This window comes from Mucilaginibacter gynuensis, assembly GCF_039541195.1.
GTDB classification, from domain to species: domain Bacteria; phylum Bacteroidota; class Bacteroidia; order Sphingobacteriales; family Sphingobacteriaceae; genus Mucilaginibacter; species Mucilaginibacter gynuensis.
Genome location: NZ_BAABFT010000005.1, coordinates 288,357 through 346,027, shown reverse-complemented (window position 1 = coordinate 346,027; position 57,671 = coordinate 288,357). Strand labels below are relative to the sequence as shown.

44 protein-coding genes (1 of these 44 only partly in view) are annotated in these 57,671 nt (G+C 44.2%); 24 read left to right on the top strand and 20 right to left on the bottom strand.

Annotated elements, in window-relative coordinates:
* Nucleotides 1-92 precede the first annotated feature (92 nt).
* On the top strand, nucleotides 93-1,160 hold the full coding sequence (locus ABD894_RS12335; RefSeq protein ID WP_345211343.1) for an alkene reductase: 1,068 nt from the start codon (nucleotides 93-95) through the stop codon (nucleotides 1,158-1,160).
* A 78-nt stretch (nucleotides 1,161-1,238) separates the two neighbouring features.
* The gene (locus tag ABD894_RS12330; protein WP_345211342.1) at nucleotides 1,239-2,126 is read left to right on the top strand and encodes an NAD(P)H-binding protein; all 888 of its coding nucleotides are present in this window, start codon (nucleotides 1,239-1,241) and stop codon (nucleotides 2,124-2,126) included.
* Between the two features lie 43 nt (nucleotides 2,127-2,169).
* Here ABD894_RS12330 and ABD894_RS12325 read toward each other — a convergent pair whose 3' ends face one another.
* Nucleotides 2,170-2,706: a C40 family peptidase gene (locus ABD894_RS12325; RefSeq protein WP_345211341.1), complete on the bottom strand. Its 537-nt coding sequence runs from the start codon at nucleotides 2,704-2,706 to the stop codon at nucleotides 2,170-2,172.
* A gap of 128 nt (nucleotides 2,707-2,834) precedes the next feature.
* On the opposite strand from ABD894_RS12325, the gene ABD894_RS12320 reads away from it, so the two are divergent.
* Both ABD894_RS12320 and ABD894_RS12315 read left to right on the top strand, forming a co-directional pair.
* Entirely contained in the window at nucleotides 2,835-3,512 is a 678-nt protein-coding gene (locus ABD894_RS12320; RefSeq protein ID WP_345211340.1) for a hypothetical protein, read from the top strand.
* Between the two features lie 261 nt (nucleotides 3,513-3,773).
* On the top strand, nucleotides 3,774-4,325 hold the full coding sequence (locus tag ABD894_RS12315; RefSeq protein ID WP_345211339.1) for a hypothetical protein: 552 nt from the start codon (nucleotides 3,774-3,776) through the stop codon (nucleotides 4,323-4,325).
* Between the two features lie 211 nt (nucleotides 4,326-4,536).
* Here ABD894_RS12315 and ABD894_RS12310 read toward each other — a convergent pair whose 3' ends face one another.
* The 5 genes from ABD894_RS12310 to ABD894_RS12290 all read right to left on the bottom strand — a co-directional run bounded on the left by ABD894_RS12310 (nucleotide 4,537) and on the right by ABD894_RS12290 (nucleotide 11,223).
* Nucleotides 4,537-5,397: a sigma-70 family RNA polymerase sigma factor gene (locus ABD894_RS12310; RefSeq protein ID WP_345211338.1), complete on the bottom strand. Its 861-nt coding sequence runs from the start codon at nucleotides 5,395-5,397 to the stop codon at nucleotides 4,537-4,539.
* A gap of 330 nt (nucleotides 5,398-5,727) precedes the next feature.
* The gene (locus ABD894_RS12305) at nucleotides 5,728-6,054 is read right to left on the bottom strand and encodes a hypothetical protein (RefSeq protein ID WP_345211337.1); all 327 of its coding nucleotides are present in this window, start codon (nucleotides 6,052-6,054) and stop codon (nucleotides 5,728-5,730) included.
* Between the two features lie 34 nt (nucleotides 6,055-6,088).
* Entirely contained in the window at nucleotides 6,089-6,544 is a 456-nt protein-coding gene (locus ABD894_RS12300) for a cold-shock protein (protein ID WP_345211336.1), read from the bottom strand.
* 112 nt (nucleotides 6,545-6,656) lie between these two features.
* Nucleotides 6,657-6,848, bottom strand: coding sequence for a cold-shock protein (locus ABD894_RS12295; protein ID WP_345211335.1), 192 nt, complete (start codon nucleotides 6,846-6,848; stop codon nucleotides 6,657-6,659).
* Between the two features lie 370 nt (nucleotides 6,849-7,218).
* The gene (locus ABD894_RS12290) at nucleotides 7,219-11,223 is read right to left on the bottom strand and encodes a T9SS type B sorting domain-containing protein (protein ID WP_345211334.1); all 4,005 of its coding nucleotides are present in this window, start codon (nucleotides 11,221-11,223) and stop codon (nucleotides 7,219-7,221) included.
* Between the two features lie 609 nt (nucleotides 11,224-11,832).
* On the opposite strand from ABD894_RS12290, the gene ABD894_RS12285 reads away from it, so the two are divergent.
* Entirely contained in the window at nucleotides 11,833-12,654 is an 822-nt protein-coding gene (locus ABD894_RS12285; protein ID WP_345211333.1) for a helix-turn-helix domain-containing protein, read from the top strand.
* A gap of 120 nt (nucleotides 12,655-12,774) precedes the next feature.
* Complete coding sequence (locus ABD894_RS12280; protein ID WP_345211332.1) at nucleotides 12,775-13,980, top strand: FAD-dependent monooxygenase; 1,206 nt, start codon at nucleotides 12,775-12,777, stop codon at nucleotides 13,978-13,980.
* Nucleotides 13,981-14,237: 257 nt separating this feature from the next.
* Here the strand turns inward: ABD894_RS12280 and ABD894_RS12275 are convergent, their stop codons facing one another.
* Both ABD894_RS12275 and ABD894_RS12270 read right to left on the bottom strand, forming a co-directional pair.
* Nucleotides 14,238-15,362, bottom strand: a complete 1,125-nt coding sequence (locus ABD894_RS12275) for an FAD-dependent monooxygenase (RefSeq protein WP_345211331.1) — start codon at nucleotides 15,360-15,362, stop codon at nucleotides 14,238-14,240.
* Nucleotides 15,363-15,439: 77 nt separating this feature from the next.
* Nucleotides 15,440-16,297 carry a helix-turn-helix domain-containing protein gene (locus ABD894_RS12270; RefSeq protein WP_345211330.1) on the bottom strand — a complete coding sequence of 286 codons (858 nt, stop codon included), beginning with the start codon at nucleotides 16,295-16,297 and terminating at the stop codon, nucleotides 15,440-15,442.
* 299 nt (nucleotides 16,298-16,596) lie between these two features.
* Between ABD894_RS12270 and ABD894_RS12265 the strand changes: the two genes are divergently transcribed.
* Nucleotides 16,597-17,448 carry an endo alpha-1,4 polygalactosaminidase gene (locus ABD894_RS12265; protein ID WP_345211329.1) on the top strand — a complete coding sequence of 284 codons (852 nt, stop codon included), beginning with the start codon at nucleotides 16,597-16,599 and terminating at the stop codon, nucleotides 17,446-17,448.
* 150 nt (nucleotides 17,449-17,598) lie between these two features.
* Nucleotides 17,599-18,714, top strand: a complete 1,116-nt coding sequence (locus ABD894_RS12260) for a ligand-binding sensor domain-containing protein (RefSeq protein ID WP_345211328.1) — start codon at nucleotides 17,599-17,601, stop codon at nucleotides 18,712-18,714.
* Between the two features lie 428 nt (nucleotides 18,715-19,142).
* On the opposite strand, the gene ABD894_RS12255 is transcribed toward ABD894_RS12260, so the two are convergent.
* The 11 genes from ABD894_RS12255 to ABD894_RS12205 form a co-directional block, all read right to left on the bottom strand.
* Entirely contained in the window at nucleotides 19,143-21,167 is a 2,025-nt protein-coding gene (locus tag ABD894_RS12255) for a beta-L-arabinofuranosidase domain-containing protein (RefSeq protein ID WP_345211327.1), read from the bottom strand.
* Between the two features lie 28 nt (nucleotides 21,168-21,195).
* A complete protein-coding gene (locus ABD894_RS12250; protein ID WP_345211326.1) occupies nucleotides 21,196-22,995 on the bottom strand; it encodes a carbamoyltransferase family protein in 1,800 nt (599 codons plus the stop codon).
* Nucleotide 22,996: 1 nt separating this feature from the next.
* A complete protein-coding gene (locus tag ABD894_RS12245) occupies nucleotides 22,997-23,146 on the bottom strand; it encodes a DUF5989 family protein (RefSeq protein WP_345211325.1) in 150 nt (49 codons plus the stop codon).
* A 4-nt stretch (nucleotides 23,147-23,150) separates the two neighbouring features.
* Nucleotides 23,151-23,540 carry an SxtJ family membrane protein gene (locus ABD894_RS12240; protein WP_345211324.1) on the bottom strand — a complete coding sequence of 130 codons (390 nt, stop codon included), beginning with the start codon at nucleotides 23,538-23,540 and terminating at the stop codon, nucleotides 23,151-23,153.
* Between the two features lie 22 nt (nucleotides 23,541-23,562).
* On the bottom strand, nucleotides 23,563-25,386 hold the full coding sequence (locus ABD894_RS12235) for an SGNH/GDSL hydrolase family protein (protein ID WP_345211323.1): 1,824 nt from the start codon (nucleotides 25,384-25,386) through the stop codon (nucleotides 23,563-23,565).
* Between the two features lie 27 nt (nucleotides 25,387-25,413).
* Nucleotides 25,414-27,405, bottom strand: coding sequence for a glycoside hydrolase family 127 protein (locus tag ABD894_RS12230; protein ID WP_345211322.1), 1,992 nt, complete (start codon nucleotides 27,403-27,405; stop codon nucleotides 25,414-25,416).
* Between the two features lie 54 nt (nucleotides 27,406-27,459).
* Entirely contained in the window at nucleotides 27,460-29,061 is a 1,602-nt protein-coding gene (locus tag ABD894_RS12225; RefSeq protein WP_345211321.1) for a RagB/SusD family nutrient uptake outer membrane protein, read from the bottom strand.
* Between the two features lie 12 nt (nucleotides 29,062-29,073).
* Complete coding sequence (locus ABD894_RS12220; protein ID WP_345211320.1) at nucleotides 29,074-32,376, bottom strand: SusC/RagA family TonB-linked outer membrane protein; 3,303 nt, start codon at nucleotides 32,374-32,376, stop codon at nucleotides 29,074-29,076.
* 272 nt (nucleotides 32,377-32,648) lie between these two features.
* Nucleotides 32,649-33,791: a FecR family protein gene (locus tag ABD894_RS12215; protein ID WP_345211319.1), complete on the bottom strand. Its 1,143-nt coding sequence runs from the start codon at nucleotides 33,789-33,791 to the stop codon at nucleotides 32,649-32,651.
* Nucleotides 33,792-33,902: 111 nt separating this feature from the next.
* Nucleotides 33,903-34,445 (bottom strand): RNA polymerase sigma factor, encoded by a 543-nt coding sequence (locus ABD894_RS12210; RefSeq protein WP_345211318.1) that lies wholly within the window; start codon nucleotides 34,443-34,445, stop codon nucleotides 33,903-33,905.
* A 417-nt stretch (nucleotides 34,446-34,862) separates the two neighbouring features.
* Nucleotides 34,863-35,219, bottom strand: coding sequence for a winged helix-turn-helix transcriptional regulator (locus ABD894_RS12205; protein ID WP_345211317.1), 357 nt, complete (start codon nucleotides 35,217-35,219; stop codon nucleotides 34,863-34,865).
* Nucleotides 35,220-35,324: 105 nt separating this feature from the next.
* On the opposite strand from ABD894_RS12205, the gene ABD894_RS12200 reads away from it, so the two are divergent.
* The 4 genes from ABD894_RS12200 (at nucleotide 35,325) to ABD894_RS12185 (ending at nucleotide 38,742) form a co-directional block, all read left to right on the top strand.
* Nucleotides 35,325-36,077 (top strand): SDR family NAD(P)-dependent oxidoreductase, encoded by a 753-nt coding sequence (locus ABD894_RS12200; RefSeq protein WP_345211316.1) that lies wholly within the window; start codon nucleotides 35,325-35,327, stop codon nucleotides 36,075-36,077.
* An 18-nt stretch (nucleotides 36,078-36,095) separates the two neighbouring features.
* Nucleotides 36,096-36,719, top strand: coding sequence for an NADPH-dependent F420 reductase (locus tag ABD894_RS12195; protein WP_345211315.1), 624 nt, complete (start codon nucleotides 36,096-36,098; stop codon nucleotides 36,717-36,719).
* A gap of 241 nt (nucleotides 36,720-36,960) precedes the next feature.
* Complete coding sequence (locus ABD894_RS12190) at nucleotides 36,961-37,548, top strand: Crp/Fnr family transcriptional regulator (protein WP_345211314.1); 588 nt, start codon at nucleotides 36,961-36,963, stop codon at nucleotides 37,546-37,548.
* A gap of 435 nt (nucleotides 37,549-37,983) precedes the next feature.
* Complete coding sequence (locus ABD894_RS12185; RefSeq protein WP_345211313.1) at nucleotides 37,984-38,742, top strand: SDR family NAD(P)-dependent oxidoreductase; 759 nt, start codon at nucleotides 37,984-37,986, stop codon at nucleotides 38,740-38,742.
* 316 nt (nucleotides 38,743-39,058) lie between these two features.
* On the opposite strand, the gene ABD894_RS12180 is transcribed toward ABD894_RS12185, so the two are convergent.
* Nucleotides 39,059-39,961 (bottom strand): AraC family transcriptional regulator, encoded by a 903-nt coding sequence (locus ABD894_RS12180; protein ID WP_345211312.1) that lies wholly within the window; start codon nucleotides 39,959-39,961, stop codon nucleotides 39,059-39,061.
* Nucleotides 39,962-40,094: 133 nt separating this feature from the next.
* On the opposite strand from ABD894_RS12180, the gene ABD894_RS12175 reads away from it, so the two are divergent.
* From ABD894_RS12175 to ABD894_RS12120, 12 genes are all read left to right on the top strand, one after another.
* Entirely contained in the window at nucleotides 40,095-42,860 is a 2,766-nt protein-coding gene (locus ABD894_RS12175) for a PVC-type heme-binding CxxCH protein (RefSeq protein WP_345211311.1), read from the top strand.
* A 9-nt stretch (nucleotides 42,861-42,869) separates the two neighbouring features.
* Nucleotides 42,870-43,121 (top strand): cupredoxin domain-containing protein, encoded by a 252-nt coding sequence (locus ABD894_RS12170; RefSeq protein ID WP_345211310.1) that lies wholly within the window; start codon nucleotides 42,870-42,872, stop codon nucleotides 43,119-43,121.
* 20 nt (nucleotides 43,122-43,141) lie between these two features.
* Nucleotides 43,142-43,999, top strand: coding sequence for a sugar phosphate isomerase/epimerase family protein (locus tag ABD894_RS12165; protein WP_345211309.1), 858 nt, complete (start codon nucleotides 43,142-43,144; stop codon nucleotides 43,997-43,999).
* Nucleotides 44,000-44,014: 15 nt separating this feature from the next.
* Nucleotides 44,015-45,133, top strand: coding sequence for a Gfo/Idh/MocA family protein (locus ABD894_RS12160; protein ID WP_345211308.1), 1,119 nt, complete (start codon nucleotides 44,015-44,017; stop codon nucleotides 45,131-45,133).
* Nucleotides 45,134-45,239: 106 nt separating this feature from the next.
* Entirely contained in the window at nucleotides 45,240-46,508 is a 1,269-nt protein-coding gene (locus tag ABD894_RS12155; protein ID WP_345211307.1) for a YdcF family protein, read from the top strand.
* Between the two features lie 101 nt (nucleotides 46,509-46,609).
* On the top strand, nucleotides 46,610-47,209 hold the full coding sequence (locus tag ABD894_RS12150; protein ID WP_345211306.1) for an RNA polymerase sigma factor: 600 nt from the start codon (nucleotides 46,610-46,612) through the stop codon (nucleotides 47,207-47,209).
* A gap of 72 nt (nucleotides 47,210-47,281) precedes the next feature.
* Nucleotides 47,282-48,217: a FecR family protein gene (locus ABD894_RS12145; protein WP_345211305.1), complete on the top strand. Its 936-nt coding sequence runs from the start codon at nucleotides 47,282-47,284 to the stop codon at nucleotides 48,215-48,217.
* Nucleotides 48,218-48,374: 157 nt separating this feature from the next.
* Complete coding sequence (locus tag ABD894_RS12140; protein WP_345211304.1) at nucleotides 48,375-51,683, top strand: SusC/RagA family TonB-linked outer membrane protein; 3,309 nt, start codon at nucleotides 48,375-48,377, stop codon at nucleotides 51,681-51,683.
* Nucleotides 51,684-51,707: 24 nt separating this feature from the next.
* On the top strand, nucleotides 51,708-53,246 hold the full coding sequence (locus ABD894_RS12135) for a RagB/SusD family nutrient uptake outer membrane protein (RefSeq protein WP_345211303.1): 1,539 nt from the start codon (nucleotides 51,708-51,710) through the stop codon (nucleotides 53,244-53,246).
* A 70-nt stretch (nucleotides 53,247-53,316) separates the two neighbouring features.
* On the top strand, nucleotides 53,317-54,369 hold the full coding sequence (locus tag ABD894_RS12130) for a metallophosphoesterase (protein WP_345211302.1): 1,053 nt from the start codon (nucleotides 53,317-53,319) through the stop codon (nucleotides 54,367-54,369).
* Nucleotides 54,370-54,384: 15 nt separating this feature from the next.
* Nucleotides 54,385-55,749 carry an alkaline phosphatase family protein gene (locus ABD894_RS12125; protein ID WP_345211301.1) on the top strand — a complete coding sequence of 455 codons (1,365 nt, stop codon included), beginning with the start codon at nucleotides 54,385-54,387 and terminating at the stop codon, nucleotides 55,747-55,749.
* A gap of 563 nt (nucleotides 55,750-56,312) precedes the next feature.
* Nucleotides 56,313-57,671, top strand: partial view of a SusC/RagA family TonB-linked outer membrane protein gene (locus ABD894_RS12120; protein WP_345211300.1) — the start only. 1,629 nt of this gene lie beyond the right edge of the window; the window shows 1,359 of its 2,988 coding nt (coding positions 1-1,359); its start codon is at nucleotides 56,313-56,315; its stop codon lies off the right edge, out of view.

Here is a 57,671-nt window from a genome sequence, read left to right as displayed (position 1 = left end):
CCTGTCGTATAGGACTATTTTTGTGCCTTTTTGCGCTATTATAGCACCCGCTATACCCGCAACTTTGCTATGTACAAATAAGATACACAGCAATGAAAAAACTACTTACGCCATATGCCAAAGGCAAGCTACAATTAAAGAACCATGTAGTAATGGCACCCATGACCCGTAGCAGGGCATTGAATAATATCCCCAATAACCTGATGGCCGCTTATTACAAGCAGCGTTCCGGCGCCGGCCTGATCGTTACCGAAGGCACGTCGCCAAGCCCCGAGGGTTTAGGTTATCCGCGTATTCCCGGTATTTTTTCTGATGAGCAGGTGGAAGGCTGGAAAGCGGTGACGCAGGCGGTGCACGAAGGCGGATCAAAGATCTTTTTGCAACTGATGCATACCGGCAGGGTAGCTCATGTGGCCAATTTACCGGAAGGTTATCAACCCGTAGGTTTATCTGATATTAAAGCAGCCGGAGAAATATTTACAGATAGTGCAGGGCTGCAAGAACATTCGGTGCCTATAACACTGGATGCGCAGGGGATACAACGTGTGATAAAAGATTTTGTTAAAGCCGCGGAAAATGCCGTTAAAGCAGGTTTCGACGGCGTGGAGTTGCATGGCGCCAACGGTTACCTGCTCGAACAATCCTTAAATCCTCATATCAATAACCGGTCTGATAATTATGGCGGTAACATTGAAAACCGCAGCCGGTTAACATTGGAGATAGCGGAAAAAATTGCCGGTGCCGTAGGTGCGGATAAAGTAGGGTTGCGTATTTCGCCATTTTCTACATTGAGCGACATGCCCGCTTATGACGAAGCGGAGGTGCATCAAACTTATATTCACCTTGCCGGCGAATTGAACCGCTTAGATATCGCTTATCTGCACATTTCCAACAGTCCGGCTATTCCGGAGAAAACACACGAAGGAATACGTTACGCCTTCTCGAATACCCTGATCTATTGTAACGGATTGACCGCAGAAACGGCAGAAGCGAAGTTGCAGGAAGGGCACGCGGATCTGGTAGCTTTTGGCAGGAGCTTTTTGGCTAACCCGGATTTTATCGAACGGCTGGAAAAAAACGAAGCACTTAATGAAGTCGATTACATGACCTTGTATACCCCAGGTGAACATGGCTACACCGATTACCCTGTACTGGATTAATCATTTAGCATAAAATAGATAACAAATTGAAGCCGTCAGTGTAAGGCGGTTTCATCATCACTTAAAAAACACCAAAAAATGAAAATTACAACAACCGGCTCATTAGGTAATGTAGCCAAACCCTTAGTAAAAAAACTGGTTGCCGCAGGGCACCAGGTAACCGTTATTACTACCAAAGCCGATCGCATGGCCGAAATTGAAACTTTAGGAGCTAAACCCGCTGTTGGTTCAATGAGCGATGTTAATTTCTTAACCGAAGCGTTTAAAAACGCGGATGCGGTTTACACCATGATGCCACCATCTATGGGTGCGACTAACCTGATCCAAAACATAGCAGATGCCGGGCATGCTTATGCAGAGGCTATCCGTACCGCAGGCGTGCCCCGTGTGGTGTTGCTTAGCAGCGTAGGTGCCGATGCCGAAAAAGGAACCGGACCGGTACAGGGTACGCACCGTGTAGAGCAGATCTTTCGTGAGCTGAACGATGTAAATGTCACCGTTTTACGGTCAGGGTTTTTCTATGTCAACTTTTTCAGGGATATTCCGCTGATAAAAAACATTAACCTGTTTGGCAGTAATTATAGCGGTGATGAGCGTTTGGCGCTAACTCATCACGAAGACCTTTCGACAGCCATTGCTAACGAATTGCAAGTTGAGGGCAACGGTTTCGAGATAAAATACGTGGTTAGCGATATCTCGACCGGAAATGATATCGCAGCCTTGTTTGGTCCGCTTATCGGCAAGCCTGAACTAAGCTGGACAAACATTCCCGATGAGCAACTGAAACAAGGCATGCTGTCGGCAGGGTTGCCCCCGGAATTAGCAGGCCTGATCACTGAACTTGGGCAAGGCGTAAAAGCAGGTTTGATCACACGTGATTTTTTCTCTTCCGGCGCGCAGGTGACAGGCCAGGTGAAGCTTGCGCAATTCGCGGAAGAATTTAAAGCACGATACGAGCAGGCCTAAAGAATGTAATCGGGACCGCAATGCTATATGCGGTTCCGATTATCTATTTATTATTAAAAAGCCTCACCGTCTTCACATAACGTTTTTGATAGTAGGCATTTAAAGGTGTTTCTACCACCCCTTTGTTATGATGCCCCGAAGTGGAATGGATAAACACAGTAGAATCTGCATTATTCAGCACAACAATGCCCATGTGGCCAACGTCTTTATCTCGCTCGTCGGTACCGGTAAACAATATCAGGTCGCCGGGTAGGGCATCCCTGATATTTACTTCGTGCTTAACGTTTGTGAAATCATACGATCGCCTGGGAACTATTATACCGAAATGATTAAAAACATAAGTGATAAATCCTGAACAGTCCAGGCCTTTAGCAGGATCTGTAGATGCATATTTGTAAGGAGTGCCCTTAAGCTTTTTCGCAAACGCTACCAGTTGTAAAGGCTGCAAAGCTCCTGTAGCTACTTTGGTAAAATGACCTACACTATCGGGTATGGCTGCAGGCAGGGTATCGCGCTTTTCGGATAGGAGTATTTTCTGATCAGGATCTTTCCGCTCGTTACAACCAACGATGACAATCAATGTACAAATGAATATTGGCAGCAAGCAACGCATTGAAAAACAACAAGGTGGGCGGATTTTAGTTTGCGTTAAAACAATTAACTAATTGTAGTGCTTATTAGTTACGTATAAGAAGAATACCGGCTATTATGAAAAAAAGTATCCTGCTCTTATTGTCGGCGCTAATGTTACAACAGGCGCACGCACAGGACATGCTGTCCACTTATATAGAAAACAACACTTCCTTTACCAACGCTTACATGTATGGGCACATTAACAAGCTGGTTGCCAAAAATTATTACCTCAAAGAAAAAGACGACGTTCCGGGTAATTATCATCTTACTTACCGGCCAAATACAAAGGTAAAACAACAGGTAGTGGAAAGCCTTACAACCCGGATGAAAATTCCCGAAGCCAGGCAGGCCTTTATGCAATATGATTTTGATGCCACGTTTAATACAATTACAAAGGGTTACGATTTAAAGAACAATGATGCCGGGGATATTATGACTGCCTATCAGGTATTGAGTTGGATAGCCGCTAACCAATATGTCGGCTTGCCTGATAAGGCCGCTGTAGCGGTGGTACGTAAAAAAACTGCTGCTGCTTTAGCTGCGCTGCCTGCTGTAAACCACGATGTTGTGGCCAGGGCCAAAATGTCCGAAGAGATGAAGATCTTGATCGTTATCCTCCAGTCGAGGCGGATAGAATCACAAAAGAAGCATCAGGAACAAAATTTTGCCACACAGGTGAATGCTGAATATTTGAATCGCTATGGTCAGGATTTGCAAAAATTAAAACTGGATAGCAGAGGAATCCATCCGTAGCATAAAAGGCTTTTGTGTTATCAGGTAATCCAATGTTTTCACAAACACAGTCGGCACCGGTAACGCTCATTGCTCGTCAAAGCAGGAAGGAGCTATAGTTTTTGGAACAATAATTGAATTATGCAGGCATATTCAACCATACACCATGGCAAAAAAAACTAAAAAAGATCCCTGCTGGTCAGGTTACCACAAAGAGGGTACTAAAAAGAAGGACGGTAAGACAGTACCCAATTGTGTGAAAACGTCTGATAAAAAGGATTGATGGTGGATAGAGAACAGCTCAGGGATTGGGTTAGGCAACAACATGCGGGTCAGTTGATCAAATATACCGACAAACCATATTTTGAACACCTTGAATTTGTAGCGGAAAAAGCGGGAAATAAAGCCTTGCTCGCTTATGAAATAGGTTTGTGCCACGATCTGTTTGAAGAAACAAAGATCAGCGCGGGGCAGTTAATGATTGTGTTGTCTGGCTTCGGATATGGTGAGGCAGAAGTGGTTCATATCACCGACAGTGTTACAGAGCTTACCGACAAATTCACAAAAAAGGTGTACCCTGATCTAAAAAAAGCAGAACGAAAGCGGAAGGAGGCAGAGCGATTAGCCCACATAAGCCCCGATGCGCAGACGGTTAAATATGGCGATCTAATCTATAATATCAATTGGGTGCTTAATTATGAAAGCACCGCAAAAAAAGAAAAGTATCTCCGGAAAAAGCGAGCGCTTTTAAATACCATGACCAAGGGCGATCCCGGGCTGAGAGCTGAAGCTTTGAAACTGCTCCATCAAGATGTCATTATCAAAATAATTTAATAATAGAGATGGAAGGCAATTGATCACATTCGAAATATGTACACTTAAATGAAAAGCTGATGGGAAGAGGGGGCACTTATAATAGTATTAAGCCTAAATTTTGTTAAACATAAAAGAGCCCTGTAATTTCATGATTACAGGGCTCTTTAGTGCAGTTAGATCACCATAGTTTATTGGCGAAAAGCAGCAATTAAGCTGTTAGTACTTGATTTTAATTTAAATAGGATTTAAGCGATCCTGATCTCTTGTTATCACGCAACCTGGCTAATGCCTTATCTTTAATCTGCCTTACTCTTTCGCGTGTTAAAGAATATCTTTCACCTATTTCTTCCAAACTATGGGGTTGTCCATGTTTCAATCCGAAAAAAAGCTCTATGATATCTCTTTCTTTTTCTCCAAGCATACGCATGCTGTCGGCTAATTCGATACTTAGCGATTCTTTGATCATCTCCTTATCCGTTCCCGGTTCAGCACTTTGCAATACATCCAGAAGCGTATTATCAGCATCGCTTGAAAACGGCGTGTCATATGATAAATGCCTTCCGGAATGGGCAAGGGAATTGCTCACCTTGTCTACCGTAGTTTCCAACTCTTCTGCAAGTTCCTCAGGTGTTGGCTGCCTTTCGTATACCTGCTCAAGCTTTGAAGCCGATTTAGCTATCTTTGAAAGATCCCCAACCTGATTTAAAGGTAAACGTATCATGCGCGATTGTTCGGCAATTGCCGCCAAAATAGATTGACGGATCCACCAAACGGCATAAGAAATGAATTTAAACCCCTTTGTTTCATCAAAGCGCTTTGCTGCTTTAACCAAACCAAGGTTGCCTTCGTTAATCAGGTCACCCAGTGTTAATCCCGAACTTTGGTACTGTTTTGCTACAGATACTACGAAACGCAGGTTGGCTGTTGTTAACCTTTCTAACGCAGCCTGATCGCCCTCCCTGATCTTTTGAGTTAGAATCACTTCTTCCTGCGGACTAACCATCGGAATCTTTGCAATGTCTGACAAATATTGATTCAACGACGCTGTCTCACGATTGGTGATCGACTCACTAATTTTAAGTTGCCTCATTTATTTAAATAATTTAAAAGTGAATGTTAAAGATCCTGTGCCTTAGAATGCGTGGGAAGCGAAATTGTTCTCTCAGAGAATTCAGCGTGTTACTGATGCTTACGTAGAAAGGATGATGGGAATCTTTAATATGCAAATATACGCAGAGATAAAAATAATAGTGTTGACTGGATGTCAATAAGATGGCCAGTCAAAGATTTTTTAGCAATTCTTGGCTAATCAGCCAAGAATTGTATGCTGCTTAAATGGCCCAGGTCGGTTTCCGGTAATGAATAGTTGCCCATTTTCACTTCACCTCTTGGGCATATCAAGTCCGTTGTTCAGATATAGTTACCTGCGCTGCCTGTTTTGATTGAATGCGATCATGTACCGGTATTCGGGTTTGGGCGCAAAACGATCAGTTGGAACAGGTATCTCTTCAATTTTTTGTTTAAGTCTGGTTTTAACCAATTGGAAGGTAGCCGCTAATAAATCAGCTTCCATTACAGAAACAATGATCGGGTAATACTGCTTTTCAAGTGTTTTTTTCTCGTTCGCGGTAACCATCTTCACTTCCCAGTGTTCATCTGCCTTAAAGCCATTTTCCACAGAAGCATTACCTAACTCATAGATGTATTCTGTGGCTTTGTATTGCGCTGTTTGTTTGTTGTTATCCATAATTATCTCTCTATGAAATTGAATCGGTATGCGCTTAAATATGGCCTTTTTTAACCTTAACGGCGGTAAGCCCTTTTTGCCCCTGTTCAACTTCAAAGTTAACTTTGTCGTTCAGGTTGATCTCCTCAGTCATCGCGTTAATATGAACAAAAACACTTTCCTGCGTTTTTACATCTCTTATGAAGCCATATCCTTTTGAATCATTGAAATGATTCAGGATGCCATTTCTTACCGTTTCAACTTCTATGTCTTCCTGTTTAGGCGTACCTATCTGGATATCTTCGGCCAAAACATTTTGCCTGTTGCCCAGTTCCTGGCGTACGGATGTGATGTTGCCGTTTGCATCAACATAGGCCATCATGTCTTCTAAGCCTTTTCCTTTAACCGCTTGCGATTTGCGGTCGTTGGCTTTTTCTTGCTTATCTTTTTGTTTCTTGAGCTTTTTCTTTTCGCGCTCTTTTTTAGTAAATGTCTCTGTGGATCTACCCATATATTAGTTTAAGTGAAACATCAAACGCTAAATGTTAAGTTTGATGCGGAAATAATTTATAAAAAAAGCATCTTCCCTGTAAGGAAGATGCCCCAAATGACTATATAGTGTATTAAGCTATTTTTACATTAATTGCGTTCGGACCTTTACGGCCTTCTTCCACGTCATAACTAACTTCATTATTCTCGCGAATATTGTCAATCAGACCGGTAACATGAACAAAGATCTCGCTTCCACCATTACTTGGTGTAATAAATCCGAAACCTTTTGCTTCATTAAAAAATTTTACTGTTCCTTGTTGCATTATAATATTGTTAATAAGTTCGCAAGGTACGCATAATTATTTGATATTCTTTCTCTTTGGTAAAAAGATTTAACATTTATTTAAACGGGTGATTGTCGGCATACGGGGAATCTGTTCGGGAATAAATTCTGAGCTATTTTGAAAAGAGGTGAATGAATGGCTCCATAGATCAACACAATTTGGAATTACTTGGATATTTGTTGCCAAACCAGCCGTCATCCGGCAAAATAGATCAAATCCGTTTTTGCCCCCCTCCGGTAGTAAATATAATAACCCGATAAAGTAATAAAAAGTGAATTATTAATTATCAGGTAGTTAATGTGTTTTATTTGGCTTTACTTGCACTTTTTTAGCGTTATTTTAAATATTACTATCGGATTATCATTACATAGCCGGTAATAAATGGCTTATTATTTTTCAGATCGATGAGGTAATAATACGTCCCGGCCGGAACCGCGGTATTATTATAAGTGCCATCCCACTCATTAGCGTAACCACGGCTGGCATATACCAAAGTGCCGTAACGGTTATAAATATTTAACTGACAATTGGAGTGTTCGCTGGCAAGCGAGGTGATCTTCCATGTGTCATTTACGCCATCTCCATTGGGCGTAAATGTATTTGGTATTTTAATATCAACAGTTTCTTTAAAGGCAGGTATTACAGTAAGTACGCCGTTGATATAACTGATAGTATAATTTGCCGCCCGGGCATCTTTTACCATAATAGGGTAATTACCGGGTGCCGAAATAACATTAGCAGTAGTACTTATAACAGGTGGCTGGGTAAAAACTTCTCTTCCTTCACCATACACAAAACCCGTTATAGTGGCTGTTAACAGCGGGTTAGCTGTATTTTCACTACGATCTTTATTGTCGGCTTCAATGGTAAGCGGGGCGGGTGTTACCATAAAGGTTTGCTGTACCGGCAAAGCCGCTAAATAATTGCTGTTTCCGGCCTGGTTAGCGGTGATGGTTACCTGCCCCGTACCTTTTATGTCGGCCTTGCCATTTATAATGGTCACCACAGCATTGCTACTACTGGTGTATAAAACAGGTATGGTATTATTTGTGCTGGTTGCCCCCGGATTAAAGGCGACTTCGCCATAAATTTTGTTTGCTATTGGCGCGAAGGTTATTACCTGTAGTTGAGGTGCATTAACTTCAAGTGTATGGCTCACCGGGGCAGCTGCCGCATAAACAGTGTTACCTGCCTGGTTTGCGGTGATGAGTGCAAGCCCTGTAGCTTTAATACTTATATTACCATTGATTATTTCAGCTACGGCCGGGTTATTACTTGTATATGTTATCGGTATGGTTGTATTGGTGCTGGTAGCGCCGGGGCCAAAATCGGCATCGCCTATCATTTTTACCGGTAAAGACGGAAATGTAATGGTTTGGGCCAATAGTGGCTGAGGATTAACTTTAAGGGGTTGTGTTGTAGGTACGGCTGCCGTATAAATAGCATTGCCTGCCTGGTTGGCGGTAATATTAGCCGTGCCTACTCCTGCAATAACAATTTTATTGCCTGCTATTTTTGCCACAGCGGGGTTATCACTGGTATATGTTATAGGTATAGTGGTATTAGTGCTTATGGCGCCGGGATCAAAATCAGCATCGCCCGTTGTTTTTTCGGGCATAGGGCCAAAAGTTATGGTTTGCACCAGTAATGGCTTAGGATTAACTTTAAGAGGCTGTGTTACAGGTAAGGCAGGTATGTACATGCTATTGCCGGCCTGGTTAGCGGTGATATTGGCGGTGCCTACTCCTACAATAACAATTTTATTGCCTGCTATTTTTGCCACAGCGGGGTTATCACTGGTATACGTTATAGGTATGGTGGTATTAGTGCTTATGGCACCAGGATCAAAATCAGCATCGCCAATTGTTTTTTCGGACATAGGGCCAAAAGTTATGGTTTGTGGTTGCTGGGTGTCGTCAATTACAGTAATGTTTAGCGTAAATGAACTACTGCCCGTTGCGTTATAACCGGTTATCGTATAATCTGTTGGCGGCCATTTTAATGTTGGGGTACCGCTGATAATGCCGGTAGCATTATCGAAATGCAAGCCGGGCGGCAATGGTTTATCTATAATATATTGCTTGGTTTGTATCCTTCTAAATGCATAGCCGTCATTGCTGGGCACAAATAAGGTTCCGTTAGCATCTGAAGCTATGGCTAATGGCTGTAATACGATGCCTGCCTGGCCTACACCATCATCGTCTGTAATGATGCCATCTAATGATGGTCCGGCGCCAACAACTGTACTCACTATGCCATCGGTGCTAATTTTACGGATCTGATGATTACCCGTATCTGTTACGTACAAATTACCATCGCCGTCAATAGCTACATCACGGGGATAATAAAAAGACGCGTTTTCAGCCGGCCCGTCTTTAACGCCGAAATCACCGGTACCGGCTACCGTTGTCACTGTTCCGTCAGGCGTTATTTTTCTGATAGCATTATTATGCTGATCTGCTACATATACATTTCCCTGTTTATCAGTTATCAGGCCGCAAGGGGCATTAAACTGTGCATTAGTACCTTTGCCATCTGTAAAACCCTGAGAGCCACCGGCCAGCGTGGTAACTTGCCCGTCTGGTGTAATTTTACGTATGGCACAATTACCAGAATCAGTTACATACAAATTTCCGGCAAGGTCAACAGCTACATCAAATACAGAATTAAACTGTGCTTGCGCTACTGTACCATCTTTAAATCCGGGGCCTGTTCCTTTACCGGCTACTGTAGTTACATAGCCGGCAGGTGTTATTTTTCTGATTTGATCTATACCCCAGTCTGCTACATAAACATTACCAGCGTCATCAATGGCAATACCAAAGGGATGATAAAACACAGCCTCTTCACCCTGGCCATCAATGCCGTCAAACCCGCCATATCGTCCGGCAAGTACCGTCCGGGTGCCATCAGGCAATACTTTATATATCTGCATTGTACCCGGATCGGCCGTGTAAATGACGCCGTTTTTATCAATAACTGCCCCATAAACGCTCCAGTTTTTATAATCAGCTATGTATGGTACGGTTGATGTTACACCATAGTTATTCGGGGTTATTAAACCACCTTTGTTATCGGGCTTTAAATTGGTAATAGGTTTATTTACAGGGTAAACATTGGGGGTGCCGAATGATATGTCGGGCGCAGGAAGGGCGGGCAGGTTGTTATCTTTAATACTTATAGTTACCGTGGTTGTGCTACTGCCGTGCAAATTGTAAGCGGTCACCTTATAATTAGTAGCCGTCCTTTTTAATGCCGGAGTACCGCTAATAGTACCCGTTGCAGCATTGAATGCTAGCCCGGCTGGCGGGTCTTTATCTATTGTGTAGCCGGTAACTGATATTTTGCGTATACGGTTGCCTTTTACTTCAGAAACATATAAACTCCCCTTATTATCACTGGTTATACCGAATGGGTTTTCAAATGCCGCCAGCTGACCAATACCATTGCTGTAAGTGATAATAGAACAACCTGCCAAACTGCTTACATAAGCATCGGGCGTAATTTTACGGATAATGGTGTTGTACTGATCGGTAATGTAGAGGGTACCTGTAATATCACAAACCATCGCACTGATGTCACTGAAGGAGGCTTGGGTGCCAATACCATCATTGTTCCTGAAATTTGAATTGCCGGCAAATACATGTGAGTCAAAGTCAGGTGTGATCTTCCTGATAATGCGATAACCATCAGCCACATAAAAGTTCCCCTGTTTGTCAATAGCGATGCTTGATGGGTAGCCGATGGCGGCAAGTTCACCTATACCATCCTTTGAATATTGTTCGCCATTACCCAATACTGTACTTACCTCGCCCGCCGGTGTGATTTTTCTGATACGGTGATTACCGGTATCGCATATGTAAATATTTCCATCCTTATCAACAATTAAGGCGGCAATATCACTAAACCTTGCACTTGCACCTGTACCATTTTGATAGCCCTTTTTGCCATCGCCGGCCAAAACACTAACCTGGCCTGCAGGGGTGATCTTCCTGATCTGGAAGTTTTTTGTATCGGCCACATAAATATTTCCCACGGCATCCATAGCAAGAAAAGCCGGACCATTAAACCTTGCTTTTGCAGCCTTCCCGTTAGTTTTACCTGCAACGCCATCGCCTGCCAATGTAGTGGTAGTGCCATCAGGGCTTACCTTCCGTATAATATTGTTATCAAAATCAGCCACGTAAATATTACCCTGGGCATCAGCGGCAAGGCCTTTTGGCGATTTAAATGAAGTCGAGCCGGCATCGCCGTTAATGGCCCCCTGTTTACCACTTCCGCTTAATTTACTCACCATTGCATAAGCAACTGCCGGTATATCGCCACCGGTATTATTGGGCAGTAAAGGCGCCATATCAATGCCAACAGTTAATTGTAAAGGAGTGGTGTATGTAATATTGGGAGCATCATCATCGGTTACTCTATGCTTTCTTTTTGCGCTAAGCTTTACAACTTTAGTTGTAATACTTTTGCTAACCGGAGCAGTGTTCTTTGCAAGTGCCGCAAAACAAATAATAAGCGATACAAAGAAGCAGTATTTGGCAATAGTGTTGGTGAAAAAGAGCCTTTTCAATTATTTGAGATAACGGTTTAGAATAAAAATTCCTCTAAATTATTAAATTTAATTTATTACCAAGGTTACACTTTTTGCAAATTTTAAGCGGGCCTGGTTATTTTATTCGGGTTTACTTTTTTTGCTTTTGCCTGCTATAACACAGAGGTTGCTCATACTAATAATTTAAAACTGTAAGGGAGAAGTTTTGCAGGCTCGGATAAAAACGAATAGCTATTCGTTTTGGATTTGTAAAGCCAATAACAATTGATCGGTTTTATTAAAAATCCCAATTTGCGACATCGTGCGCTCGGGTATCCTAAATCCGGTAGCTTGCCATGATCATATTTAATATTGATTACTTTTGTTTTTTCGATGCATAAATCCGACATATCCATTCCTGTTAACACGATGACTGGTAAATCCGACGGTGGCATTGCCATCGCCAGAAAAATATTTACAGATACATGGGTCTTTGATGAGTTACAGTACGCGCACCGGGATGACTATCACTTGTTTTTGTTCCAGGAAGAAGGCCGTACCGAAATGAAGATCGATTTTCAGGGTTATTGCCTTGAATCCGGATCGATCATCTGTATCCACCCGGACCAGGTGCATCACTTAGGCCCGTTTTTCGCGGGCAAGGTCAGCTTTTTACTGATAGATAAGGAAAACTTGTTACCGGAGCAGCTCAATTTATTGGAAGACATCAGGCCCATAAAACCCTTACACCTGGACGATCAATCCTGCGCTTTGATTGCCGACACGGTAACCTTATGCCTCCGGCTGCATGAACAAACGGAAAAGAAAATGTACCACACGCTGGTTAAAGAAAGCTGTAATTTGCTGGTCGGCCTGTTCATCTCGCAGTACCTGGCCGGTACCACATCTTATGATAAACTTTCCAGACCGGAACAAATCACCAAAGCTTTCAGGACCATACTGGATCAATATTTCGTATCCGCGAAAAGACCCGCCGATTACGCACAGAAGCTGAACATTTCTACCCCATACCTGTACGAATGTGTCAAAAATGCGACCGGGTTTTCCGTGTCTTACCATATAGAACAACGCGTGATCCTGGAAGCCAAACGCCTGCTTTACTATTCTGACCGCTCCGTCAAACAAATAGCAGCCGAGCTGGGATTTAACGACTATCCGTATTTTACCCGGTTGTTCGCTAAAGTGACCGGTATGACCGCGCTGGCCTTCAGAAAGAAGAACCGGGACTGACCGGTAAACCTTTTTATATGACCGGAAGCGGTACCTATTGGACTGGTCGAGGATAGCCGTTATATGTATGCTCCCTGCATCTTAGTATTGCACATCATTTTTTACTTGTTGTGCTTATTTATGAAAATTGAAAAGAAAATACTTATTTGCGGCGCCAGTATCTCCGGTACGGCAATCGCATTTTGGCTGAAAAAAGCCGGTTACCGTGTGGTTATTGTCGAAAAATTTGCTTCCTTCCGGGATGGCGGCCAAAATGTTGACGTAAAGGGTTATGCCCAGGACCTTTTAAAACTGATGGGTATTGATCGGGAGGTCGACGCGAAAAATACCGGTGAACTGGGACTGAAATACATAAACAAAACAGGTGGGGTCATTTCCACTTTCCCCAAGGGGGCTGTAGGCGGCCTCACCACAGATTATGAGATCTTACGCGGCGATCTGGCCCGGATCATCTATGAAAAAACAGCGCTTGTTTGCGACTACCGCTTCGGGAAGTTTGTAAAGCATTTGTCGGATAATGCGGACGGTGTAAGCGTGACGTTTAATGACGACTTAACTGAAGAATTTGCGATGGTTATCTGTGCAGACGGTATTGGCTCTGCCACCCGTGACCTGGTTATGCCTGAATATATCCACTTTAATTACCTGGGTGCTTACATGTCTTTTTTCACGATCCCGAAAAGCCCTGAAGATGACCTTTGGGCAAAAGCATACCAGGTTAGGGGAGGCGCTCTGGTATTTCTCCGCCCCGGGCACGAAAACGAAACAACGGTGCTCGTTTCCTTCCGGAAAGAACGGGTGGATAGCATCCCACAAACTATCGCTGAACAAAAAACGAAACTGAAAGCCGTATTATCCGGAAAAGGCGGCATTGCCGACCGGATAGTTCAGCACCTTGATGACGTGAAGGATATGTATTTCGGCCCCATGAGCCAGGTGAAAGCCTCCCGGTGGTCTAAAGGAAATGTAGTGCTTTTGGGTGACGCTGCGCACGCACCGACACCGTTTACAGGTATGGGAACAGCGCTCTCGCTCATAGGCGCTTATATACTGGCGGGTGAACTCGGGCAAAACCATGAACCCGGAACCGCCTTCCAGGCATATGAACGGATTTTTAAACCCTTCGCCGAAATGACGCAACAGCAGATGTCGGCAAGAATGATGCGGTTTATTCACCCTACATCCATGTTCGGCATCAAGATCGCCCGTATGTTGACCAGGATACTGGCCAGCAGCGTTCTGCAAAAATTATTGCGTTCAGGAACAGCTAAAAACGGGGTAAATAAAGCGGATAAATTCACATTGCCGGTATATAGTAACTTTTAAGAGTTTCATATAATGATTATCCGCACATGCTGTTTACTATGGCAGTCGGCTTTATCGTTTGCCAAAACACAAACTCCGGGAATATAAAAAAGCAAGCGAGCCTAAATCATAAGATACAGCAGCGCTATAAAAAAGCAATTGCTTGCCGACATCGATACACAAGGGAATGTCAGGGTAAACTTGGGCGATTAAATTATAGCTTATATATATTGAGTACCAAAAAGGGCGATATTGTTTAGTAGTCGCCCTTTTTGCATTTAAAAATTGAAGCCTTCTTTGTTCCTTTTAATAATCGCTTCTTCAGTTCTCGGTATCAGTACGTCAAGGCCAAATTGAACCACGCCCGCCTGTACTTCTTCAATAAAGGGGCGAAAGCTATCGTTGTATTCTATGAATGCGCTTTCAAAATCACCATGGCATTTTTCAAAGGCATCTGCAAGCGCGGCGGCACCGTCTATCGCAAGTGACCCTCCTCTGCCTGCGGCTGGTGAAGCGCAGTAACCGGAGTCGCCAACTAATGCTACCCTGCCTTTTGTCCAGGAGGGCATTTTCATCTGGCAAAGTTTGTCAAAATAGAATGAATCGGATTGCTGTATTTCTATTAACAGTTCCGGCGTTCGCCAGCCTGAATTTTTAAACTGTTCAATTATCATGTTTCGCATCTGCTGTTCGTTCCGGTAGTCACAAGGAATTTCCTGCTCACAATAGTAAGCAAAGCAAATATCAGTCTTTCCATTATAGGCGTTTAGCATAATTGTTTTACCGGGTTCACTGTATAGTTGGGTAGTATTTTTCGGAATGAGCAATTTATTAACGATTGTTATAGAAAAGTAGGTTTGCAGAAAATGCGAGAACGCTGCTTCCTCACCAAACCAAAGTTTCCTGACAACTGAATGGATGCCATCGCAACCAAATACCAGGTCAAAAGATTGTGCCGTACTGTTTTTAAAAGTTACGTTGATCTGGTCTTCGTATTCTGTTAAGCTGGTGATGCTTTCACCAAAAATAAACACAGCATCATCTTTCACCAGTTCTTTCATCATCTCTAACAATATATCCCGCTCAATCTCGTATTCCGCGTTGCTACGCTCTTCGTGGTCTTTTTGCGTAAAGTCCAGTCTTTGGGTAACATCGTCAGCGTTTTTGAATTCCACAGTTTCCATGGTGAGTTTTTTAGCGACAATTTGCTCAAATAAGCCCATGCGTTTTACAATGCCTATCGTTTTTTCAAGGATATTGACAGGTGTACCGCCTTTTTTAAGATTTTTGGCAATCTCTACAATGGTTACCCGGTAGCCCAATTTAATCATCCAGTAGGCGGTTGAAAGACCTGCGAAGCTCGCGCCTGATATGAGTACTTTTTTATAATGTGTTGTTCCCATTTTGTTCTAATTATTACAGGGACAAAGGAACATGCATTTAATTCGGCTTTTTAGGCTGTAACAAGGAAATACTTGGATTAACCGAGGTTTTTATTGCGAAACTTTACAGGAGACATACCTGTAACTTTGGAGAAAAGACGGGAGAAGTAGGGGTAGTCGTCATAGCCTAATGCAGCTGCAATCTCTTTTAGGGATTGATCTGAATGATAAAGTAATCGTTTTGCTTCCAGAATAACGCGCTGCTGAATGTGGTAGGAAACGGGATGCCCGGTACTGTTCTTTACGCATTCATTAAGATAAGCGGTAGACAGATTTAGTTTTTCAGCATAATCGGCAGGGCGTTTCAGCTGAATAAAATGAGTTGATACGACTTCGCGAAAGGCTTTATTAATAGATTCAGGTCTGGAAAGTTTATCGGCAGGTGTTGAACTTTCCAAAGAAATAGCGATAACTAAACCAATTAGCATATTCATGTTATCATTTAGCAAAGGCTTAAAGAGATAATCTTTTTTACGCGCTGCGAATTTAATACAAAGTGAAGCGGTATCAGATAATAATGCAAATAGCTCGGGGTTCAAATGTATAGGTGTAGCCCGTGTAATATCATCAAGTAACTTAAGATATACCGGGTTTATGTTTTGGTTGTGTGTGGCCCAGGCGCATACGGTAACATTTTCGAAGGCAAGTATTCGGTGTACCTGATCCGGGTGCATATAAATGATGGAGGGAGATAGAATATTGTATACTTGAAAATCGATTTCCATGGTAACACTACCTTTTTCGAGCAGAAAAAAGGAGTGGCTATCGTGTCGCTCGGGTTGTTCCCATTCGCCGAGTGGAGGCAGGTAATCAAAAGCAATCCTTTCGATACTGATTCCCACGCTATGATCATCACCAAATTTATTGACAGGGATTGAGCTGACTTTTTTGCGCATCGGTTATTCTTTAAACAAAGATAGCTTTTCAGATGATGCTTCCGGGATGTAGATTAATAGTGTGTTTTATAAATAAAACAGGGTAGGAACAAGGGTATGCTCGTTAACTTCGGCTTTGCTGCCCAATTATATTTTCCCCCGGTTGAGGCTTTGTGTTTATTGGTTCGGGATTGTGATATATAGGAAAAACTGGTTCACCTGATAAATAAGACGCTTGTTTTTATGTAAATTACTTGTTACAATTGGATACTAATCTGATTGATCCGGGCGTTCGTAGTGGAGAATTTATTTGGGAATTTATGATCAAACTAAACACAGTAGGCATATTATTTGGCCTGCTTTTACTATTTGCTTGCAAAAAAGATAACGTTGATGCTGATAAAACTGATCCGGTGGACAGCACGCCTCTTCCCGGTGGAAATACGACCTGGTGGAGGCCTGTAGCGGGCATTAGTTTTGATTGGGTATTGGATGATATCACCCCATCAAACACTTTTAGCAGTGATGTAGTGGACGTAGATGCCTTTACAACCACAGCCGAAACAGTAGCAGCCTTGCATGCCAAGGGGAAAAAGGTGATCGCTTATCTATCGGTTGGTACGTTTGAAAGCGACAGAAACGATGGTGCGTTGCTGCCCAAAGAAGTTATCGGCAAAAAGTATGATGAATGGCCGAAAGAAAAATGGCTGGATATCCGGCAGGTTGACAAACTTAAACCATGGCTAAACTCCCGGTTCAGGATGATCATTAAAAAAGGGTTTGATGGCATTGAGCCGGATAATCTTGATTCGTACGATAATGAAACCGGATTTAGTATAGGTGTCGCTGACACAAAAATATATATAGACTATCTCATCAAGCTGGCACATGATAATGGTTTATCCATCGGGCAAAAAAACGTAAACGACCTTGCCAGTGAATATGCTGATAAATTTGATTGGGCATTAACTGAAGATGCTTTTCAGCAAGGCTGGCAAAATGAAATGACGGCCTATATCAAACTTAATAAACCCGTTTTCGCAACAGAATATACCGATGTAACTACACAAAAAACTTTTCAGGATGAATATTGCCCGAAAGCTACGCAATTAGGATTTACAGCCATACTCAAGAAAAGAGATCTGGATAAATGGCTGTATAAATGTCAATAAACCGGTTGTTGTAATCTCTTTATGTACGGTTTCAAACAGTTAACTGCATAAGGAAACATTTATTTACAAAGTTTACATTTTTATTTACAATACTGGTTCCTCGGCTTGAGCGATATCAAAGTAATTTCGCTGAATAAACTTTGAGGTGCTATGAAAAATAAAAAAACTGTCTTATACGGGTTGATGATTATTATGCATGTTTTTTGCATTTCCGGCTATGGGCAAGTTAAAACCGACCTGCCAAAAGACAATATCGAGCCCGAAACAAAAAGCGTAAATATTTCCACCGGGCCTAACCGTATTACACGCAATATTATACAAGATAAAAAAGGCAATATTTGGATTGCTGCATTTGATGGTGTTTTTCAGTATAATGGAAAAGATTTTACCAATATTACCGGTAAAGTTAGTTCTGCGCGGTTCTTTTCTGTTTTAGAAGATAGAAAAGGCAACTTGTGGTTCGGCTCTATTGGTTCGGGTGTTTATTATTATGATGGCAAATCCTTTAAAAATTTCACAATTAAGGATGGACTTCTTAATAATGATGTTGGTAGTATTTATGAAGATAAAAAGGGCAACATCTGGTTCGGAGTTTTTGGAGGTACAAGCCGGTACGATGGGAAATCTTTTCACAATTATATTATCAATGGAGATGCGATGAATGAAGACCGCACAGGGACAACTTTTTCGGATAGGCCTCCTTATGAGGTTAATGCAATTATTGAAGACAAAACAGGCAAATTTTGGTTCGCTACAAGAGGCAATACCTTTGTGTATGATGGAAAAAAATTTACCGTTTTTACCCATGATCACAAGCCCTTTAAGAATGTTCGTTCGGTAATGGAAGATACGGAAGGCAATATTTGGCTGGGCGGCAATGATGGTCTTTGGCGTTACAACGGCAGTATTTTTACCAATTTCAAACAGAAGTTTGTTGGTTACATTTACGAGGATAAAAAAGGAAATATCTGGACCAGTTCAGAAAAAGATACTAACGAACCTTGGGCACTTCCACGGTATAACGGAAAATCCTTGCCATGGGCTACTTCAGAAATGGATAACAGCCGGGCTTGGGCGCTTTCCCGGTACGATGGAAAATCCTTATCTAATAAGAAGCCAACGGTAACCCAAATAATAAATAAACCAATGGTTTTTGGAATTTTAGAAGATGATAAAGGAAATATTTGGTTTGGCGCATTCGATGGGGTGCATCGTTATGATGGATATACCATTACCAGCTTTAACAGTAAAGAGAGTCAGAAATAAGTAATGGAGAAATAGTTTCATCAATAAGCCGAAAAGCCAAACGGAAAGAGTGCATAATAGAGAAACAGTATGGTTGAATAGATCAGGTTAAAAAGTCAATTTGCGTCTTAGATAGGTCGCTTTAAAATGCATCATCTTATTTCAACAAACGGTTAGGGTTATCACTTTTATCTTCACCTGTGTGCTTTGCTGTGTTTACTATAGTTTTTATGCCGATAACGAGCTGAGAACAAATAATGATCATTTACACACCGAAGATACAGGCGACCGGCCATGTTGTCATTAGCTGTTTTATCCTAACACATATCACAAAACAATGGGGATTTGTTTTGTGATATGTGGATTATTAGTGTTGATGAAAAATGCTACGTGCCGACAAAATTACGCTAAACTTAATGAGGCAATCCCGTAGCGCATCTTTCGATTTATTATTTCGGTACCACCGGAAATTGCGAGATCCGGAGCTGCGTACAGCCGTAAGGCACCAGGACAATATCCTCGGTCGATCCTGTTTCCAACTGATAGGTAACGCTGTAGGGGATAGGCCCTGTCATACCGTTGTATAACTGCCACGATGGAATGCGCTTGCCACTGGTTTTTATCAATATAGGTGCATTTTTGAGGCTCCAGGGATAAGTGGATTGCTGACCGGTTTCCTCAACCTTATAGTTATCGGCTAACTTGTTGTCAGCAGTTCTGATCAACGCATAGTTCCAGGGTGAGATGGGCAGTATCTCGGTATAGGCATTTCCATAATCAATAGAGTCTTTGGTGTTTTTAATTTGTTTCGATGTCCCTTCTATCTTAAGTGCATAGGTGATTGGCCCTCTTTCTACAGAGACGGAGTTTTCTTTCCAGGTGTTGGTGAAAATATGCATAGGCAAGTTGAGTTCTACCACATCGCCGTTTTTCCATTCACGGGAAATTGTGACGAGCTGATTGCCTTCTGCTTCCTTGTACACCTGTCCATTTATTTTAACGGAACCCTTCTTGCACCAGGCAGGTATGCGCAGTTGAAAAGGAAAGTTCACTGATTTTGTTTTTTTATCCAAAGTTAGGGTGAACCTGATCCCTTCGTCAAAAGGATAATTGGTTTCTTCTTTAAAAAAGATCTCCGTGCCGTTTGCCACCTTTGCTTTAACTTCGCTCGGCGAATAAATTAATGCAGCGATGCCTTTGTCGGCAGTTGCATACCACAGGTTCTGCGTGAATTTTGGCCAACCCTGGTGCATGTTAGAAGTGCAGCACGGATATCCGGTCAACAGGCCATAACAAACGTCGGTGCCGGCATGATTAACATCAAAATTGTGTGTTTGCCTGGTGAGCATAACCTGGTTGGCCTGCTGAAAATACTGGCGGTCGGTAAGGTTATCCGCTACCTGCGCAGGCAGGGCATTGAAAGCTATCTTCTCAAGTCTGTCGGCATAATTTACATCGCCGGTTATTGTTAAAGTGCTCTCCAGCGTAAACATCATCTCCACAGCAGTGCAAAGTTCTGAGCCTTGAGTAGGGTCATTACCGTGAAGCGCCTCATCACCTCCAAACAGGCCATGTGCCATTTCGTCAAACTTACGCAGGTCAGCATAACCCCTCGTTGTTGCCGCGAGATATTTTTGTTCCGGATGCTGCTGGTAATAAATGATGGGCTCCTTCATGCCCTGCGCCAGGTTTACACCGTGTATACTGCCTGCCTGCGACAGTAAAGGGGTGTTTAAGAAGGCATCGGTAAAGTCATAACTTTGCTGATGAAGCAGATCGGCCAGGTCCAGCAGGGATTTGTTGCCGGTAATATTATACAGCCAGTAAACAACCATCAGGTTATCACCTGCGCGGTATCTTGCCCAAAACGACCAGTGGTCTAAAGGTTTCGCGGGAAGTTCTTTCAGTTGATATTTGAAATAATTGGTCATTAGCTTAATTATCCGCTGATCTCCGGTGGCCGAATAATATTGTTTCAGTATTTTAAGCATCACCATTTTCGGCCACCAGTCCCGGCTGTTGTCCCGCTGTAAGCCCGGCTCAGGGCCATAGTCCTTTGAAGGGCCGAAATACCCGTCCGGCTGCTGACTTTTAATGGCGTATTCAATCCAGGGCTGAACTTTGGCAATCAGTTCCTTATCGTTCAGAATATAGGCCAAAGGTAATAAGCCGTCTATCCAATAAGGGCCGCGTTCCCATTGATCGCCGTCTCCGCCAAGCCATCCGTTACGTTTGTTCATCACCAGGGGGTATAATTTATCAAGGTTACCGGTAGCGCCGTTTTTTTGCCGTACAAGCATCTCTTTGAGCCAGCCCTGGGGTTTGATCGCACCGAGAGGCAGTTCAATAAAAGGATTTTGCCGCAAGGGAGCCCTGCTGCCGGTGTAATTTTCGGTAAGCGGCTTTTTTTCCTGGCAAACCGCATGAAGCGAAATGACCAAAAGAGCCGTTAAAAGTTTATAGCTATTTTTCATATTGTGCATTTAAAGTTTCTGTTGTATTTTAATTGTTTCCGTTAAGCTCTTTTTTATCGATAATGATATTTTCTATAGCCAGAATATCCATTTCTGTTCCTAAGAAGCAGTTCAGGGCATCTTCGGGTGTGCAGACGATGGGCTCATCTTTTACATTAAAAGACGTGTTTACAATAACGGGACATCCTGTAAGGTTAAAGAATGTGCTGATCAAATGGTGGAAGACCGGATGTTCGGCATCGCTTACCGTTTGAATCCGCGCCGAGAAATCCACATGCGTTATTGCGGGCAGTACCGATCTTTTCCGCGCCAGCATGGCAAATCCTCTTTCCTCCGTAGCTGACTGGTGAATGAGCCGGTGTTGATGTTTGACAGGGGCGACGAGCAGCATATAAGGACTCTTTTGTGCCAGTTGGAAAAAAGTATCAGCACGTTCCTCCAGCACGGCAGGGGCAAAAGGGCGAAACGATTCCCTGAACTTGATCTTCTGATTAATTATGGCCTGCATATGTTCATTCCGGCTATCTGCAATGATGCTTCTTGCTCCAAGGGCACGCGGGCCAAATTCCATCCGGCCGCTGAACCAGCCAATCACTTTACCCTGATCTATCAATGCGGCAACTTTTTTGAAATATGCCTCATCACTGTATACCCTGAACCTGATCTTTCTTTCAGTAAGCAGGGCGGATACAGAGGCTGTTGAAAATACCGGGCCGAGGAGGGCATTCTGCATCTTATCACGTTCGGATACCCGGCGGTCACGTTTCAGGTGCTGATAGTAGATAAAGTATGCAGCACCCAGTGCCCCGCCTGCATCCCCGGCTGCCGGCTGGATCCATAAACTGTTAAAAGGGAATTCCTCCAGCAGTTTTCCATTGGCAACACAATTAAGTGCCACACCGCCAGCCAGGCATAGCTTGTCGGCCTGGTATTTCTGTTTGATATGCCGTACCATCTTCAGCATGATCATTTCGGTTACTTTCTGAATGGAACTGGCCACATCCATATGGAACCGGGTTATTTCTTCGTCCTTTTTCCGTGCTTTATGGCCGAAGAGCTTTTCAAAGCGTGTGCCGGTCATGGTTAAGCCGCTCATATAGTTAAAATAGCTCATTTCCAACCGGAATGAGCCGTCATGCTTCAGATCGATCAGGTGATCATAGATCAGTTGTTCGTACTGTGGTTCGCCATAAGGGGCCAGCCCCATTACCTTATATTCATCACTGTTTACCTTAAAACCCAGGTAGTAGGTAAAAGCGGCATAAAGCAATCCGACCGAATGCGGAAATTTGATTTCCTTGATCAGATCTAGGCTATTGCCGTCGCCGCGCCAAACTGATGTTGTTGTCCATTCGCCCACGCCGTCTACGGTCAGGATAATGGCTTTCTGATAAGGGGAAGGGAAGAATGCCGATGCCGCATGTGCCTGGTGATGTTCGGTAAATAACAGGTTGCCGCCATTGTATTCCCAGTCAGGTGCTATACTTTTCAATGCGGTGATGATCTGCTTTTTCATGAAGATCTTATTCCTGATCCATAAGGGAATAGCTTTCAGGTAAGAAAGCAGCCCGCGTGGTACAGTGGCCAGGTAAGTTTCTACCAGGCGTTCAAACTTCAGGAACGGCTTTTCATAAAATACAACATAATGCACCTGTGTTAGTTGTATTCCAGCTTCAGCCAGGCAGTAGGCGATTGCCCTTACCGGAAAAGCTTCATCGTTCTTTATACGGGAAAAGCGTTCTTCCTGCACAGCCGCTATGATCACGTCATCCCTGAGCAGACAAGCCGCACTGTCATGAAAATAAGCAGAGATCCCGAGGATATACATTTCAGAACAAGGTGTATAAAAAGGGTCCTAATACGCTTGACTGCGCCACTACCACCAGCAGGCCGATGACCAGCAGCAGTATGAAAAGCGGCCATAACCAGTATTTGCGCCTGTATCTTAAAAAGGAAAAAAACTCTGCTATCACCTCCATATTCTTAAAATTGATGTGTTAATGATGATGGTTCACGCTTTACCGCCGGTTGCCAGTAAGATGGTTGATCACCCGGCTTCATGATTGCCAGTGCATCCCGCCGGATCAGTTTGAACAGCAGTCCCAATGGGATAAAAATGAGGATGTAAATAAGTATTAGCCAGATCATCGTATTCACTGTCCCCAGGCCGTGAGCCAGCTTTTCCCAGCAGATTCGTGGATAAACAAGCCACCGCGGCCTCACCAATGCGGGCAGTAGTAAGCAGAGCCCGCAGCCGATCAGGTAATAATTCAAACTGCCGGTTCTCATCAGCTTATACAGGCAGAGACTGAGGATAAAACCGCCCAGCAACAGGCCAAACCGGCGTTCTTTTTTATAGGTTGAATTACTCATGATAGGTTATTTCTGTTATCCGTTAATTTGCCTGGAGAGCAGCATAGGTGTCGTTCAATTGTTTGCTAAGTATTCGATCGGCCGGTGCGGCTTTGCCTGCCTGTTCCAGTTGTATCAGTCGCCTAACAACTTCCCGGGCTTTGACCAGTGCCGGATTGTCCGGGGTTATCGTGAGCGCGTAATTGATGTAGCGGTCTGCTTTTTCCGGATGCCTGCTTTTGATCTCAAGGGCAAACAGTGCCCTGGCCAGATCCATCGAAGGTTCCAGCACAAATGCGCGGTTAAAATAGTTGATCGCTTTTTTCAGATTTGATTGCTGCGCAGAGAGTTTGCCCGCGGCCGCGTAAAATGCTGCATCCTGCGGATACTCCAGTACCACCGCTTCGGCAACTTTTAATGCGGCCTTCTGATCCCTGGTTTGTTCATAATAGTTCATCAGCCTGTCCATGGCATCATTCCATGGTAAATGTTGTTTGATCATGGCCATGGCTATTTCACCTTCCAAGGTGTTAGGTACGGGTTGTTTGATGGCAGTTTCATGAAAAGGCCATGCTCGTTTCAGTTCCGCCACGCTATACGCCCCGAACAGGGAATCCGTCGCTGTTAAAGGCATTTCGTCCTGCAGCTGATGAAGCGACATGTCGAATTGCGGGCCTACCGGTAGAATATGGCGGGTTTTCAGGGCGGAGAAAAAGGCTTCGCTCATGAGGGCGTACCCCTGTAAATTGGGATGCACATGCTCCAAAATAGTTTCATTTCCTAAAATATGCCCGTGGGAATGATTCTCGAAAACCTTACGTGTATCCACAAGGTATATCCCGGCATATCGTAACGCTGCATCACGGATGATCTGATTCATTTGTTCCGGTGCCCGAAACCGCAACAGATCATGAGCCGCTGCATTGATGAACAAACGTTTGGCCACAATGGTATCCGAGATAAGGTAAGCCGCTGTGCCTTTGTCATAATAGCTTTTTGCTGATGCGTCGGCTTCTCTTGCATCACTGCTCAGTGGCGACAGGTCTTTTTCATTGCTGACCAGGTTGCTGATGAACACCGGGATCTTCCTGGCTGAAAACAGGCGGCACATTTCATTAATGTTCATTTTGAACTGCGATACGCCATTTTTGAATTTTTCCGATCCGTAATGGATATGCTGATCGGCCGCCATACGTTCCATAAGCGTTTGGCTGATGTCTGTTTTGCCCTTGCCGCTCAAGCCGCGCATGGTGTTGAAGATCAACTGAACAACACGGTAATGCTTCAGCGCGATAAGAGTACGGATGAACGGGGCTGAATTGCCCAAATTACTGGTTGAACCCACGCCGAGTGCACCGTAATACTCATTATGACCGCTATATACAAGGATGCCGTCGGGTTCATAATCAGGTAATTCTTTTGCCATGTCAAGCACGGTATAAGAATTGACAGCCGTCAGCGAAAGGTTGATGATCTCGAAATTCCAATCGGGATACATTTGTGTAAGCCGGTAAGTTAACCAGCGGTGAAATGACCCGTTGTGCATGTACGGATAACCGATGGTTGTTGATTCTCCCAGTACAAACAGCCGTATAGTATGCGGCGCTTTCCGGACCTTAAAAGATTCGGCATTGCCTGTCGTGGCGTTGACCCCGTCTGTAAAATACCGTTCAGATACATACCTGTTCATGACCAGGCTGCCGGGATGTTCTTCATCCGGGATAAAAAGGCTAAGATCATGGCCATAGCCGGTGATCCTCAAAATAAGTTCCAGCAGTAGGATGAACAAAAACGGCAATGCGAAGGCAATCAGCTTAAATGCTGATTGCTTTCTTTTGTCGGTTACCTGTTTTGATTGCTTTGCCATATCCGGGAGCTTGTGGCTGATCTGTTGTTAGTTGTCGTCTTTACTGGCCTTCAGGCTAACAGCGCTTACTTTGGCCGGCAGCCAAACATCCATTTGCGAATGCCCCCTGTTAGCCCAGCTGTAGTAGGGGATGGCAGTTATTTCTCCCTGCTCTGTTTTCACACTTTTACCATCTTCTGAAGGTTTGATAACTGGTACGTTCGCTTTGATGGTTACAATGCCGTTCAACAGATCTTTGTTGAAAGAGGTACTGAAAGCCACATTGTCTGGAATGATAAAGCTTTGTTTGGTACCGGCATCATTCAATTGTTCCACACAGTAAATCAGCGGCCCTCTTTGCAAGGCTACCTTGTTCCTGTTTGCCCTGATGCTGTCTGTTGCAGCAACCATTCTTACAGGCATTGGCAGGTTAAGTGTGAGTACATCGCCCTTTTTCCAGTTACTGCTGATCACCGCATACCCGTTGTCGAGCGTGTATTTCACGGGTTTACCGTTAAGGCTCAGGTTTACGGTGCTGTCACTTTTGTCGGTAAAACGGTAGGTTGTTCCTGATGCCGGGTTGTTGTTTGCCCATCCCGGGATGCGCACATGAAGCGGGAATTTTCCTGCTGAAGATGAACCGATTGTGAGTTTGATCTGTCCGTTCCAGGGATAGCCGGTTTCCTGCTTTAACTCAACCTTTCCGTTTTTTAAAGGGATGGTAGTGCTGCTGCCTACAAACAGGTTAACCCATATATCATTAGCTGATGAGGCATAGATATAGTCACCCAATGATTCTACCAACCTGGCAATATTTGAAGGGCAGCATGCCGTGCCGAACCACTCGCTGCGTTGGTAATTGTTGGCGGATGCCAGCGGATTACCGTAGAAAAAGCGGTCTCCGCTCAATGAAAGGCCATCCAGCGCGCCGTTGTACAGGCTTTTTTCCAGTATGTCCACATATTTGGCATTCCCGGTAAGCAGGTTCATGCGTTCATTCCAAATGACCATACCTACTGATGCACAGGTTTCGCAGTATGCAGAGCTGTTCGGCAGATCAAAATCGGTGGTGAAGCCTTCATTGCTGCCTGATGAGCCGATACCACCGGTGATATACATGTTCCTGAAAACTACATCTTCCCACACGTGGTTCATAGATGTTAAATATCCCGGATCATTCTTGGCAGCGCCTACATCGGCCGCTCCGGTGTACAGGTACATGGCTCTTACTGCATGACCTTCTATCTGTTTCTGATCTTTAACCGGCACATCATCCTGGCAGTACTTTTCGCCCATGTCGCTGTTGGTCCATATGGCTCCTTTGCCGTATCCATGCCCGCGCTGCTGCAGGTACCAGTCGGCCAAATCAAGGTATTTGCTTTTTCCGGTAGCCTTGTACAGTTTCACCAAAGCCAGCTCTATTTCTTCATGACCTGATACCCAATGCAAATCCTTTTGTTTAAAAGTGGCATCGATATTATCGGCCACACGCATAGCAACATCAAGCAATTTGCGTTTGCCCGTGGTATTATAATAAGCTACCGCGGCTTCAATCAGATGACCGGCATTATAATCCTCATGTTTCTCCATATCGGTCCATCTTTTATCAATACCGCTGAGCGTATAATAGGTATTGAGGTAACCATCCGGCAACTGCGCTGCCGCTATCTTATCTATCCATTCATCGGCTTTTGCTTCAAGTTTTGGATCGGGATGATTCTTCAGTGAATAAGCGATCGCCTCGAGGGCCTTGTAAACATCCGAGTCATCGTAATAGATCCCCTCGTGTTTCTCGCCCTGTTTGCGCGCTACTTTTTCAAAATTACGGATCCGTGGTGTGATCACTTCCGTTTGATTGATACAAACCGGGATGGTTACAGTGGTTACCGTATTAATACGCGGTGACCAAAAAGCATCATTAATTTGTACCTGAGAGAAATTTACAGGTGTCATCTTAACCAAACCCTGCTGTGCCCGGGCGCTTACCGTTAGCAATACAGCTGCTGTAAATGCGGAAAATGCGGTGATCTTTGCTTTCATATGTTCATTTTAAGCAAAGCAGCGTGAAGTTCACGCTGCTTTGTGATTTTGTTATTAGTAACCGGGGTTTTGTTTAAGATTTGGGTTTGAGTTCAATGCAGGCTCCGGCAACGGAAAAATGATCTTCGTATCGCCCTGCGGTTTGTGTGAAAGCCAGCTTTTTTTGGTATAAACCCCAAACCGGATATCATCCCTGCGCCTGAAGCCCTCCCAGGCAAATTCATAACCCAGTTCATCCAAAAGTTTGCCGTATTGTACAACTGCCTGATCTCCTGCATCTGTTATTTTATAATTGTCTACGTAACCGTATTTGTAAACGGAGTTTTTGGCAAGATCGGCAGCTGTAACTGTCGCCTCTGCCGGAGCTTTTTTGAAAGCGCGGTTGCGTACGCTGGTTACGAGCGCTGCTGCCTGCACGGCATCGCCGGTTCGCAGCAAGCATTCGGCCTTCATCAATAATACCTGCCCGTACCGGAAAAACGGAAAGTCGTTGCTCAGGTTATTCATCGCGCCCAACTGAACCTCAAACTTGTTCATGCGGTAGCCTTCGGATTCACCGGTGAATAGACCGTTTGGCAGGTCTTTTGTGAAATTGAGGGGCTTGCCTGCCTGATCATAAGACCCCAGCAGGGGAGATCCATTCACAGCAAATTGTGGCCCCATTAACCAGGTATCTGTAAGGCGTTCGTCATTCGCGCTGTAGGTATCAATGAACTGCGAAACTCCCATAGCTGAACCTGAACCCCAGGGCGTGGCCTGCATATTCTTTTTGCCTTTAAGGGCACCATGCCATGAGAACATTTCTGTAAAAAATCCTTGGGCAAGTGTTTGATCGAATGGTATGGCAAAGATGATCTCCGGCGAATTTTCATTCTGCGTTTTGAAGATATCCGAATAGTTATTTTCAAGCGAGTACTTACCGATGATGTCATTACACTGCGCCAGGCATTCAGCCCATTTGGTTTCACCGCTATAGATGCCGGCATTCAGGTAAACATTGGCAAGTAAAGCTTTCGCCGCCCATTTATTGAACCTGCCGTACATCGCTTTATCCTGGCTTTCGCTCAGTTTAGGCAGCGCGGCATTAATCTCAGTCACCACGAAATTATAGATATCCTTACGGGAAGACATTGTAGGTAAAGTTTTATCTGTAGTGGTCACCAGCGGCGCGTTTCCAAAGTTGTCACAAACCAACCAGTAATAGAAAGCGCGTGCTACCTGAACTTCGGCCATAAACGATTCTTTGCTGACGCCGGTGGGCGGTTTGATCACATCCGTTTGGATCTGTGCGATGATGCGGTTCGCATTGATAATGCCTGAATAAAATGTATTGAACATATTACTCACCTGGGGGTCAAGCGAATTGTAGGTATGCAGGTGCATGTGTTTATAGATACCGCCGTCATCCCAGCCTGATGCGTTTGCCGGCATCACCAGTTCATCGCTGGTGGTTTCCTGCAGCATATAGTAATTGGTATGGCTAAACAGGTTTCGCATGTTGGCATATACAATGCCGATAGCGGCATTGGGGTTGTCATATTTGTAGGTTGATGAGGTAACGTCAGAAAAAACAGTTTCATCAAGGTTGTTTTTACAGGCCGTGAATACCGTTGAAGACAGTAATATTGCAACCACGGTGTTTTTGATAGTTTTCATAAAATGTCTTAATTAAAAGGTGAAAAATGCGCCCAGGGTATAGGTTGATGTTGCCGGGTAACGGTTCTTGTCATCCACACCCGGTGCCAGTACGTTTGAACTATTGTCAGACGTGAGAATGGAAACTTCCGGATCTATTCCTTTATAGCTGGTAAATGTTTTTAAATTGGATGCGGAAGCATATAACCGTATCCCCTTTATCACTTTTAGTTTCACCGGCAGGTTATACCCCAGCGTTACATTATCTATTTTCCAGAAATTGCCGTTTTCGATGTAATAGCTCACATATTGCAGCGACTGATCGTCGGCCAGAGGCACCTTGTCATAGATTTTATCGTACGATCCTTTTAATAAATTTCCGCGGGTAAGCATTACCGGAGCGCTGTAGAACAACTGTGCCGAATTATAGATCTGGAAACCAAAGGCTCCGCGCATGGTGATGTTCAGGTCGAAATTCTTGTAACTGAAAGCGTTATTCCAGCTCAGGTAATGTTTAGGCAGCCCGTTACCCAGTATCGTTTTATCGCTGGCTTGCTGATTGGCTATAGGTTTCGGTTTGCCGTCGGCTCCCTGGATGATCCAATGGCCTGTCTCGTCAATGTCTAAGCTTTTGAACCCGTAAAAATTACCCAACGGCTGCCCAATCTGCACACGGCCTGTTTGCTGCTGAATTGGTTCTCCGGTGTAACCTACATCAAAGAACCCGCTCGCCAGCTGAAAATTCTTGTCTGATAGCGAAAGTAGCTTGTTCTTGTTTGTAGAGTAGTTTACAGAGGTAGTCCACTGAAAATTGGTTGTAGTAACCGGTATGGCATTAACCTGCACTTCCAGTCCCTCATTTCGCATAGAGGCGGCATTAGCTATGATATTGCTGTACAGATAGGGCGGCGAAGCCACCGGGTAGTTGAACAGCAGGTCGGTGGTCTTTCTTCTGTAGGCATCGATAGTTCCGCTTAACCTGTTGTTAAAGAAGCCGAAATCGAGACCGATATTGATCTCCGCTTTCTTCTCCCAACGCAGATCAGGGTTGGCATTGCTCGACGGATTAACCACCTGGATGAACTGGCCGTTAAAGTAATTGTAGGTGTTAAAGTTCAGTCTGTCGAGTGACTGATAGGGCAGCGCCGGCTCTGTTCCGGTGATACCGTAACCAGCCCGCAGTTTCAGGTTGCTGATGGTTTTATTGTCCTTCAGGAAAGATTCTTTCATCACATTCCATCCGGCGGAAACGGCCGGGAAATTTCCGTATTTTTTATTGGCGCCGAACTTTGAAGAGCCTTCACGGCGAATACTGGCACTTAACAGGTACCTGTCCTTAAAGGTGTAATTCACCCTCGAAAAGTAGCTCAGCAGCCTGTTTTGAAACTGGTTTGAACCAAGAGTTGCCTGGCCCCTCGACAAAGCAAGCCCCGCACCGATGTTGTTATAGGTGAACTCGTCTGTCGGAAAGTCGAAATTCGACATGTTTGAACTTAATGAGTTGAACTGACGCCAGCTGTAGCCACCCAGCACATTCAGCTGGTGATCGCCCAGTACTTTATTGTAGGTTGCCGTAACTTCAAGCAAGTCCTCCTGTGTACGGGTGTTGCCTACATAGGCATATCCGTTTTTACCGTCGTGGATGGTAGAGTATTGTTTTTTGGTTTCGTAATAACCAATGTTACTGGTGTTCAAATCTCTCGAACCCAATGCCTTGATGCTCAGTCCTTCGAAAGGCAGGTAGGTAATTGTTCCTATAGTCCGGAAGTTGTTGTTTTTGGTTTGGCCTATCGAGTTCTCCAGCAATGATACCGGGTTCTGATAATCTGTTTTATCAGGATGCTCGACAAATGTACCGTCGTCATTCTTTACACGGTCGGTAGGGTTATAGGTTAAGGCATTCCTATACACATTGGGGTTATAACCGCCTCCCGTACTTCCGGCGTAAAACCGCTGCTGAAAGCCGCTCAGGTTGGCATTCAGTTTCAGTTTGCCGTCAAACATCGTGTGATTGACCTCGATACGCGGGTATAGGATGTTATTGTTCGATTGCTTGATGATACCCTCGAGGTTCCTGTAGTTCAAGTTAACCACATAGTTGGTGTTTTGCGTGGCACCTTTAAAGCTTAAATTATATACTTGCGAGAACGGCGTTTGGGTTACCTGGTCCAGCCAGTTGGTATTATAGCCGTAATCTGTAGCTCCCGGTTTTTTTTGTGCAACCAGCTGCCGGTATTCGTCGGCATTCATAAAGTTCAGCTTTTTGGTGATGCGCTGGGTTGTAAAATAAGTGTTAAGTTCTATTGCGGGCGGGGTATTGGCTTTTACCTTTTTTGTGGTGATGAGGATAACGCCGTTGGTGCCCCTGGTACCGTATATAGCGGCTGCAGAACCATCTTTTAGTACATCGATCGACTCAATATCTTCCGGGGCAACGGTGGTAAGGGTTCCGGGTACGCCATCAATCAGTACCAGCGGTGCCGTGCCGGATGAAAGGGTGGTGATTCCGCGAAGGTTGATTTGGGAAGTAGCAGTAGGATTTCCGTCTGTGGTTACGATCGCCAAACCTGCAACTTTTCCGCGAATAAGCTGCCCGGCATCGGTGGCAGATCCTTTAACAAAGTTCTCCGATTTAACGCTGGCAACAGCACTGGTGATATCGCCGCGGCGCTGCGTACCGTAACCCACCACAACCACTTCACTAAGGTTGCGGGGTTCATCTCTCAATTGTACATCAATAACGGTTTTATCACCGGTTAGTACAACCTCAGTGGTAAAAAAGCCGAGGAAACTAAAAACAAGGGTGCCGCTGTTATCAGGGATTTTTAGCTGGTAGCTGCCGTCAGTGTTACTGGTAGTACCCAGCCGGGTTCCTTTAAGTATAATACTTACACCCGGCAGGGGCAGGTTCTTGGAATCGGTTATTTTGCCGGTGATCGTTACCGGGATGTTCTCCTGCACCTTCAGCTGTATCGGGTCTTTAACACCTTTAATAGCAATAGTTTGCTGTATGATAGTATAACTCACCGGCAAACCATTAAGACACTGATCCAGCACCTGGCCTACCGTTGCATCCTCGGCTTCAACAGATACCAGGGTTGTTTTCAGCAGATCCAGCTTACTGTTATAAATAAAATGATAGTTACTTTGTTTCCTGATCAGTTGCAGGATCTTTTCTACCGATACATTTTTTTTGTGGATCGTGATGTTTTGTGCAAGGGTCCGGGCATGTACCTGTATAAGTGCAACAAACATGATAATTGCAATAAGTTTCATAACCAGCAATAGTTTGGACATACCCGGCCATATAGCCCCGGGCTTTAATTTAAATTTCATACTTTCGTAAAGTTTGGGTTAAACGCTTAAGTTCAATTCTTCAATTCTGATGATTTGGAGCCCAGGCTATAGCCGGTATGTGGAGCAAACACTTACCGGTTTTTTTATGCCTTGCAACTGATGGTAAGCTGCATTTATGTTATAAAAAAACTCCGGATCTTTTACGAGGGTTGGTGTATTTCTTTTTTCATATACGGGTTTTTAGGTGAATAATTGGGTTAATCGGTTTATACAGATAGCAAACGTCAGCCTTCTCATGTGCTGTCGCCTGTTTAGTTCAGTACTTTTATCGTTTTTCCGTTGATGCTGAATTTTGCACCCTCAAACTGCAATAGGTTGATCAGGCCGGAAAGGTTCACATTTCTGGACATGCTGCCTGTTATCCTGATATCAGAGGCCTGGTCGCTGTAGGTCACATCCAGGTCATACCATCGTGCGGCACTTTGCATCACTTCCCTGATAGATGAGTCCTTAAATTCGAAAAGGCCGTTTTTCCAGGCGATAGCCTCGTCAGTATCCACTTCGCTTACGCTTATCCCGGCCTGCTGTGCAGTAGCGTCCAGCCGTGATTGCTGGCCCGGTTTAAGTTTAACCGTACGGTTGCCGGAAAGTATTTTTACGCTGCCTTCCAAAAGTGTTGTTTTTATTATCGGTTCATCCGGATAGCTGTGAACATTGAAATGGGTACCCAAAACTTCAATGGTTTGACCGTTGCTAATCACCCGGAATGGCTTCAGCGCGTTATGGGCCACTTCAAAATAAGCCTCGCCGGTAAGTGTTACCATTCGGTCGTTGCCGGTAAATGCGGTAGGATAGGTGATGGACGATGCAGCGTTTAAGAATACTTTTGTTCCGTCGGCCAGGGTAATATTGTATTGACCACCACGGGGAGTGGTAAGAGTATTGTAACTTAATCTCCCTGTATTTACGTCAGCATCCTTGTAAGCGATCTGACCGTCAGCCTTTTTATCGATCTGTACGTCATTGTCCGTGGCCAACCGCCCGTTCTTCGCGCCTGTTAGCTGAATCTTTTGCCCGCTTGCCAGTGTAAGTACCGCCTTGTTTCCGCCCGGCGATACATCATGAGCTTTGGCCGGCTGATGAGGTATGGCGGCTGTAAGTACCGGTTGTTTCTTTTGATAAATAAAGATACCAGCTCCCAAAACAAAAACTATAGAAGCCGCAGCCGCAATCCTTGACCAAAGCCCAACAGTGCTTTTCTTCATAGGGAGGTTTGCCCTGATCATCGTTTTTTCAAAAAGCTCGGTTTGCAAATGTTCAAAGTTATCAGCATCTGAAAGCACCTGCTTTTCGCTGAGCGAGGCATACCAGTTCTCCACCATGTGCCGCTCCCCGGGCGTGGCTGTTCCGTTTAAATATTTTTCAATAAGTTGATCTGCTTCCTGCTGGGTCATGAAATTGGTCTTATTACCTGGTCGGTATATGAATAAGACACATGGAAATAGTGCCGGGGGTATCGGGCGTGAAAATAAATTTAAATGACAGGCCGCGGGTTGAAAACAGGCCTAACGTAACAGTGCAAGCAGCAGCACAGCGGCCCCGCCTGATTCCTTTAAGTTATAGCGGATCACCTTAAGCGATTTGTGAATTTGTTTTTTTACCGTTTCGTCTGAAGTTCCCAGCAGCTTACCGATCTCTTTGTTTGACAGATTCTCTTTTCGGCTTAGTTCAAATACTTGTCGCATGCGGGGAGGGAGCGAGGCTATTTCTTTTTCAATAGCTGCCATCAGGTCCCGGCTGTCAATGTATTGCAACGTTTCATCGCTGGCCTCCGTAGCGTAGGCTGCCAGCGCGCCGAGGTAGTCATTTTTATACTTATTCTTACGGATGGCATTCAATACCTTATGCCGCGCAACTGTATATAGATAACCAGCAAAATTGCTTGTTTCCGGAATTTTTTCGGGGTGCAGCCATAAACCGCTGAAAACATCCTGCAAAATATCTTTGGCATCCTCTTCATCTCTCAGCATCTTATAGATGTGACCGTACAGCAGCCTCCAGTAACGGTTGTAAATAACCGTGAAAGCACGCTGGTCTCCCGACTTCATCAAGCCGGCCAGTTCTGAATCCGATAAAGTAATTAAAGGGGACAATTGGTTTTTTAAAAATCGAATCTACACAAAAGATCATCAAGTGCAACATTTTCATTACAATGATGATATAAAATCAAACACACATCCGAATGGAACTGTCACAGCATCAGTATTTAACACATGATATGTACAAACAATTCTTGTGCTGTTTGCCAATAAACCATTACCTGATGTATTGTATTGCGGCAATGTGCTTTGGTAAATAGTTCTTTCATTTTGGCCAACCTTTAATTAAGGGGGCCTTTTTGCACGCTAACCAGGTAATTGCCGACTTCTGTACAATATAGTCGGAAATAGATTATTGGACACCCAATGACTGATGTAAGGTTAATAATAGCAATGGTAAAATCACATTCAAACAAAGAACAAATATTATTTCCCAACAATTTTCTTTCGGTGTACAATGCCCCAAGCTGAAAGTTCGCTGATAATGGTTTGCAGCGTATTGCCGTGATCGGTCAGTTCATATTCAACAGTTATGGGTTGTGTGGCTAAAACGGTTCGCTTTATCAACTCGTTTATTTCCAGCTCCTTCAATTCTTTACTCAGCATTCTGTTAGAAACTCCTTCAACATCATTCAAAATATCAGAAAACCGCCTTTTGCCATAACAGCATATCGACGAGATAATAGCAATCTTCCATTTCCCGTTCAACGCATCCATTGCATCCTGAACCGACCTCATCCTCTTCTTTTGCTCCTGTTGAAACTCTGTTATTTTGCACCTCATAATGTTACTTGGTTACACCTGTGTTACTGTTATTTTTAAGTACAAAGTTACTAAAAGTAACTTAACAAGTATACCTTCGTTGCTCAAATATTAATAATTAAAAAAATGAGTAAACTGAAAAATAAGGTTGCCGTTATTACAGGTGGCAACAGTGGTATCGGGTTTGGCATTGCCCGGGAATTTAAAAATGAAGGCGCTAAAGGAGTTATTGTCGGCAGAAACCAGGAAACTTTAGATAGTTCTGTGGCGCAACTTGGTGATGACTTTATAGCCATAAATGCCGATGTAACCAACCTTGGCGACCTGGAAAGGGTGTTTAAAGCAACAGCTGACAAATTTGGTAAAATAGACGTGATCGTAGCCAATGCAGGTGGCGGAACTATAGGAACCGTGGCGGATATTAGCGAAGCCGACTATGACAAAACAATGGATTTAAACTTGAAAAGTGTTTACTTCACTGTTCAAAAAGCACTGCCTTACATGAATGATGGTGCTTCTATTATCCTCATCGGGTCAAATGCCGCGCTTAGGGCTTATTCCTCATTTACGCTTTATGGTGCTGCAAAAGCAGCGGTGATCTATTTAGCAAAAGGCTTTTCAAGCGATCTTTTAGATAGAAAGATCAGGGCAAATGTAATAACACCGGGCACAACAGATACACCGGCGTTTGACAAGTTTGTCCCTGCGGAGCAAATTGACGGTTTAAAGCAACATTTTGCAAGTGTAATGCCCACAGGCAGAATAGGACAACCATCTGACATTGGTAAAACAGCAGTTTTTCTCGCTTCTGATGATTCTTCGTTTATGCTGGGTGCCGAACTCTTGGTTGATGGTGGCATGACGTATTTGTCTAAATAATTACAATAATTTCCAAAAATGAGTAAGTCAGAAAACAAAATAACGAGCTATGCAATTATCGGCTTCGGCAAAATCGGCCGGGCCCTCGCCAAAGCGTTTGCCCGCAATGGTATCGAAGTATCTGTTGCAACCACGCGCAATCCGGAAAGCTTTTCGTCCGAAGCAGCTGCGATCGGCCCCGGGATCATTCCTGCAACACTGGCGGAAGCCGTCAAAGCGGACGTCATCTTCTTGGCCGTGCATTTCGAATCACATCCGGATGTCGCGAGGGTACTCCCTAACTGGCAGGGAAAGATCATTGTTGATGTAACCAATGCCTACGGCGTGCCTACGGAAAAGTTGGGAGGACAGCCTTCTGCAATGGTCGTTGCACAGGCCTTCAATGGTGGAAAATTGGTTAAAGGATTCAACCATTTGATCGCTGCAATTCTTGAGCAAGACCCAGCCGTACATGGCGGCAGAAGGGTTGTATTCCTGGCGAGCGATGATGGCAGCGCGGAGGCGGAGATTGCTGCGCTTGCGGAAAATCTCGGTTTTGCGCCAATCAAACTTGGCGGGCTTTCGGAAGGCGGACTGCTTGTGCAGGCGCGCGGAAAAAGCTGGGGGCAACTGATCTTTAAGGACCTGGTTAAGTTCGATTGATGAATAATGATAGCAAATTTCGATGCCATCCTGACTTTTCAACAGATAGAAACACAATTTCATTGTAAGTTTCTTTTAAATCCCTGTTTCTCATGAAGCAGGGATTTTTGTTGCTTTAAATTACTATTGGTAATAGAGAATCTCAGTTGCCAATTAGGCGTGCTGAGTGATTAACGGTGTTTGTTTTGTTGTCATTTATCAGGCAACTTGAGTAAATTGCAAATTATTATACACTTGAACGATGTCTAATTTTGAAGCGTTTTTCGATTACATTCAGCAAATATCAGGCAAACTGCTTTCAGATGATGATAAGCATTTGTTGATGGAACATTTCAAACCCAAAAAACTCCGAAAACGGCAATACTTTTTGCAGGAGGGTGACGTATGCAAATATATTGGGTTTATTGTGAAAGGATCTGCCAGAACCTTTACAGTAGATGAAAAAGGACACGAACATACGTTGAAACTATCTTTGGAAAATTGGTGGCTGGCCGATTTTGAAAGCTTTTACCTCTTAACTCCAAGTCGCTTTAATATTGAAGCGCTGGAGAATCTGGAGGTGCTGCAATCAACCAATGCACAAATTGAGGAGTTTCTTAAGCGTATACCTGCCTTTTCAGCGATGTCGAACCTGATTAGTCAAAATTACACCATTGCTAATCAAAAAAGAGTGCAAGCCGCTATGAGTTATACGGCTGAAGAGCGTTACGAGGAATTGATCAGCAGTTATCCGCAATTTATACAGCGATTCCCGCAAAACATAATCGCTTCTTATTTGGGTTTATCCCGGGAAACTTTGAGCAGGATTAGGAAAAACTTTTCCAAATAGATTTTATTCAGGGATGATATTCGGTATCTAAATGATAATATTAGGATAATCAATTACCTGACAGAAACGCCATAGCATTCCTGCAAACAACACGCTTAATATATCTTCCGCAAAACATCCGGCTTCCCATTGCCGCTTTAAAATTCTATCTCAATATAGCTTTCTGAATGCAAAAAAAAGTTCTGTCAACGCAGAATATGCCGTTGTAATTTTTCTGAGTTTTCTGTCGCCTTGCTTCTTTAATTTATCTTAAGTTGTTGTTAATAAATTAGTTATGAGAGTAATGTGATTTAAGTCACAACTATAAATTACCCTAAATCACAGTTACTTAATGATACATGTCAATAAAAAGTCTGTTACCGGATTGCATTTTTGGATATACTTCAGAACAGAAAATACACCTGAAGAATTTGAATATTTAAACATTTAGAAAACATGAGTAAATTAAAAAACAAAGTAGCGGTAGTTACCGGTGCTTCAAAAGGAATAGGTGCAGCTATAGCAAAACACTTTGCGGCAGAGGGCGCAAAGGTGGTTGTAAATTATGCTTCAAGCAAAGAGGGCGCGGATAAAGTAGTGAAGGCAATAACCGACAATGGCGGCATTGCCATTGCAGTGCAGGCCGATGTATCGAAAGAAGCCGATGTAACCAGGCTGTTTGAAGAAACCAGTGCGGCTTTCGGCACGTTGGATGTTTTGGTAAACAACGCGGTTTCTCAAGGGTATGCACCTATTGAACTCATCTCGGTAGAAGGCTTCCATCAAAGTTTCAATGTCAATGTGCTGGGGCCAATTCTTACTATCCAGGCAGCGCTGAAACTTTTCGGCGATAAGGGTGGGAACATTATCAATATCAGTTCGGGGGCAAGTAAATACCCTCTTCAAAATGCCTCGTTGTACTCTGCAACCAAAGCGGCACTAGATGCCTTTACAATTGCTTTATCTAAGGAGTTGGGTGCAAAAAACGTTCGTATCAATTCTGTATTGCCGGGTGCTACTGAAACAGAAGGAGCAACCAGCGCTGGCGTAACTGCCGGCAGTGAGTATGAAAAAATGTTTGTCGAAAAAACACCGCTTGGTCGCAGAGGCCAGCCCGAAGACATTGCGAAAGCTGTTGTGTTTCTTGCTTCCGATGATGCAGCCTGGATTACGGGAGAGCAAATTTCCGTGTCGGGTGGCATGTATGGTTTTTAAACTTAAAAAAAATGAAAGATAACGGGACGAGATTATTGGTTGGTGGAGATTTTACTAAAAAACACTAATAAACGTTTTAAAAGTATAGCTTCTTTCAAAACCCTGCTTCCGGAAGAAGCAGGGTTTTTATTGATATTTTGTGATTTAAAATGCATCATATAATGATAATAAATATGTAATGTATTCTTTATAAGGCAAATAGGAATAATAATAGCATGATTAATTTTCGAGTAAAGTAGTTAAGTTAGTTACCTTACTGGGTAACACTACGGCGGCAATTCATGATGTGCGTTTGCTGCGTTGATTTGAACAGAATTCATAAGGCGGCATGTAATTCCCTTACGAATCCGTTATTTATTTCCCTGTATTTTTTGCGGTAATCAAAAGGTGTTTCGCCTTTTAACACTTTAAACTGTTTGTTAAAGTTGGATAGTGTAGGGTAGCCTATTTCAAAAGCGATTTGGCTGATGGGGATATTTTCATCAAGCAAAAGTTTGCACGCGTGATCTATCCTTACATCCTTCACAAAATCTGAAAACGATTTGTTAACGCGCGATTTAAAGAATCTGCTGAATGAGGTAGGGGTCATGCTCACAAGGTCGGCGGCAGATGCAAGGGTGATATTGCTTTTAAAATTGTGCATTACAAATTCGTATATGCTGTTCATCCGGGTGCTTGTTTTATCGTTTGGAGTGGCCGAAAGAGGCGTTTGTGTGAGCAGTATGCAATCGGGCGAATCGGCCATCAGGTTTAAGATGTTCAATAACTGGATAATACTGTTAAGGCCCTTCATTTGTAAGAGGGCCTTTAGCATTTCCTTTAGTTTCGCGTTTGTTGCCCCGGTAACCTCAATGCCCATTAACGATCTGTCAAACAAGCTTTTTAATTTTTCAAATTCTTCATTGCCAATGGAATCGGCCAAAAAATGCTCATTCATATAAAGCACTATTCCGCTGGTTTGCAATGCTGTTTTCGTGTCAAAGTACTCCTTATCGCTGCGCCATAGGTGTGGTAAATTGGGCCCGGTAAATACAATATCACCTTCGTTAAATGATTTTATATTATCGCCTATAAAGCGTGTGCCGCGTCCTTCCACCACATAAAACAATTGATACTCGGGGTGCGAGTGTATATGCGGATCGAAATAATGCGATTGCAGGTGTTGTATAACAAAAGATTTGCTTTTAGGTATAGGGCTTTTCTTTACTATGCTTCTCATATATCAAAAATAGGATAGCATGATCATCTTGCATACAACAAAATGATATAATATAGTCTTTTTTGGGCAAAAATCAGCAATGAAGCTTCATTAATAATTTGGATAATTGTTCTGCCAATAATTATAAACATTTATGAAATCAATCAACCGGCTCATTTCGGGAGTCATCTTAATAGTTGTGTGCAGTTGTTCAAGCAAAATTCATAAAAGTACAGCGCAAATATCAGATGCAGCGCCTCGCCGTGCCGAGGTACTGTTTCTCGGGCACGCGTCAAAACACCACGATTCATACAAATACGCGCCGATGCTGGCTTCGGCGGTTTTTAAAAGCGGTATCAATATAACCTACACCGATGAACTTACCGATCTGAATACCGAAAATCTGGCAAAGTACGACGCATTGGTGATCTATGCCAATTACGACACTATTGGTAAAGCCGAAGAAAGCGCTCTCCGGGCATTTGTTGAAGGTGGTAAGGGCCTGGTGCCATTACATTGCGCTTCATTTTGTTTCCGTAATTCAAACTGGTATGTACAGGCCGTAGGGGGGCAATTTAAAACGCATACAACCGGCAGGTTCCCGGCTGTAATAGTAAACAGCAAGCACCCGGTGATGAAAGATGTACCTGCTTTTGAAACCTGGGATGAAACATATGTTCACGATAAAATAAACCCCGATAAAACGGTACTTACCGAAAGGGTAGATGGTGATCATCATGAGCCATATACCTGGGTACGTAAACAAGGTATGGGGCGTGTTTTTTACACAGCTTACGGGCATAATGATAGTACCTGGACCAATAAGGGCTTTTTAACGCTGGTGAAAAACGGACTACTGTGGGCTTTGGGCGATAAGGTTAATAAACAGGTAAACGCGTTACAGGTTCCACAAGGCACATATACAGCGGCCGATATTCCTAATTATGAAAAAAGAGATCCGGCGCCAAAGTTTCAGGCACCGTTTTCGCCTGCCGAATCGCAAAAATTGGTTCAGGTACCGGTTGATTTTAAGGTTGAGCTTTTCGCGGCCGAACCCGACGTAATTAATCCTATTGCGATGGCATGGGACGAGAAAGGGCGTTTATGGGTAATTGAAACCATTGATTATCCGAACGAAGTACGAACCGATAACGGTACCGGGCAAGATCGTATAAAGATATGTGAAGACACCGATGGCGATGGCAAGGCCGATAAATTCACCATTTTTGCCGATAAGCTGAATATACCTACCAGTATCGTGTTTGCTAACGGTGGTATAATTGTAGCGCAGGCGCCTAATTTCATCTTTCTTAAAGATACCGATGGTGATGATAAGGCCGATGTACGGGAAAATATCATAACGGGCTGGGGCAAAAGCGATACCCATGCCGGGCCATCAAACTTAAAGTATGGCTTTGATAATAAGATATGGGGGGTACTTGGTTATTCAGGTTTCGATGGCGCTGTTGGCGGCAAGCAAATGAAGTTTGGACAAGGGGTTTATAATTTTACGCCCGACGGTAAACAGCTTGAATTTTTAGGAAGAACCAGCAATAACACCTGGGGACTGGGCTTTTCAGAAGAGAACGATGTATTTATCTCCACTGCCAATAATACACATAGTGCCTTTTTAGGCTTGCCCGCGCGTTATGTTAGTGAAGATGCAGGCCAGAAAAGGGATTTTCAATCGGTTAAAAAGCTCGACGGGCATTATGATATGCACGTGGTATTCCCTAATCTTCGGCAGGTTGATGTTTTTGGCGGCTTTACTGCGGCGGCAGGCCATAACCTTTACACTGCACGTAATTACCCCAAAAATTACTGGAACCGAATAGCCTTTGTTTGCGAACCAACAGGGCGTGTAGTGCACCAGGCCATATTGAAACAAAATGGAGCCGGTTTTACCGAAACAGATGGCTGGAACCTTATGGCCAGTGCCGATGAATGGGTTGGCCCCGTACAAGCCGAAGTGGGTCCCGATGGCGCCGTTTGGGTAGCCGACTGGTACGACTTTATTATCCAACATAACCCAACACCACGTGGCTTTGAAAACGGGAAGGGGAATGCCTATATCAACCCGCTGCGTGATCATGATAAAGGACGTATTTACCGCATTGTATATAAAAACGGCAAAAGCTACACACCAATAAAACTATCTAAAGATGATATTCCGGGTTTAATAGCAGCGCTTGAAAGCGATAACATGTTTTGGCGGATGACGGCACAACAGCTGCTTGTTGAAGGAAAGAATACCGCTGCTATACCCGCGCTTATCAATATCATAAACAGTAAAAAACAGGATAATGTGGGCCTGTCTGGCACTGCTGTTCACGCTTTGTGGGTGTTGAAAGGATTTGGTGTTATAGATGGCAGCAATCCGCAGGTTATGCAAGCGGTTGTAGGGGCTTTACAACACCCGGCCGCCGCTGTACGAAAGGCGGCTGTACAGGTGTTGCCTTTATCAAATGCCGCTTTGAAAGAAATTATTAAGGCGAATGTTTTAAATGACACCGATGCCCGTGTGCGTGTAGCTGCCGTATTGGTACTGGCCGATCATGCGCCTGATAATAATATCGGAACCGTAATATATGATGCAGCCAATAATGAGAGCAATAGTAAGGACGAATGGGTAAGCAAAGCCTTGCAGGCAGCGGCAATAAAACATAAAGCAGGCTATTTAGCGGCATACGCTAAGAAAAGCACGCAAGCCGGTACACTTAATAAAAGTATATATGATGTTCTTGAACAAACAGGAAAAGCCAATACCGGGTCAACTACCGAAAAATCAAAGTCAGGTTTGCCGCCGGTTACTATCAATTTAAAGGTAGTGGAACATGTGATGCAATTTGATAAAAAACTGCTTACCGTAAAAGCCGGGCAGAAGGTTATCCTCAATTTTGAAAACCCCGACTTTATGTAGCATAACTGGGTGCTGATAAAACCCGGTACCACCAATATAGTTGGCAATGCTGCCGACGAGCTGGCCCGTGACCCTAAGGGGGCCGATAAGAACTATGTACCTGAAATACCCGAGGTACTTAAGTCATCGGCATTGCTTAATCCACAGCAAAAAGTAACTATCGAGTTCATCGCGCCCGAACAGCCCGGCTCATACCCTTACCTGTGTACCTTCCCGGGCCACTGGCGTATTATGAACGGAATATTAAAAGTAATTAAATAAAAAGCCCATAATAAAAGCACATGAATTTAAAGGTAACGTATGGTGTTAGCACGTGGTTGTGGGCATCGCCATTTTGTAATAATACCATCGCGTTGTTCGGCAAAATAAAAGCGATGGGGTACGATGTGGTAGAAATACCGGTAGAAGATCCGGCGCTTATTGATACCGCGTTAATAAAAAAGGCTTTAAAAGAAAACGACTTAAAGGCGGTAATATGCGGCGCGTTCGGTCCGGAACGTGATCTTACCCATGATGACACGGCCTATCATCAAAAGGCTTTTAACTATATAGAAGCCTGTTTGGAGATCTGTAATCAGCTTGATGTGCCTTTTTTTGCAGGGCCAATGTATTCGGCTGTTGGCAAGGCGCGTTTAGCATCGCCCGAGCAGCGTAAAATAGAATGGGGCAGGGCCGTTGAAAATCTCACCGTAGTTTGTAATATGGCCAAAACAAGGGGTTTAAAACTGGGTATTGAGCCCCTGAACCGTTTTGAATCGGACATGATCAATACTGCTGCTGATGCCTTGAGGCTTATCGGCGATATCAATCACCCTGCCGCCAATATCGCTTTAGACGGTTTTCACATGAGTATCGAAGAGCCCGACGTGGAGGCCGCCATTATTGCGGCCGGCGATAAACTGATCCATCTCCAGGTATCCGAAAACTATCGTGGCACGCCCGGTACAGGGCAAACTAACTGGGCCGCTTACAAAGCCGGGTTACAACAAATAGGCTATAAAGGCATCATTTCGATAGAAAGTTTCACCCCCGAAGTAAAGGAGTTGGCGGGCGCGGTATGTATATGGAAACCACTGGCTGCCAGTCAGGATGAGTTTGCCAATAACGGTTTGCGATTTTTAAAAGAGGTTTTCAAATAATAATCAAATACAAACATGAGCGAGAAAAAGATCAACGTAGCAATTGTAGGCCTGGGTTTTGGTGCCGAGTTCATCCCGATATACCAAAAACATCCTGATGCCAATATGTATGCTATTTGCCAGCGAAACGAAGATAAGCTGAATGAAATAGGAGAGGCTTTTGGTATAAATAAACGCTACACCAGCTACGCTGAATTATTGAAAGATCCGGAAGTACATGCGGTACACATTAACACCCCTATACAAAGCCACGCAGAACAGGCAATTGCCGCTTTGCGGGCGGGAAAGCACGTAGCTTGTACGGTACCCATGGCCACAACGGTTGATGAATGCCGCCAAATTGTAGAAGCGGTGCACGAAACAGGCTTAACTTACATGATGATGGAAACCGTAGTATACAGCCGGGAGTTTCTCTTTATAAAGGAGCTTTATGAAAAGGGCGAATTAGGAAAGATCCAGTTCCTCCGCGGTTCGCACCAGCAGGAAATGGCCGGCTGGCCGGGCTACTGGGAAGGCTTGCCGCCTATGTATTATGCCACGCACTGCGTTAGCCCCGTACTGGCATTGCCAAAAGCAGAGGCCGAATACGTATCATGTTTTGGTTCGGGACGAATAAGCGAAGAATTGATCCCTAAATATGGTTCGCCGTTCGCTATAGAAAGCTGCCATATAAAATTGAAAGATTCGGATTTGTCGGCAGAAGTTACACGTTCGTTGTTTAACACTGCAAGGCAATATCGCGAGAGCTTTGATGTGTATGGCTCAAAAAAAACATTCGAGTGGACACTGGTTGAGCATGAAGAAAGCGTGATACATACCGGGGAAACACCCGAAAGAGTGAAGATACCTGATTACGCCCATTTACTGCCGAAAGAGATACAAAGCTTCACCACACAAGGTGTTTATGGCGACGATGGCGAAACACACTTATCATTCATACAAGGCTCAGGCCATGGCGGCTCGCATCCACATTTGGTTAACGAATTTTTAAGCGCGCTGGTGCAAGGCAGGCAGCCATACCCAAATGCTGCGCAATCGGCAAACATCACCTGTGTGGGTATTTTAGCGCACGACTCGGCCATGAACGGCGGCGAAAAACGGTATTTGCCCGATTTTACTTTTAACAAAGCCTGATGATAACAATGAGTTTAAATTAGTTTTTGAGTTGAGATAGTTGTATTCAAAAGGTAAAAAGCTGCATAATAATACGGTATTGCAATAGTTCAGCTATATTTAGCTCATGTACAAAATATTAAAATGCAAGTCAGTTTTATTGGCGTTATCGTACTTGTTTTTTTATAACACAGTTTCCGCGCAAGTCGGTCAGCCAAGGGCCGGGTATAAGCTGGTATCAGGAAACGATTGGGTAAAAGCTAAAAATTATTATTTGCTCACGCTGTTGCAATATGATAAAAATGCCCAAGCGCTTTTAGCTGCCGATGCCGCGCTTACTGAGCTTGCTCAAAAAAAGCTAAACAGTTTGCGTGCCTCGCTTACCGAATGTAAAGATGCTTTATGCCTGCCTGCCCGCCTCAAATTCAGTACTGAAGAGATAGGCCAGGTAAGTGCCCGCCTTACCGCTTTGTATAAACCCGGCAACGCTTTAGATAAACTGGTAAAAGAGCACCTTGCGCCGTCCGGTACCTATATTTACTACGATGCCAAAAGCCCTGCCGAACTATTGGTAAAGGCCTGGGAGCAGGATGCCGGCGCTGTAAATCATGCCATTGAAGTTTACGCCGAAGGCAAAAAGCCTAACTATCCACAAATAGATTCTATAAGCTTTGATGTAACTAAAAAGAACTATTACATATTGATGTATGATTGCTCGGCCGAAGTGGCGGATGTTGTTAACCAGCAATCACTCTTCTTCGAGGCGCCGCTGCATGCCGCATTGGTATACCTGGAGATTAACGAGCGACGCAACGCGGCCGATTGCGAGCCGATGGCAACTACCGCTAATCGGGCCGCAGCCGAACGGGTAAAACAGATCAACTGGGCATCATATCCTTACTCGCACATTTTAGTGCCCGGTGCCGGGCCCGATAACCCGACCACACCCCTTAGCGGCGAAGGTATGCTGCGCTGTAAAGCTGCCGCCCGGCAGTATTTTGCAGGTAAAGCGCCTTTTGTTGTAGTATCCGGCGGAGCAGTGCATCCGTTTAAGACTATCTATAACGAAGCTGTGGAAATGAAGAAATACATGATCAACAGCTTACATCTGCCCGAAAATGCCGTCATCATTGAACCTCATGCCCGTCATACCACAACCAACATTCGGAATGATGTGCGCCTTGTTTTCAGGTACGGGATGCCATTGGCAAAACCAGGATTAATAGTGACCGATAAATATCAGAATGATTTTATAATTACGATAGACAAGCGCTGTATCAGCGAATTGAAATATGTTCCGCACAAGCTTGGCAAACGTTTATCTGAAACAGCATTGGAGTTTTACCCTGTTATTACTTCGTTGCAAATAGATGCCGACGAACCGATGGATCCTTGATCAGACCCTGATTTTACCACGGCCGATGAGGAGCCCGCCCCGAACAATATGTGTATTTCTTAAAACTAACTTAACATTGGCGTGGTAAATTTGGCGTCAATATGTTTCAGGAGCCACAATCAGATACTACATTATTATACTTGATTAAGGATGGCGACCACGCTGCATTCGATCTCCTGTTTGATCGCTATTGGGAACGGCTGTACAATGCGGCTCATGCACGTGTTGGTGATGATGCTGTGGCCCAGGATATTGTGCAGGAGCTCTTTATTACAATATGGCAGCGCAGAGATGTTTTAACCGTACAGCTTTCGCTGGAAAGTTATTTGTTTAGCGCGGTGCGCTTAAGTGTGATCAGCCATTTTCGCTCACGTAAGGTTAACGAGGTAAGGCTTGAAGATGCCATGCACCGTGTAGAATACCTCGAAAGCGCTGTAGACACTACGGCTGATTATCTTGAACTGGAAAAAACCCTTGCCGAAGCTGTTGACCGCATGCCCGAAATGTTACAGAAAGTATACACGCTGCGCAGCGAAAATAAAACGGTAAAAGCTATAGCCGGCGAATTAGGCATAGCCGAACAAACTGTAAAAAACTACACGGCCGAAGTATCCCGCAGATTGCGGAAAACGGTCATCGAAAGGCATCCCGAAAAGCAGGCTACCTATCTGGCCATCATTATTGCCCTCCTTCACAATTAATTAATATAAGTTTAATGGTAATTATAAGTACTTCCGGCGGTTTTCAGCGACATGTAACTGAAACACCACAGGATGAACATAGATAATTTTAAAGAAAAACTGCAAAGATATGAAGCCGGTACAGCCAGCGAGGCCGACCGCGCGATCATTGAAGCGTGGTACCGCTCCTATCAGCCCGAAGAAAACCAGGTAAGTGACCCGGTAAAATCAGCTGCCATAAAACAGGCTATTCAGCAAAATATACACAAGCAAACCGCTGCAAAAACTGTACGTCTAAACTTCTTCTACCGTATTGCCGCAAGCGTTGTGCTCCTTATCGGCGCGGCATGGCTGGGTTACTCGGTTTTTAAACCTGCTGCTCCCGAAAAATTCAACATGGTAAAAACGGGCATAGGCGAACTGAAAGAAGTAATGCTTCCGGATAGTTCGGTGATGTGGGTAAACGCCATGAGCCGTGTAAGGATAAGCGAAGATTTCAGCGGCCGTTTCCGTAAAGTATATATTGATAACGGCGAAGCTTTTTTCAAAGTAAAACATGATGTGCAGCGCCCCTTCAGGGTTTATGTATCCGGCTTGCAGGTTCAGGTGTTAGGTACGTCTTTTAACATCAGCGCCTATTCGGGTATGCCCGAGGTGCGGGTAGGAGTAGCCACCGGTAAGGTAGCGGTAATGTTTAACGATAGTACCATTGCTATGCTCACACCCGGTAAGGAACTTTCGTTCAACCGCGACAACCATATTTACAATCAACACAATGCCGACATTGGCCAAAGCCAGGGCTGGCGCGATGGCCGTACTTACCTTAACCAGGCCAGCTTTGCCGAGCTGGCGGTTGTGGTGAGCAATCTTTATAATATTAAGTTAAAGCCGGCCAATCAAAAAGTAAATCATTACCAGTTTACACTTCGCTTACAACGCGGTATGCAAACAAGTGAGGTGCTCAATGCCATCAGCATTATTCATAACACGCATTTCAGAAAGGAGGGGAATGAAGTAGTGCTCTATTAAGAGAATTAACCGGCTTCCGTTGCTCCGGAAACCGGTATTAAAATTTACGCAGGTACAGGTTTGCCGACCTTGCCTGCAATGCTTAGCAACTCATTTAGTATTAATTACAAAGCCATTCAAAAATATGATTTTTTATACAAAAACGTGGAGACAGTTTATGCGTATCACCTGTTTATTACTTTCCATATCTATAACAGCGCTGCTATCCGTAAGGGCAACCGACCTTAGTGCCCAGGGCGTTAAACAACGCGTGGATATCTCCGTTCAAAACGAGAACCTGTTATCTGTTATTAAAAAACTGGAGAATAAAACCGGTTTAACCTTTGCCTATGACAACAATTACCTGAAGCTGTCTGAAATACCGGCAAACCCGAGAAATTACAGCAACCAATCGCTCGAAACCGTTTTGTCGGCCATATTCAGCGGGCATAACATCGGCTTTAAAGAACAGGCCGGTAACATCCTGCTGTTTAAGCAGGAGTCGGGCAAGGTAACCGGTAAGGTGACTGACGAAAACGGATTATCACTGCCCGGTGCATCGGTAAAATTAAGCGGTACCACCTACGGTATAAGTACTGATGTTAACGGAAATTTCAGCCTTACCGTGCCCGAGGGCGAATACACCGTCACCGCAAGCTTTATTGGTTATAACCCAAGCGAGAGCCGCATAACCGTTAAAGGCAACCAAACCACCGTTGTAAACCTGAGGCTGAATGCAGGCAACCAATTAAAAGAAGTAACCGTAAGTTACGGTAAGCAACGCGCACGTGAGGTAACCGGCTCCATCGCGCAGCTGGACTCACGTCAGTTGGAGGATATGCCTGTTAACCAGTTCGCGCAGCAATTGCAGGGCAAAATTGCCGGTGTACACGTTGCGCAAACCAGCGGACAGCCCGGTCGTGGTGTAGAATTCAGGATACGCGGCGCGGCATCATTTTATGCCAGTAATCAGCCCCTTTTTGTGGTAGATGGTAACCCGATAACAGGGAGTATCAATAACATCAACCCATCTGAAATTGAAAGCTACAGTGTGTTGAAAGATGCTTCTGCTACTGCGCTTTATGGTTCACGCGCGGCAAACGGTGTTATTTTGATCACTACCAAACGCGCTAAACCCGGCGATGCCAAGATAGAATTTAACGCCAACTACGGCGTGCAGAAAATACCATCAGAACGTGTACCAAAAATGATGGATGCCCAGGGGTTTGCCCAATACATGAAAGAGAAATTTGAGGATGCCCGCAAATACGAAACCAATTATACCACCCCAACTCCGGAAGAATACCTTAACCCCGAGCAATATGGCAAAGGTACAGATTGGTATAAACTGCTCACCCGTACGGCACCTATCCAAAACTATGATCTTACGGTGCGTTCGGCAGGCGAGCGTTCTTCAACATCGGTTATATTGGGTTATCAGGAGCAGCAGGGTGTTTTGATCAATACCGGTACCAAGCTTTATTCGTTACGCATCAATCACGATCTTAGCCTTGCCAATAACAAAATGAAGGTAGGCTTTAACGTTGCGCCAAGCTATCGCCTGGATCATAACAACCGCCTGAATACCGATGGTGTAGGTGGTTTGTTCGAGCGTATATTTGAGGCAAGTCCGCTTAAAACACCGTATAATGAAGACGGTACCTATAACCGCGATACTTACTCGCCGGGTATGGTGGCCTATATTAACCCGCTGGCACAGTTCAATCTAACTCAGGATGATTATAAAACTACCCGCATTTTAGGTAACGCCTACCTTAATTACGAGTTTTTGAAAGGCCTTAGCCTTAAAACCAATTTTGCTGTTGATAAGGGTGCCGAAACACGTAAGTACTTTCAATCGGGCGTAGTAACATCTACACCGGGTAAAGCTACCGGCACAAGCAGTTCAATTGATAACGGTTCGTACACGGCCGAAGGAAACCTTGTATATAACAAAAGCTTTGGCGATCATAACCTCGAAGCGCTGGCAGGATATTCGGTACAAAAATTCAGCAGCAGCAGCAACTCGCTAACCGGTGAAGGTTTTCCGGATGATGAGATCCCTTACCTTTCTGCCGCCTCAACCATTACTGCGGGTACAAGCGGTTATACTGCTTATTCCTTGTTATCAAGCATAGCCCGTATCAACTACAATTATAAAGGCCGTTACTTATTGCAGGGAGCTGTTCGCCGCGATGGTTCTTCGCGCTTTGGCGATAATCAAAAATATGGCACATTCCCATCGGTATCAGCAGGCTGGATTGTGAGCGATGAGAATTTTATGAAAGATTACTCTTTCATCGATCTGTTTAAAATTCGCGCCAGCTATGGTATAACCGGTAACAACTTCTTTGGCAACTACGAGGCGCAGGCTACTATTGGTAAATATTACTATGTAAACGGCGGTTCATCTGTTCAGGGGCAAACTATTAACCGCTTGCAAAACACCGAGCTAAGCTGGGAACGCAATAAGCAGTTTGATATAGGTTTTGACTTATCACTGTTAAAAGATCGCCTGCATATTACGTATGATTACTATCGCAAAACCTCGGACGACCTGATCATGAACCGTCCGATACCAAAGGCATCGGGCTTTGTAAGTATACTGGATAACGTTGGGGTGATCTCGTTATGGGGGCATGAGATATCAGTAAACAGTACCAACCTTACCGGTGAGTTGAAATGGACCAGCAGTTTCAATATTTCTTTCGACAGGAATATCATCAAGAAACTGGTTAGTCCTGGCTTTATCCGTCGTAACAACACGGTATCGTCCGATTATTTCCGCCAGCAGGAAGGTCATCACCTCGGTGAGTTTTATGGTTTCGTGTTCGAGGGTTTATATAAAGACGCCGAAGACCTGGCCAACTCGCCGAAATATGGTACAGCATCTGATGTGGGCACTATCAAAGTTAAAGACATTAACGGCGATGGTAAAATTGATGATGTTAACGACCGTACCTTTATTGGCGACCCTACACCAACCTTCACCGGTGGTTTTACCAACAACTTCGTTTACAAAAATTTCGATCTGAATATTCATACGTCTTTTTCGGTAGGCAGTAAAATATTAAATGCCGCCAAATGGGCGTACCAAACCAATATGGATGGCTCACGTGTAATGCTGGCCGCAGCAGCCGACAGATGGCGTTCGCCTGAAGACCCGGGTTCGGGTATTTATCCACGTACCAAAACAGGTACTACCGCTATGGGCCGCCAGGTAAATTCGCAATGGGTTGAAAATGGGTCGTACTTCACCATTAAAAATATATCGCTGGGCTACCGCTTTAATATGAATAATTCGGTATTAAGCAGCCTGCGCGTGTATGGTTCGGTACAACAGGCATTTGTGTTTACCAGTTACAGCGGTTTAAACCCCGAGATCAACTTCGCGGGCCAGGATCCAACGCTGGGTATAGGTATTGATGAAAACGCATACCCTATTCCCAGAACCTTGTCGTTCGGTTTAACAGCAACTTTTAAATAACAGCCACCTAATTAAACATACAACATGAAAAAAGTATATATACTGCTCGCGACGCTTGTAATATCGGTTTCGTCATGCAAAAAGGATTTTATTAACCTAACCCCCGAGGATTCATACAACGGTAATACATTTTATAAAACTGAAGACCAGTTTAAGCAAGCAGTAATAGCCGCGTATGCGCCTTTACGTAACGTGTTGCTGAACGACTACTTCACTTCCGAAATGCACTCGGATAATACCATTTACCAGCCATACCCAAGCAACCGTGGTACTGCTTATTTGCAGCGCGAAAACCTGTCGGACTTTACCAATAACTCAAGCAATGATTATGCAAACGCCGTTTGGGAACATTGCTACAATGGTATTTCACGTACCAATATCGTTATTGAAAGATTAGCGCCTATGAGCTTTGACCCGGCCGTGAAAGCGTCGATAGACGGTGAAGCCAAATTTTTGCGCGCGCTGTATTATTTTAAATTGGTACGTTTATTCGGCGCGTTGCCGTTGTTTTTGAAAGAAGTTAAAAGTCCGGAAGAGGCTTTTATTAACCGTACGCCTGTCGACGCGGTTTACCAGCAAATAATTGCAGATGCAACCGACGCTATCAATGAATTGGCAGCGCCGGTTAAGTTTCCGCAAACCGGCGCGGCCACTAAAGGCTCGGCTACCATGCTGCTGGCTGAAATATATGCTACGCAGAAGAAATGGGGCGAAGCCGAAAAACTGCTTAACACCCTGGCAGGTATGGGTTATGACCTGAACGAAAAATACGCCGATGCCTTCTCACCGACTAATAAAAACAGTAAAGAATCGTTATTTGAAGTACAGTATTTGCAGGGTAACGCGCTGGGCACTACCCCAAATCCGCTTACCGCGCAGTTTTTGCCCCGTACTACTAATGCCTCCGTGTTAACCGGCATTACTGTTAACAACAGCGGCAACGCCGGCTGGAACACCCCCACTCAAGACCTTATTGATAGTTACGAGGCCGGTGACCAGCGCCTGGATGCCTCTATAGGAATAGTTGAAGGCACCTACACCGCCAGCAACCTGTTTACCTATTCGGCTAATAAAAGTGTGGTTAACTATGTACCTACAGCCGGTAAGGTTGGCGTGCCTTATATCAAAAAATATTTGCACGCGCCGCTCCTTACTTCTGATGGTTCAAACGATAATTTCCCGATCTACCGCTACTCCGATGCGTTGCTATTATTGGCCGAAGCGCAGAACGAGCAAGGCAAATCGCCAATGGAAGCATTGAGCAAGGTACGCCGCAGGGCAGGGCTTGATCCGGTGACAACCACAGGCCAGGCTGCGCTTCGCGATGCCATCATCCACGAACGCCGTGTTGAACTGGCATTTGAAAACCATCGCTGGCACGATCTGGTGCGCACAGATAAAGCGATAAGCGTTATCAATGCCTTCGGCGCTAAGCTGAAACAACAGGTATCGTACCTTTCGTCTGACGCTTACAATGTACAGCCATATATGCTGATACTACCATTGCCGCAGTACGAAGTAGAGCTTAACCCATCGGGCATGATCCAAAACCCGGGTTACTAATTTATTTTTTCTCTGATCCGGCAGGAGCGTTTTCCTGCCGGGTTACTATACACTACCTCAAAACATGGATATGAAAAATATTAAAAGAACATTATTAGCAGGCGTAAGCGGCGCATTAATGATAGCCAACGCGCATGCCGCCGCAATACATATCGACAGGGCATATCATCCCTTTGTGTTTATCGATACGGTTTTAAACACGCCGGGGAAACCCGCTGTAGTTAAACCGGGCGATTTTAGCATAGCGGTGATACCCGATACACAATACTACCTGGCACAAGCGCAATTGGGCGGTAACTTTGATATGTTTAAGGCACAGATAGCCTGGATCCAAAAAAATCAGGTTAAGGAGAACATTGCCTACGTAGCCCACATGGGCGATATAACCGAACATGGCGATAACCCGGTTACGGCACGTTCAGAATGGTACCTGGCGAAGACAGCATTATACGGACTTGAAAACCCGGTGAGCATACCTTATGGTTTAGCGGTTGGTAATCATGATCAGCATCCTTCGCAATACCCGGTTAAAGGCACTACCAATTTTTACAATAAGTATTTCGGCGTACCGCATTTTGAAGGTCGCCCTTACTACGGCGGCCATTATGGTAATAACAACGACAGCCATTACGACCTGTTTAGCTCAGGCGGCGTAGATTTTATCGTTTTGTTTTTGGAGTATGATGTATTCAACGAAGATCAAGCCGGTATGTATGCCTGGGCTAATGAAATACTAACAAAAAATACTGCCCGCAAGGCCATTGTGGTAAGCCATTCCATACTGCATTTTAACCCGGTTAAAGGCAGCAATGAGTCACCCGCGCCGTTTAACAGCTCGGGCAAGGCCATTTATGAGGCTTTGAAAGGCAATGCTAATTTGTTTATGATGCTGTGCGGCCACGTGGGCGATAACGGCGAAGGCTACCGTACCGATGTATATAACGGGCATACCATAAAAACTTTTTTAAACGATTACCAAAGCCGCCCCAATGGCGGAAACGGGTTGATGCGTTTATATAAATTCTCGGTAAAAAAGAATGAACTAAGCGTAAAAACTTTTTCGGCTTACACCAACGAAAACGAAACAGACGGCGACAGCCAGTTTACCGTACCGCTATTTTAATAAAACATATACACAATGAAAAGAATATTTAAAAGTCTTGCTATCATTTGCCTGTTGACCACTTCAATGGCCAAAGCACAGGAAAAACATGTAGTATTGATCAGTATTGATGGCCTTCGCCCTGAGTTTTACCTCGATCCGGCATGGGGTATGGTGAACATTCGCCAGGGCATGCACACCGGTGCTTATGCCGAGGGTGTACGCGGAAGTTTCCCTACAGTAACATATCCTTCGCATACTACCATTGTAAGCGGGGTGTTACCTGCCAAACATGGCATTTATTACAATACCCCGGTTGAGCCTTTAGGTATTACTGGAAAATGGTTTTGGTATTATAAGGATATCAAAGTACCTACCTTATGGACAGCCGCTAAAGATGCCGGTTTAACTACAGCCGGTGTAAGCTGGCCGGTTACTGTTGGCGCGCCGATAGATTATAACCTGCCCGAATATGTCATTCTGCCAAAAAACAAGGGAGAAAAGAAAGACGAGATCAAGGCATTGTACGATGAATCGAACCCCAAATCGCTGTTTGATGAGGTGCAGGAAAATGCCATAGGCAAAATCAGTGAGTACGGCGCGGCGCTTAACGATTATACTAACGACCAAAACAAGGCACGTATGGCAGCCTACATTCTGCGCAAATACAAGCCCGCGTTTTTGGCCATCCATATCGGGCTTACCGATCATTTTCAGCACGAACAGGGTCGCGATGGCGATAAGGTTCGCTCGGCGGTGGTTGGGGTTGATGTGGCTGTTAAAACTATTATGGATGCCATAGAAATGGCCGGATTAAACGAGAACACCACTTTTATCATTACCGGCGACCATGGATTTGTTGACATCCATACACAGTTTAATCCTAATGTAATGCTGGCTAAGATAGGCCTGTATGATAACACGAACAAGGATGGCTGGAAAGCCTACTTCCAGGCCAGCGGCGGCTCGGCATTTTTGCACCTGCGTGATCCTAAAGACAAAGCAACGCTTGAAAAAGTGAACAAAGCTTTAGCCGAATTGCCTTTATCTGTAAAAAAACTATTCCATGTTGTTGACAAGAAGACGCTTACCGAGGCTCAAGGCGATCCCAATGCAGCATTAGCACTTGCGGCTTACCAGGGAATTAGCTTTGGCGCTACAGCCGGTGGTGAGTTATTAACCGCGGCAAAAGGCGGTACACATGGCTACATGCCTACCGACTTCAAAGAGATACAAACCGGTTTTGTAGCTTTCGGCAAAGGTATTAAACAAGGTGTTGTATTGCCGTTGATAGGGCAGGAAGATATAGCGCCTTTAATAGCGCACTTGTTAGGTATTAACCTGAAAGCCGATGGCGTGTTATATCCCGGTATATTGATGCCTGTTAAAGCGGATAAGTAAAAATTGAAAATAATACTTAACAAGAAAGCCGGTTGTTTTTGCAACCGGCTTTCTTGTTAATATTGCGTTTTTAATTAGTTCTACCTCGGGATATATATTAAACATGCTTTATATAATCAAGCTCCCATCACATTATATATGGCAGTTTTTCGCTGATTAGAAATCAAGCGAACTATTATCAAAAACCCCTTAGTGTCAATATCGCAGTACCGCACATCCTTTGAGAAACCGGTAGGAGTGACGGTTGCACTGTACCTTACGATTTTATTATTATGGTTTAACCATTAATAATACCCCTTTATTACAAAATCCAATACATATGGTTTTGATTTTGTCTGGATTTTTCATCTTTTGATGTTCGTTAATTATTTGATTATCAAATAATTAATTATTAAAAAATTGAGATTTTTTTGAGCCTGTACCTCCCGGTATTAAAACAACCCTTTTCGCTCTTTTAATTTGTGTTCGGAGTATGAGCGCGATACTTCGTAACCAGGGCAGTAATTCGTCGGCTGCAGCGACGGGTGGATGCCAGGCCTTTTTTAAACCAATTTTAAATCATCATGCGAGAAAAATTTTTACGATTGTTAAGCATTTGTGTCTTGATTCTCTTCGCCTGTTCTCCCGTCTTTGCGCAAAACAAAGCCATCAGCGGTAAGATCACCGACGCGGCCACAGGTGCGGAGATGCCCGGAGTAAGCGTAGTTGCAACGGGCACTACTGTAGGCACTACTACAGATGTTAACGGAACGTATACCCTAAACGTTCCGGAAGCGACTAAAAGCCTTACCTTTTCATTTATCGGCTATGCCACCCAAAAAGCAGATCTAAGCGGATCTAACACCCTCAATGTTCGTTTAGAGCAGTCGAACAGTACTTTAGAAGAAGTAGTAGTGGTAAGTGTTGGTTACGGTACCCTTAACAAAAGGGAAGTATCCAGTGCCATCACCCATGTTTCGGGGAAAGACCTGCTCCCGGTTTCGGCAAATAACCCCTTAATGTCCTTACAGGGTAAAGTAGCCGGCCTTACTATAACCAATACTTCCAGCGGCGATCCAAATTCATCGCCCAGCATACAGTTGCGGGGCGCTTCATCGCGTAACGCGGGCCTTGGGCCATTGTATGTGATCAACGGTGTTCCGGGTGGAAACATTGATAACATTAACCAAAACGATATTGAAAGTATCGATGTGCTCAAAGGCGGCGCGGCTTCGGCCATTTATGGTACCCGCGGCGGTAATGGTGTAATTGTCATCACCACCAAGAAAGGTACTTCGCAGGGCCGCATGTTTTATGATGGTTATGCCAGTTTCGATTATGTAACCAACCGTCTGCAAAACCTTTCGCCCGATGAGTTTATTGAACACCGTATAAAAAACGATAAAGGAGTAAATTACGGTGCCAAAACCAACTGGCTCGATGCGGTTACCAATTCACCGGCATTTAGTCAGAAACACACCGTTCAGCTTTCGGGCGGTACGAGTAAAACTAATTACTTCGCTTCGGCAGATTACCGCAACGCGGATGGTATCGACCTGCGGGCGCATAAAAAAGAATATGGCGCCCGAATCAGTGTAAACCATGCTACAGATGACAATGTTTTTGTAGGAAGCTTGAGCGTTGCACCCCGTTACATGAATACCAGTAATGCCGACTTGGGTAATTTTAATAACGCGCTAACATTAAATCCTACCTACCCGATTTATGACAGCGTAGGACGGTACAATTTTATAAATAGCGGTTTCTTTTCTAATAACCCTGTTGAAAACGGGAAGCTCATCAAATCGGATGCGGATATTAAGGAGATTGATATTAACGGATCTTTAAAAGTTAATATTCTGAAGAACCTTAGTACCACGGTAACTATTTCGCAAATAAGCCGTTCGGCGCGTAATATGAATTTCAGTCCTTCAACACTGTCA

Excerpts from the sequence above, each read along its gene's own strand:
- ABD894_RS12335 (WP_345211343.1), top strand. The coding sequence starts at position 93 with ATGAAAAAACTACTTACGCCATATGCCAAAGGCAAGCTACAATTAAAG.
- ABD894_RS12330 (WP_345211342.1), top strand. The coding sequence starts at position 1,239 with ATGAAAATTACAACAACCGGCTCATTAGGTAATGTAGCCAAACCCTTA.
- ABD894_RS12320 (WP_345211340.1), top strand. The coding sequence starts at position 2,835 with ATGAAAAAAAGTATCCTGCTCTTATTGTCGGCGCTAATGTTACAACAG.
- ABD894_RS12315 (WP_345211339.1), top strand. The coding sequence starts at position 3,774 with ATGGTGGATAGAGAACAGCTCAGGGATTGGGTTAGGCAACAACATGCG.
- ABD894_RS12310 (WP_345211338.1), bottom strand. The coding sequence starts at position 5,397 with ATGAGGCAACTTAAAATTAGTGAGTCGATCACCAATCGTGAGACAGCG.
- ABD894_RS12305 (WP_345211337.1), bottom strand. The coding sequence starts at position 6,054 with ATGGATAACAACAAACAAACAGCGCAATACAAAGCCACAGAATACATC.
- ABD894_RS12300 (WP_345211336.1), bottom strand. The coding sequence starts at position 6,544 with ATGGGTAGATCCACAGAGACATTTACTAAAAAAGAGCGCGAAAAGAAA.
- ABD894_RS12295 (WP_345211335.1), bottom strand. The coding sequence starts at position 6,848 with ATGCAACAAGGAACAGTAAAATTTTTTAATGAAGCAAAAGGTTTCGGA.
- ABD894_RS12290 (WP_345211334.1), bottom strand. The coding sequence starts at position 11,223 with ATGGCGCCTTTACTGCCCAATAATACCGGTGGCGATATACCGGCAGTT.
- ABD894_RS12285 (WP_345211333.1), top strand. The coding sequence starts at position 11,833 with ATGACTGGTAAATCCGACGGTGGCATTGCCATCGCCAGAAAAATATTT.
- ABD894_RS12280 (WP_345211332.1), top strand. The coding sequence starts at position 12,775 with ATGAAAATTGAAAAGAAAATACTTATTTGCGGCGCCAGTATCTCCGGT.
- ABD894_RS12275 (WP_345211331.1), bottom strand. The coding sequence starts at position 15,362 with ATGGGAACAACACATTATAAAAAAGTACTCATATCAGGCGCGAGCTTC.
- ABD894_RS12270 (WP_345211330.1), bottom strand. The coding sequence starts at position 16,297 with ATGCGCAAAAAAGTCAGCTCAATCCCTGTCAATAAATTTGGTGATGAT.
- ABD894_RS12265 (WP_345211329.1), top strand. The coding sequence starts at position 16,597 with ATGATCAAACTAAACACAGTAGGCATATTATTTGGCCTGCTTTTACTA.
- ABD894_RS12260 (WP_345211328.1), top strand. The coding sequence starts at position 17,599 with ATGAAAAATAAAAAAACTGTCTTATACGGGTTGATGATTATTATGCAT.
- ABD894_RS12255 (WP_345211327.1), bottom strand. The coding sequence starts at position 21,167 with ATGAAAAATAGCTATAAACTTTTAACGGCTCTTTTGGTCATTTCGCTT.
- ABD894_RS12250 (WP_345211326.1), bottom strand. The coding sequence starts at position 22,995 with ATGTATATCCTCGGGATCTCTGCTTATTTTCATGACAGTGCGGCTTGT.
- ABD894_RS12245 (WP_345211325.1), bottom strand. The coding sequence starts at position 23,146 with ATGGAGGTGATAGCAGAGTTTTTTTCCTTTTTAAGATACAGGCGCAAA.
- ABD894_RS12240 (WP_345211324.1), bottom strand. The coding sequence starts at position 23,540 with ATGAGTAATTCAACCTATAAAAAAGAACGCCGGTTTGGCCTGTTGCTG.
- ABD894_RS12235 (WP_345211323.1), bottom strand. The coding sequence starts at position 25,386 with ATGGCAAAGCAATCAAAACAGGTAACCGACAAAAGAAAGCAATCAGCA.
- ABD894_RS12230 (WP_345211322.1), bottom strand. The coding sequence starts at position 27,405 with ATGAAAGCAAAGATCACCGCATTTTCCGCATTTACAGCAGCTGTATTG.
- ABD894_RS12225 (WP_345211321.1), bottom strand. The coding sequence starts at position 29,061 with ATGAAAACTATCAAAAACACCGTGGTTGCAATATTACTGTCTTCAACG.
- ABD894_RS12220 (WP_345211320.1), bottom strand. The coding sequence starts at position 32,376 with ATGAAATTTAAATTAAAGCCCGGGGCTATATGGCCGGGTATGTCCAAA.
- ABD894_RS12215 (WP_345211319.1), bottom strand. The coding sequence starts at position 33,791 with ATGACCCAGCAGGAAGCAGATCAACTTATTGAAAAATATTTAAACGGA.
- ABD894_RS12210 (WP_345211318.1), bottom strand. The coding sequence starts at position 34,445 with ATGAAGTCGGGAGACCAGCGTGCTTTCACGGTTATTTACAACCGTTAC.
- ABD894_RS12205 (WP_345211317.1), bottom strand. The coding sequence starts at position 35,219 with ATGAGGTGCAAAATAACAGAGTTTCAACAGGAGCAAAAGAAGAGGATG.
- ABD894_RS12200 (WP_345211316.1), top strand. The coding sequence starts at position 35,325 with ATGAGTAAACTGAAAAATAAGGTTGCCGTTATTACAGGTGGCAACAGT.
- ABD894_RS12195 (WP_345211315.1), top strand. The coding sequence starts at position 36,096 with ATGAGTAAGTCAGAAAACAAAATAACGAGCTATGCAATTATCGGCTTC.
- ABD894_RS12190 (WP_345211314.1), top strand. The coding sequence starts at position 36,961 with ATGTCTAATTTTGAAGCGTTTTTCGATTACATTCAGCAAATATCAGGC.
- ABD894_RS12185 (WP_345211313.1), top strand. The coding sequence starts at position 37,984 with ATGAGTAAATTAAAAAACAAAGTAGCGGTAGTTACCGGTGCTTCAAAA.
- ABD894_RS12180 (WP_345211312.1), bottom strand. The coding sequence starts at position 39,961 with ATGAGAAGCATAGTAAAGAAAAGCCCTATACCTAAAAGCAAATCTTTT.
- ABD894_RS12175 (WP_345211311.1), top strand. The coding sequence starts at position 40,095 with ATGAAATCAATCAACCGGCTCATTTCGGGAGTCATCTTAATAGTTGTG.
- ABD894_RS12165 (WP_345211309.1), top strand. The coding sequence starts at position 43,142 with ATGAATTTAAAGGTAACGTATGGTGTTAGCACGTGGTTGTGGGCATCG.
- ABD894_RS12160 (WP_345211308.1), top strand. The coding sequence starts at position 44,015 with ATGAGCGAGAAAAAGATCAACGTAGCAATTGTAGGCCTGGGTTTTGGT.
- ABD894_RS12155 (WP_345211307.1), top strand. The coding sequence starts at position 45,240 with ATGTACAAAATATTAAAATGCAAGTCAGTTTTATTGGCGTTATCGTAC.
- ABD894_RS12150 (WP_345211306.1), top strand. The coding sequence starts at position 46,610 with ATGTTTCAGGAGCCACAATCAGATACTACATTATTATACTTGATTAAG.
- ABD894_RS12145 (WP_345211305.1), top strand. The coding sequence starts at position 47,282 with ATGAACATAGATAATTTTAAAGAAAAACTGCAAAGATATGAAGCCGGT.
- ABD894_RS12140 (WP_345211304.1), top strand. The coding sequence starts at position 48,375 with ATGCGTATCACCTGTTTATTACTTTCCATATCTATAACAGCGCTGCTA.
- ABD894_RS12135 (WP_345211303.1), top strand. The coding sequence starts at position 51,708 with ATGAAAAAAGTATATATACTGCTCGCGACGCTTGTAATATCGGTTTCG.
- ABD894_RS12130 (WP_345211302.1), top strand. The coding sequence starts at position 53,317 with ATGAAAAATATTAAAAGAACATTATTAGCAGGCGTAAGCGGCGCATTA.
- ABD894_RS12125 (WP_345211301.1), top strand. The coding sequence starts at position 54,385 with ATGAAAAGAATATTTAAAAGTCTTGCTATCATTTGCCTGTTGACCACT.